This is a genomic window from Noviherbaspirillum soli, assembly GCF_015352955.1.
In the GTDB taxonomy this organism is placed as follows: domain Bacteria; phylum Pseudomonadota; class Gammaproteobacteria; order Burkholderiales; family Burkholderiaceae_D; genus Noviherbaspirillum_A; species Noviherbaspirillum_A soli.
The window spans coordinates 55,302-110,598 of record NZ_JACYOX010000017.1 but is presented as its reverse complement, the minus strand read 5'-3'; the positions used below and the strand labels follow the sequence as shown (position 1 = coordinate 110,598).

The window sequence follows — 55,297 nt, the reverse complement described above, 5'->3', positions numbered from 1 at the left end:
TTGCCCAGAAATGGGCAGAGGCGCGCAACCGGCGGCAAGCGGGGATCGACTGGCAATTCCGCACCGCCGATGCACGCATAAAGCTGAAATACCTTTATCCGAAAATTGATGAGTGACGGACTACTAGTGCGTATTTTCGGCTTTTGACTCGCCGAAGAACGGACCGCATCCTCTTTGCTGCTGTTTTTCCTGGCTTTCCCGATGCTGGCGGAAGCCTCGCTATCATCGGCTTCGCCATCCATACGGGAATATAGCGGCTGCTTATCGGATTGAGAATTGGTTCTGGTGACTTCTGGCCTCGGCATAAACCCTCCTGAAATGACCTGCACAACTTCAAGAAAAACTGGAAGCCATCGGCTTTGATCAGTAGGAAAGCTAAGTCGCGTCGATTGAAAGGAGTTCTTCGGGGAGAGGAAAAATGAATGTTCGGTAGATGTACTTTTGAACAGAATTGGCATCCGTAGCGCCATGGCAGGCGCGTACCAAGACTGGGCATGCCGCGGCACCGTTGACCAAGGAGGCAAGAGCTCGTGTTTACGATGCAGAGCCAGTCTCGTGGGTCCGGTTTTTTCCCTGCAACCATCGCTGTGGAACAAAACCGGCCCACTGGCCGGCAAGACAACATCAAGCCAGCGCGCTATCCACGAGCTCAATCCAGTGCGCCACCGGCGTCGCCGTGCCCGACTGCAGATGGGTAATGCAGCCGATGTTGGCCGAGACGATCATGTCCGGTTTGGTGGCTTCGAGGTTGGCGACCTTCTGATCGCGCAGGGCATAGGCGATGTCCGGGTGCAGCACCGAATAGGTGCCGGCCGAGCCGCAGCACAGGTGGCTGTCGGCGCACAGTTGCACGTCCACGCCGATGCCGCGTAGCACGTCTTCCACCTTGCCGCGAATCTTCTGCCCGTGCTGCAGCGTGCACGGCGGATGCCAGGCAACACGCTTGGCGACCTTGCCGCGCAGTTTCTGCTTCAGCTCTTCCTCGAAGGACGGCAGCAGTTCCGACAAATCGCGCGTGAGCTCGGAAATGCGTTTGGCCTTCTGCGCATAGGCAGGATCCTGCTCCAGCAGATGGCCGTACTCCTTCACGGTGGCGCCGCAGCCGGATGCCGTCATCACGATGGCTTCGGCGCCGGCTTCCACATGCGGCCACCAGGCGTCGATGTTGCGGCGCATGTCGTCACGCGCACCATCGTGGTCGTTCAGGTGATGGCGGATCGCGCCACAGCAGCCGGCGCGCGGGGCGACGACCAGCTGCACGCCCAGCGCATCGAACACGCGGGCGGTGGCGGCATTGATGTTGGGCGACATCGACGGCTGCACGCAGCCGTCCAGCAGCAGCATCTTGCGGGCATGCTCGCGCCGCGGCCAGGCGCCGGCGGACTGCTTCTTCGGTACCTTGTTCTTCAGCACCGCAGGCAGCAGCGGGCGCAGCAGCTGGCCGGCCTTCATCGCCGGGCTGAACACCCAGCTGCGCGGCAGGGTTTCCTTCAGCGCGGTGCGCACGGCGCGGTCGGCCGGCGCGCGCGGCACCTGGTCTTCGACGATCTTGCGGCCGATGTCGACCAGCCGGCCATAGCGCACGCCCGACGGGCAGGTGGTTTCGCAGTTGCGGCAGGTCAGGCAGCGGTCCAGGTGCAGCTGGGTCTTGGCAGTGGCGGGCTTGCCTTCCAGGACCTGCTTCATCAGGTAGATGCGGCCGCGCGGGCCGTCGAGCTCGTCGCCCAGCAGCTGGTAAGTTGGACAGGTGGCGGTGCAGAAACCGCAATGCACGCAGGCCCGAAGAATGGAATCGGCTTCCTTGCCTTCCGGCGTGTCCTTGATGAAATCGGCGAGATTGGTTTGCATGTCAGTAATCGTTTCCCAGTCGGCCGGGATTGAAGATGCCGGCCGGATCGAAAGCCTGCTTCAGGCGGCGCTGGATGCCAGCCACCGCGGGAGCAAGCGGATGAAATACGGCGTCGCGTGCGTCGGCGGCGGTGCCGGCGCGGAAGCGGCTCGCATGGCCGCCGGCGCGGGCGGCAGCGGCACGGATGCTGTCGGCCGGTGCGCTGCTATGCAGCCAGCGCTGGGCGCCGCCCCACTCGATGAGCTGATTGCCATCGAGTTCCAGCGGCGCGGCCACCGAGGGCAGCGACAGGCGCCACAGCGGCGCTTCCTGTGCGGCAAAGAACGGATGCTGCTGCTCGCGCAGGCTGTGCCAGAAGCCGGCAGCGTCGGCGATTTCCTCGCCGCCCAGGCGGCTGCGCGCGCCCTTCAGCGCCGCGGCCGCGCCCGACAGGCGCACCGCCAGGGTGCCGTCCAGCCAGGCGCTGGCCGAGATCGGCAGCGGTTGCCCGCCCCATTCATTGAGCGTGCGAATCGCGTCGGCCTGGCCCAGGCTGAAGGCCAGCGTGGTTTCCTCGAACGGCCGTGGCAACACTTTCAATGACACTTCCAGCAGCAGGCCCAGCGTGCCGAGCGAGCCGGCCAGCACCCGCGACACATCGTAGCCGGCGACGTTCTTCATCACCTGGCCGCCGAAGTGCAGCACTTCGCCGCGATGGTTCATCAGCACCGCGCCCAGCACGAAGTCGCGCACTGCGCCCACCGCGGCGCGGCGCGGGCCGGACAGGCCGGCCGCCACCATGCCGCCCACGGTCGCGTCGGCGCCGAAATGCGGCGGCTCGAATGCCAGCATCTGGTTCTTTTCCGCCAGCACCGCTTCCACCTCGGACAGCGGCGTGCCGCTCCTGACCGTGATCACCAGTTCGGTCGGATCATAGGCCACGATGCCGCGCCAGCCGCGGGTGTCGAGCACGTCGCCGCGCAGGGCGCCGCCATACCAGTCCTTGCTGCCGCCGCCGCGGATGCGCAGCGGACGCTCGGCCGTGGCGCCGGCGATGCGGTCCTTAAATTCCTGCAATACCTGTTCCATACACTCTCTTTCAGAATCAGAAGCGCGGCAGATCGGCGAACGGCAGCTTGCCGGCGCGCACATGCATGCGGCCATACTCGGCGCAGCGGCGCAGGCTGGGAATGGCCTTGTCGGGATTGAGCAGCAGCGCGGTGTCGAATGCCTGCTTGACGGCGCGGAAGGCGTCGAGCTCGGCCTGCGAGAACTGTACGCACATCGAATTGATCTTCTCGATGCCCACGCCATGCTCGCCGGTGATGGTGCCGCCCACCTCGACGCACAGTTCGAGGATCTCGGCGCCGAACAGCTCGGCACGCTCGAATTCGCCGGGCTGGTTGGCATCGAACAGGATCAGCGGATGCAGGTTGCCGTCGCCGGCATGGAACACGTTGGCGCAGCGCAGGCCATATTTCTTTTCCATCTCCGCAATGCCCAGCAGCACTTGCGCCAGGTTGCGGCGCGGTATGGTGCCGTCCATGCAGTAGTAGTCCGGCGAGATGCGGCCGGCCGCCGGGAAGGCGTTCTTGCGGCCGGACCAGAACTTCAGGCGCTCGGCCTCGTTCTGCGATACCGCGATGGCGGTGGCGCCGGAATCGCGGAACACCGCTTCCATGCGGGCGATCTCTTCATCGACTTCCTCCGGCAGGCCGTCGGACTCGCACAGCAGGATGGCTTCGGCCTCGGTGTCGTAACCGGCATGTACGAAAGGCTCGACCATGCGCGAGCTGGTCTTGTCCATCATTTCCAGGCCGGCCGGGATGATGCCGGCGGCAATCACGTTGGCCACCGCATTGCCGCCCTTGACCACGTCGTCGAAGGAGGCCATTACCACCCGCGCCTGCTGCGGCTTGGGAATCAGCCGCACCGTGACCTCGGTGACCACGCCCAGCATGCCCTCGGAGCCGATGAACAGCGCCAGCAGGTCCAGGCCGGGCGCGTCCAGCGCCTCGCCGCCGAGTTCGGCGATCTCGCCGTCGATGGTGACCATGCGCACACGCAACACGTTATGCACGGTCAGGCCGTATTTCAGGCAATGCACGCCGCCGGAGTTCTCGGCCACGTTGCCGCCGATGGTGCAGGCGATCTGCGACGACGGATCGGGTGCGTAGTACAGCCCGTGCGCGCCGGCCGCCTCGGAAATGGCGAGATTGCGCACGCCCGGCTGGACCACGGCCGTGCGGGAATAGGCGTCGAGCCTGACGATGCGGTTGAGCCGGGCGGTGGAAATCACCACGCCGTCGGCGATCGGCATCGCGCCGCCGGACAGGCCGGTGCCGGCGCCGCGCGGTACGATGGGCGCCTTCAGGCGACGGCATACGTTGATCGCGGCGATCACCTGCTCTTCGTTGGCAGGCAGGACCACGATCATCGGCAACTGGCGATAAGCCGCCAGGCCGTCGCATTCGTAAGGCCGGGTGTCTTCCTCGTTAAAGAGGACCGCGCCGCGCGGCAGCACGGCGTTCAGGGCATCGACGACCTCGCGCTGGCGCGCAGCGGCGAACGGCGCTTCTGATGGAGCATTCATGGCTGTACGTCCTGGAATGGGTAGCGGGCGCGCCGAATGGCCCCGCTCTTCAAGAAAACGAACAGTGTAGCGAAACTGGGGCGATAAAAGGGATTTGCGCGGGTGGAATGACTGAAAAGCTTTGCTGCAATTGATGAAAGATTTTGATGCGGGCAATAGGAGGAAGCGACAGCCCTGAGACGGGATCATGAAAGGAGTCGCTACGTTTGAGGTCCGGAGAATTTCAGGTAAGCGTTCAAGCAACGCGACCTGAGGCGCAGCCCCAGGTGATGATTGGCAGCCTCTTTGTAGATGGATCGCAGGGGGCCGTGCCAGAAAGGCACGGATCAGAAAGGCAGATCGGCATCGCAGCAATACGGGCAGTTGCCATGGTCTATAAAAATACGCATGCGCTAAAGGCAACTGATGGATAGTGCATTAGAGCGACATTTGAAGATGCTGACGTTACCGAATCAATGCCACTGCCTTCAGTGGTTGAACTTCCCTGATTAAGAGGACATGCCAGTGCGTCCGGATGCCTGCCGTAGTTGGGCCTTTTCAAGGCAAGCCACAAATTCGGGCCCGGCTTTAACCGCAAGGTCAAAAAGCGTGGTGAAGGAACGTCCGTTCGGAATTTTCATATCAAAATCGATCGACACATTTTCCGCATCAAGAATTGTTTCAAGCGTCTCAAGTTTTTTCATTTTGAGCACTTTGCGTTCTTCTTCGTCAAAATTGGCCAATGTTCTTTCGCTGACTCCAATGAGCGCAGCAGCCACTGCATTGCTCCTTGGACTTGTATCGGCCCCGTTGACTTGCGCTCCCTCGAAAAGAAGAAAACCCAAAATCTCCGGCGACGCCATATAGGTTGCTGCATATGCCAGCACTGTGCTCCCATCAAAATTAGGTTTATTGATATCTGGCTTTGTATGCAACCATATTTTTATGACCAACTCCAAATTGTTCAGCGCAACTGCTTGAGACAAAAGAGAAGTAACATCAATCAAAGACGATTTGATGATGCCTATGGATTTTATGGCTGCAAGCGCGAGTTCCGGTTCAGATTTGGATACCGCATAAGTCAGCGCCTGATGCAACTCCTCACTGTTTTTACCTTTACTGCGTGAAATTAAAGATTTCACCAGATCGTCATTGTTGATTTCCATTGCGCCTTTTAAAATCCTTGGAAGATCTGGGTCAACCAGGTCAAACCGCGCACCCATTCTTATCAATGTCTTTGCAACTGTGCTGCAATCCGTTCCCTGAGCCTTCGCAAACAAAGCAGCTTCCAGCATGGTTATATTGCCTTTCATGGGTTTATCGATGTCAACACCAAGCAGCGCCTGCGCAATCTTCTCACCGTTCTTCCCAAAGAAATCCGCTTGATCCATTCTTAACAAATCAATAAAAAATTCCACCGTTGGTTGCCTCAAAAGCTTGGCAGTGGAAGCGCCGGCCTGACCATCTGAAATGACTGGCCGACTGAATGCAGTCAACCTCTTGCCGCTGTCTGCAACAGGATTTTTTGACAGCAGAAGTGTATTTTCGGCGTTGCTGCCTTGTGTTTCCGCGGATCTCACATTGAGATTTGATACAGCAACTTGCTTTTTACGCTCCGTCGTTTCTTGTCCAGGCATTTGATAATGCATAGCTTGTTCATGGGTGGCTAACCCGTTCCCACGATTAACAGCAAAAGCATTACCGGTTGATGGTGCTGGCATAGACATTACAGTTCCCCATTAAAAGTATTAAACCGGTAGGTGCCATTGGAACGCCTTGGGTTCGGGACGTGCCCAAACTTTTAAATGGAGGAATAACAATCGACCTATGGAACTACATTTCCATACGTGTTCATGAACTCGTGCCAAGCAGCAGAATGCGAGTGATGTGCACTCAGGAAAGCCGAACTGTACCCGTGCTGAAAGCGCCCTGTTTTCCGCCTGCGCGCACTCTCAGCCGTTGCGAAACGTCGCCTTCATCCAGTCGATGAACAGCGTCACCTCGCTGCGCTCCCGGGCCGGCTTTTCATACACCATGTAATACGCATGCGGCGGCGAAGCCAGTTCGACGTCGAACAGCCGCACCACGTCGCCGGCCGCCAGCGCGGCCTGGGCGAAGTGGCTGCGCGTGAGGCCAATGCCATGGCCGTGGCGGATCGCTTCCAGCAGCAGGCCGAGGTCGTCGACCCGCAGGCCGGTGGACGGTTCCTGCCAGTCCAGGCCGGCTGCTTCGAACCATGGCTGCCAGGGCTCCAGCGCCGAGCGCAGCAGGGTCTTGCCGCGCAGGTCGGCCGGCGTGTGCAGCGGCCCCACCTGCGCCAGGTAGGACGGGCTGGCGACGGCGAAGGCCGGCTCCTCGAACAGCTTTTCGGTGATGATGTTGGGATAATTGCCGGCGCCGAAGCGCACCTCGACATCGCTCTCCGAGAGGCTCAGGTCATAGAGCGGCACCGACATGAATACTTCCACCACGATGTCCGGGTACCGCTCCGTGAAGTCGGCCAGGTGCGGCACGAACATGTAGCGGGCAAAGGTCGGCGGCAGCGTGACCTTGATCCTCGGCTGCGCCTGCGCGCTGCGATGCGGCATCGGGAAGTCGGTCAGGGTGCGCAGCGCGCTGCGCACCACGTCGAGATAACGGCGGCCAAACTCGGACAGGCCAATCGAGCGGCCATCGCGCAGGAACAGGCGCTCGCCGACGAAATCTTCCAGCAGCCGGATCCGGTGCGACAGCGCCGACGGCGTGATGCACAGTTCATCCGCGGCCAGCGCGAAGGACTGGTGACGCGCCGCGGCTTCGAAGGCGGACAGCGCATGCACCGGCGGCAGGCGGGTGGTCAGGGGCTGTCTGGTCTGCTGCATGCGGCCGCCGGCGGGATTTACCACTGAACGATCTTGCCGGGATTGAGGATGTTCTTCGGGTCCAGCGCATGCTTCAGGGCGCGCATGGTGTCGATCGCGCCTTCGCCATGCTCCTGCACCAGGAAATCCATCTTGTGCATGCCCACCCCGTGTTCACCGGTGCAGGTGCCGTCCATCGCGATGGCGCGCGCCACCATGCGCGCATTCACGCCTTCGGCGCGGGCGATGTCTTCCGGGTCGTTCGGGTCGACCAGCATCTGCACATGGAAGTTGCCGTCGCCGACATGGCCGATGATGGAGTACACCATGTTGTGGCTTTCGCAGTCGGCCTTGGTGTCGAGGATGCATTCGGCCAGGCGCGAGATCGGCACGCAGCAGTCGGTGGAGATGGCGCGCGCGCCGGGACGCATCTGCAGCAGCGCGAAATAGGCATTGTGGCGCGCGCCCCAGAGGCGGGTGCGGTCTTCAGGACGGGTGGCCCATTCGAAGCCGGTGGCATTGTGCTCGGCGACGATTTCCTGCACGGTCTCGGCCTGTTCCTTCACGCCATGCTCGGTGCCATGGAATTCAAACAGCAGCAATGGGTTTTCCGGCAGGCTCAGCTTGTCATAGGCATTGATGGCCTTCACGCCGCGCTCGTCGAGGAATTCGACGCGGGCGACCGGCACGCCCATCTGGATGGTCTGGATCACCGCGCGCACCGCATCGCCCGGCGTCGGGAAGGAACACACCGCCGCCGACACCGCCTCCGGCTGCGGATACAGCTTCACGGTGACTTCGGTGATGATGCCCAGCGTGCCTTCGCTGCCGACGAACACGCGGGTCAGGTCGTAGCCGGCGGAGGACTTGCGGGCGCGGGTGCCGGTGCGGATGATGCGGCCGTCGGCCAGCACCACCGTCAATGCCAGCGTGTTCTCGCGCATGGTGCCGTAGCGCACGGCATTGGTGCCGGAGGCGCGGGTGGCGGCCATGCCGCCGAGCGAGGCGTCGGCGCCGGGGTCGATCGGGAAGAACAGGCCGGTGTCGCGGATCTCGGCATTCAACTGCTTGCGGGTCACGCCCGGCTGCACCGTCACCGTCAGGTCTTCCGGATGGACGGCAATGATGCTGTTCATCTGCGACAGGTCGATCGACACGCCGCCGCGCAGCGCCAGGATGTGGCCCTCCAGCGAGGTGCCGGCGCCGTAGGGAATCACCGGCACGTCATGGGCGGCGCACAGCCTGACCGCATCCGCCACCTCCTCTGTGGACTGGGCGAAGATCACCGCGTCGGGCAGCATCGGGTCATAGGACGACTCGTCGCGTCCATGATGGGTGCGCATCGCCTCGCTGGTGGAACAGCGTTCGCCGAACAGGGATGACAGTGCGGCAAGCAGGGACTCGGGAAGCGGCTTCTTCAGCGCCGCCAGCTGTGCTGGGTGATTCATCTTGTCCTCCGTGGGGTGTGTGATTTTACCCCTGCCGGGCGTTTAGCGGCGACCAGGGCGGCGAAGGCTTGAAATTTCCCGTATGCTCACTGCCTTCCAGACCAAGCGGACAACAAGGGAGACAGCATGGGCAACCGACTTTCCAAGATCGCCACCCGCACCGGCGACAACGGCACCACCGGCCTGGGTGACGGCAGCCGGGTCGACAAGGACAGCCTTCGGGTGCAGGCGATGGGCGATGTCGATGAAATGAATTCCCACCTGGGCCTGCTGCTGTGCGAGGACCTGCCGGCCGGCCTGCGCGAGGAACTGGTGACGATACAGCATGACCTGTTCGACCTCGGCGGCGAACTCTGCATCCCGGGCTATACCCTGATCAAGGATGAGCAGGTGGCGCGGCTGGATGACATGCTGGCCCGCTACAACGCCAACCTGCCGCCGCTGGCCGACTTCATCCTGCCGGCCGGCTCGCGCGCGGCGTCCCAGGCGCATGTCTGCCGCACCGTCTGCCGTCGGGCGGAACGGGCGATCGTGGCCCTGGGCAAGGCCGAGATGCTCAATGATCATCCGCGCCAGTACATGAACCGGCTGTCAGACCTGATGTTCGTGCTGGCGCGGGTGCTGAACCGGCATGCGGGTGGCGGGGATGTGTTGTGGGAGAAGGGACGCGGGCGCAGTTGAGGCTCGTCGCGTCTTCGTGCCTGCCGTGTACCGGATTGGTCCGGGCTGGCAAGATCAGGCCACCCGGCACAATGGCAATTGTAAAATCCTGCGGGCAGGTTTCGAGTCGATTAGTACTGATTTTCTTGTAGCACGCCCTTCTTGATTCCATGGTCGTTAAGCAACTTGATCACATTTTCCTCTGCACTATAAAGCGCTGTCTGGCCTGCCTTATTTATGACCTGGGGCGATGCACGACCCTCATTCAACAGATACGTGGTTGTATTAAAAAAACCCTTGGCAGCCGCTGCCATTAGTGGAACATTTCCATATTTTTTGTCGGCGAAGTTTGCCGATGCGTTTTTGGCGATCAGAAGCTTAACGATCGATAGAGCGTGCACATCATTATCAGCATTACAGGCAGCCAGCATTGGCGTGCTTTCCTTAAAGGCTCCACAATACCGCTCTGCTTTCGCCCCGTTATCAAGGAGCATTTTGACCACCGCCTCACTACCGGTTTTGCAGGCGTTCCATAGCGGCGTGGTTCGTGTTTTATCCTTTGGATCTGCAGTGGCGCCAAAGTCTATAAGTACTTGCGCGGCTTCAGCTTTTCCTGCTTTGGCAGCGTAATGTAAAGGCGTGCATCCAGACTTGTCAGTAGCGTCTAGATTCGCTTTGGCACGAATCAGCTCTCTGACAATCTCAGGATTTCCGCCTTGCATCGCATGATGCAAGGCGGTGGCTCCAGACTTGTCAGTGTCATCCACCGTTGCGCCACGCGAGATCAGCGTATTGACCATGCTTTTCAAGCCGGCGCCGGCAGCCAGCATCACTGGAGTTCTTCTCTGTTCATCGCGGGCATTGACGGGTGCGCCATACATCACGAGCACCTTGGCAGCCTCTTCGTTTTTTGCCTCCAGTGCGGTTCTCAACAGCGACTTTCCTGTCGCCTTGTCAACCAGGTTGATGTCAATCTGGTCTTTATGCGCCGTCAACAATGCTGCCATGCCTTTCCCATTATCGGCGGCGACCGCCTCACAGAACTTTTGCTGCGGGGTAATTGAGGCACCATTGGCGACATAACTAGGGTTCGTGGCTTTGATGGCAGCTTGGTCGCCACCTTTGTCACCAGTTGAGTCAGCAACATTTAACAGTGAATTGGCCTGATTGACCTGCAAGCTGATGCCTGGCTTTCCTTTTGCCTGCGGAGTCGTATCAGACGACGGCTGGCTGTAAGCAGATTGTGAACGCCTGTTGACGTCATTAATGGGAGTGTCGCTCATGATTTGGTGAGTGCGCGTTATTAAAGATATACATTCACCAAATTGGTGTCACTTGCGGCCATAATGTTCACTAATCGAACATTATGGCCGCAAGTGAATGACTGAAGAAAACAAGGAAATAAAAAACGGCGACATGAAGTCGCCGTTCCGGTCCAACATCAGGAAAATTTGGTAGCACATTTAATTACCACCAGCCGTGACGCCCTTTTGCCTGGCCGCTATCGGATCAAAGCGGAAGTATTCACGGCATGTAGCGCGTGTTCACTCAGTAGTTGCGGTGGCGCATCGCCATGGCTGGCGGACTCGTGGTTTGGTGTGGGATAGACGACGTGGCATGACTACGTCGGCCGCCGACTGGTTATGACTTTGTGGAACGCAGCAAATCCAGAACTTCCTCATTATTCCTCTGCAGGGCCATGCTCATGGGGCTCATTGCTTTCTCGCCTGTTCCCCGGGGGTCGACGCCTTCATTAAGCAATTGTTGAATCGTTTCGAGATCGCTGTCATGGACTGCAACTAAGAGCAGGTCGGTCTTATTCTCTTCAGGCATATCAACGTCGATTTTTGATGAAATATTCGACAGAGAATTTTCCTCGATCATCGCGATATCGGCATCTGTCAATTCTGCGCCATGCTGCGCCAGGATTTGCATTGACTCAAGGCTGCGATTTTCACGAGCAATATCCAGCGCTGTCTTGTCATCGTTGTCGCGATAGAGGACAGATGCATTTTTCTCGATCAGAAATTGAACAATCTCTGTCTGATTCAATTTTGCGGCAATGCCCAGGTAGGACTCTCTTTTATCGAAACTGAGAGGGCGATTCACATTATCCTCTTTTCTCGTCGCCAGGAAATTCTTGAACATGTCCAGAGGCGATTTGCTTGGATAAAGCATATTATCCATGCTTGCCTCGACCCACATTGCCGGTCCCGTACCAAATCCCGAAGGTTTATTGAATTCGCTTTGAACTTCGGATTTAATACCACCAGCACTCCTGACATAATCTGGAATTGTTGATCGGACGGAACTGGAATTGTTTGCGGAATTTCCATTTTCAACGGCTTTCTCCGCGATTGCTGTCTGGCTCTTTTCCGGCAGACTGTTTAATAACGCCGTGCGCTGGGCATCGTCTTTCCTGGCCTCTACTTTGGGGCCGTTAACCAAGGGTTGGTCATCCTTTAATTGCACTTGCTCGGAAACGGGAAAGGAATTTATGGCATGTGCACTGGAACTGAGATTGTTGGCGGCATTCATGATTGTCTGTATATTAATTGGTTGGAAGTGGAATGATTTAATGCAAGGCACGACACTTCTTAAATAACCAAAAATGCCAAAACGGTTCCTTCCTGCGGAAGGCACTTTTAATGAACAGACTCAATGAAGGCAGGCCCGATTGGTAGGCACAGGCACTCCGCCTGAAACAGCCAATTTTGTACTGGACAACCATGGCGCTCATTTTCCGGTGCGACACCAAGGGAAAGTCCAACTTGACTGCTGGATGGGCTTATTGCCATGTGCCGGGCAACATCGCTTTATTTATTACTTGAACATCAAAATAGCTTTATTACACTTGCACGGCCACGGAAATTCACTCGATCGGCGCTTCGGATGCGGTTCGGATTGATTAAAGCCGATCAATTTTTCCCAAAAAAAACGGCGACATTGTGTCGCCGTTCCTCGATTGCCTTTATAAATTGCCGATCAGTTATTGACTACCAGCCGAGGCTCCTTCTTGCCCAGGCGCTGCCGGATCGACGCCGCAATGCCCGCCGCATCCAGCCCGCACTGCGCCAGCAGCTGCGGCGCATCGCCGTGGTCGATGAATTTGTCCGGCAGGCCCAGTTGCAACAGCGGCTTGACCACGCCTGCCGCGGCCAGCGCTTCCGCCACCGCCGAGCCTGCGCCGCCCATGATGCAGCCCTCCTCTACCGTCACCAGCAGGTCGTGGCTGGCAGCCAGCTCGAGTACCAGCGCGGCATCCAGCGGCTTGACGAAGCGCATGTTGGCGACCGTGGCATTGAGTTCCTCGCCAGCCTTCAATGCCGGCGCAACCATGGTGCCGAAGGCCAGGATGGCGACCTGCTTGCCGTTGCGGCGCAATTCGCCCTTGCCCAGCGGAATGGTGTCCAGGCTGGTGTCCACCGCCGCGCCAATGCCTGCGCCGCGCGGATAGCGCACCGCGGCCGGGCCGGGATACTGATAGGCGGTGCTGAGCATCTGCCGGCATTCGTTTTCGTCCGACGCCGCCAGCACCACCATGTTCGGGATGCAGCGCAGGAAGGCCAGGTCGTAATTGCCGGCATGGGTGGCGCCATCCGCGCCGACCAGGCCGGCGCGGTCGAGCGCGAAGGTGACATCCAGGTTCTGCAGCGCCACATCATGGATCAGCTGGTCGTAGGCGCGCTGCAGGAAGGTGGAGTAGATCGCCACCACCGGCTTCAGACCCTCGCAGGCCATGCCGCCGGCAAACGTCACCGCATGCTGCTCGGCGATGCCGACATCGTGGTAGCGGTCGGGGAAGCGCTGCTCGAATTCCACCATGCCCGAGCCTTCCCGCATCGCCGGCGTGATGCCGATCAGGCGCTTGTCCTGCTGCGCCATGTCGCACAGCCACTGGCCGAACACCTGGGTATAGGTTTTCTTGCCGGCGGCGGCCGGCTTGATGCCTTCGGCCGGGTCGAACTTGCCGGGGCCGTGGTACAGCACCGGGTCGGCCTCGGCCAGCTTGTAGCCCTGGCCTTTCTTCGTCACCACATGCAGGAACTGCGGACCTTTCAGCTGCTTCAGGTTCTGCAGCGTCGGCACCAGCGAATCCAGGTCGTGGCCGTCGATCGGGCCGATGTAGTTGAAGCCGAATTCCTCGAACATGGTGGCCGGCAGCACCATGCCCTTGGCATGCTCCTCCAGCCGCTTGGCCAGTTCCAGCATCGGCCCCGGCAGCACCGACTTGCCCACGCTGCGGGCGGCGGCGTAGAAACGGCCCGACATCAGGCGCGCCAGGTAGCGGTTCAGCGCGCCGACCGGCGGCGAGATCGACATGTCGTTGTCGTTCAGGATCACCAGCAGGTTCACATTTTCATGCACGCCGGCATTGTTGAGCGCCTCGAACGCCATGCCGGCGGTCATGGCGCCGTCGCCGATCACGGCCACCGCGTGGCGGCTCTCGCCCATCGTCTGCGCGGCGATCGCCATGCCCAGCGCGGCCGAGATCGAGGTCGAGGAGTGGGCGGTGCCGAAGGTGTCGAACGGGCTCTCGTCGCGGCGCGGAAAGCCGGAAATGCCGCCCTGCTGGCGCAGGCTGCCCATGCGGTCGCGGCGGCCGGTCAGTATCTTGTGCGGATAGGTTTGATGGCCGACATCCCAGACGATGCGGTCGTCCGGCGTGTTGAACACGTAATGCAGCGCAATCGTCAGCTCGACCGTGCCCAGGTTGGACGACAGATGGCCGCCGGTGCGCGACACCGAATCGAGCAGGAAGGCGCGCAGTTCGTCGGCCAGCGGCTTCAGCTGGCTGCGGGAGAGGCGCCGCAGGTCGCCGGGGCCTTCGATTTTTTTCAACAGATCCATACTTATGCTTTCCGCTGCACGATCAGGTCGGCAAGTTCGCGCAGCCGTCGTGCGTTGTCTCCAAACGGGAGCAGCGCCCGGTGGGCGTCCTCCCTCAGTTTTTGCGCCAGCGCCTGCGACTGCTCCAGACCAAGAATGGAGACGTAGGTCGGCTTGTGGTCCACCGCATCCTTGCCGGCGGTCTTGCCCAGGGTTTGCGAATCGGCGGTGGCGTCGAGCACGTCGTCCACCACCTGGAAGGCCAGGCCGACCGCGGCCGCATAGGCGTCGAGCGCGGCGGTTTCAGTCGCATCCGGCATGCGGCCGCACAGCGCGCCCAGCATCACGGACGCCCGCAGCAGCGCGCCGGTTTTCAGCCGGTGCATCTGTTCCAGCTCGGCCAGCGACAGGGTGATGCCGACGCTGGCCAGATCGATCGCCTGGCCGCCGCACATGCCGGCCGAGCCGGACGCCTGGGCCAGCACGCGCATCATCGCCACCGTGCGGGCCGGATCGTTCCCCGCCTCCGACAGCACCATGAAGGCCTGCGATTGCAGCGCGTCGCCCACCAGCAATGCGGTGGCTTCGTCATATTTCACATGCACGGTCGGCTTGCCGCGGCGCAGCGCGTCGTCGTCCATGCAGGGCATGTCGTCATGCACCAGCGAATAGGCATGGATCATCTCGACCGCGGCGGCGGCGCGCGCCAGCGCATTGCGGTCGGCGTCATGCAGTTCGCCGGCGGCGAACACCAGCAGCGGACGCACCCGCTTGCCGCCATCCAGCACCGCATAACGCATTGCCTCGTGCAGTCGGGCCGGCGCGGCGGTTTCGGGCGGCAGCAGCGTCGCCAGCACGTCTTCCATGCCGGATTGCGCGTTGCGCATCCAGTCTTGGAACAATAGCGCGCTCATTCGTCCGCCTCCAGCGTTGCGTCGTCGCTGGCGAAGGGTTTGAGCATGTCGCCTTCCAGCACCTTGACCTGGGCATCCACCCGGTCGAGCTGACCGGCGCAAAATTTCACCAGCTCGGCGCCGCGCTTGTAGGCGGCTACCGACGCCTCCAGCGGCAGTTCGCCGGCTTCCATGCGCTCGACCAGCTGTTCCAGCTCGGTCATTGCGTCTTCGAACGAAGCGGGCTGCGCGCTGACGGGAGTTTTACTTGCCATAAGGTATCGTCTTTGAATGCAGGCAATGAAGGCTGGCGGCCTTCCTGCGGGTTGCGGATTGCTCAGGACCGGCTATTTTAGAACAAACAGGCAACAGAAGTTACGATTGTCCACAAGCCCCCACCATTCCGCGCAAAACACTGCGCCGCGCCAAGGCGGGACCTGGATACGACGTGTAGGGTATAATCTACGGTTCTGTCCAAAAATTCCCTCTTCATCTCGTTTGAACATAGGTTTTTGCGGATTCTTTCTCTCTTAGGTTGGTGCAAATTAATTTGGGGGGTAGGGATGTCCGATCTGGCTAATCTCGCCAAGCTGGCGCGTTCCAACGCGCAACTTCCAGTCCACGTCTACTTCGACGAAGTACTGCTGAAAAAAGAAATTTCTGATCTGTTCCGTCAGGGGCCGCGCTATGCCGGCCACGAATTGATGGTGCCCGAGGTGGGCGACTATGCAACGCTGGCCTGGGAAAACGAAGGCCGCATGCTGGTGCGCAATGCCCAGGGCCTGGAGCTTCTGTCCAATGTCTGCCGTCATCGCCAGGCCAAGATGTTCAATGGCCGCGGCAACGCCAGGAACATCGTGTGCCCGCTGCATCGCTGGACCTACGACCTGAAGGGCACCCTGGTGGGCGCGCCGCATTTTGGCGAGACGCCCTGCCTGAACCTGTCCAAAACCCCTCTGCAGAACTGGAACGGCCTGCTGTTCGAAGCCGGCGGCGCCAACGTCGCCGACATGATGAAAAACCTGTCGGTCACCAGGGATCTCGATTTTTCCGGCTACATGCTGGACCACGTCGAAGTGCACGAGTGCGACTACAACTGGAAGTCCTTCATCGAGGTGTACCTGGAGGATTACCATGTCGAGCCCTTCCACCCGGGCCTGGGCAGCTTCGTCACCTGTTCCGACCTGACCTGGGAATTCGGCGAAGGCTACAGCGTGCAGACCGTGGGCGTGCATCAGGCGCTGAAGAAGTCCGGCACGCCGGCTTACCGCAAGTGGCAGGAGCAGCTGCTCAAATTCCGCAACGGCGAGGCCCCCAGGCACGGCGCGATCTGGCTCACGCTCTATCCCAACATCATGGTGGAGTGGTATCCGCATGTGCTGGTGGTGTCCACCGTCTGGCCCAACGGACCGCAGAAGACCACCAACGTGGTGGAGTTCTACTACCCGGAGGAAATCGTGCTGTTCGAGCGCGAGTTCATCGAGGCCGAGCGCGCCGCCTACATGGAAACCTGCGTCGAGGACGACGAGATCGCGCAGCGCATGGACGCCGGCCGCCGCATCCTGGTGGATCGCGGCGTCAACGAGGTCGGCCCCTACCAGTCGCCGATGGAAGACGGCATGCAGCATTTCCACGAGTGGTATCGCTCGAAGATCGCGCTCTGAACATGGCGGCCTGACGCATGCAGTCGCTCTGGATGCTGCTGGCCAGCTTTCTCTTTGCCGCCATGGGCGTCTGCGTAAAGCTGGCCGCCGAGCTCTACACCACCTCCGAGATCGTGATGTACCGCGGCATGATGGGCGCGGCCATGCTCTTGGCGCTGAGCCGGCTGCGCGGCGACAGCATGCGCACGCCGTTGCCGTGGGCGCACGCCACGCGCGGCGTGATCGGCGTCACCGCGCTGTGGCTGTGGTTCTATGCGATCGGCCGGCTGCCGCTGGCCATGTCGATGACCCTGAACAGCATGGCGCCGATCTGGCTTGCCGCCATCCTGCTGGGTGCGGCATGGTGGCGCGGCCAGGGTCGGCTGGAATGGGGCTGCGCGCTGGCGGTGATGGCCAGCTTTGGCGGCGTCACGCTGCTGCTGCAACCGTCGATGCAGGCCAGCCAGTGGTTTGCCGCCTGCGTGGCGCTCGCGTCGAGCGTGATCAGCGCGCTGGCCTATCTGCAGGTCAGAAAGCTGGGCCAGCTCGGCGAGCCCGAATACCGGGTGGTGTTCTACTTTTCCGTCACTGGCGCCCTTGCCGGCGCCCTGGGCAGCCTGGCCACGCCGTGGATCGCACCCGGCCAGGTTGCCTGGCACGGCCATACGGCGCACGGTGTATTGCTGCTGGCCGGCGTCGGCCTGTCCGCCACGGCGGCGCAGATGGCGATGACCCGCGCCTACCGGCTCGGTCATCCGCTGGTAACGGCCAACCTGCAGTACACCGGCATCGTGTTTTCCAGCATCTGGGGCATTCTGCTATGGAGCGATGCGCTGGGCTGGATGGGCTGGCTGGGCATTGCCATCATCCTTGCCAGCGGCAGCGCCGCCACCTTCTACAATTCCCGCGGTCGGCGGGCGCCGGCCCCAACGACAGTCCCGGCAGCCGGCATCAGCCCGGTCGCCGCCAAATCCTAGGAGTCCAGCATGGCCTATACCACCCTGATTTCCGCCGCCGACCTGGCGCAGCAGTACACCCAAGCCGGCTGGGTGGTGCTGGACTGCCGGCACGACCTGGTCAATCCCCAGTCCGGCAGGCAGGCCTATGACGCCGGCCACATTCCGGGCGCCCGCTTCGCCTCGCTGGACCACGACCTGGCCGACCATGCGCGCGGCCCCGGCGGCGTCTTTCGCGGCCGGCATCCGCTGCCGGACGCCGATGCCTTCGTCGAGACGCTGCGTCGCTGGGGCATCAATGACGACAGCCAGGTAATTGCCTATGACGCCCAGGGCGGCATGTTTGCCGCCCGCCTGTGGTGGATGCTGCGCTGGGCAGGCCATGAGGCCGTGGCGGTGCTGGACGGCGGCCTGCCGGCCTGGACTGCGCAGGGCATGCCCCTGTCGACCGAGCCGGCGGCAAGCTCCCGCGGCAACCTGCAGCGCCGTGCCGCGCTGGTGCGCAGCGTGGGCGCAGACGATATCCTGAACCAGCAGGGCCTGACCGTGCTGGATGCGCGCGCGCCGGACCGTTTCCGCGGCGAGAACGAAACCCTGGACCCGGTCGGCGGCCACATCCCGGGCGCGAAGAACCGATTCTTCAAGGACAACCTGCAGGCCGACGGCCGCTTCAAGCCGTCCGCGCAACTACGCCAGGAACTGGGCGCGCTGGTGGCGTCGCCGGCATCGTCGGTGATGCAGTGCGGCTCGGGCGTCACCGCCTGCCATAACTTGCTGGCGCTGGAGGTGGCGGGCATGCCGGGTGCGGCGCTGTATCCCGGATCGTGGAGCGAATGGTGTTCGGATCCAGCGCGGCCGGTGGCGACCGGCGACTGACGGGGATTGACCGAGCCGTGACGGCGATGCCTCAAGCGGATAAGGTGCAGCGTCGGTCGCAGGGTGCACTACCCCACAGGGGCATTGCACCATTGGTCGATCGAGGAAGTCCGGCAAATTGCCATCCCGGTGTGCGACCGCGGTGCAATGCCCTTCGGGTATTGCACCCTACGACCGCGGCTGGCATCCTCGCCGTCGCCTCATCTCAATGTCCATGCATCTGCGTCTGACTGGTCAGAAACAGCACCAGCCCCACGCCCAGCGTAATGAGCAGCACCTGCGGTATGGTCTCCCGCACCGTCGCCCGCCGCTGCATCTGCGGCATCAGGTCGCTGACGGCGATATAGATGAAGCCTGATGAAGCGAACACCAGCACATAAGGTATCGCCTCCATGCCACGCTCCAGGGTGAAATAACCCACCAACCCGCCGACGATGGCCATCAGGCTGCACAGCAGATTGTAGACATAGGCACGGGCACGGGAAAAGCCGGCGTTGAGCAGCACGATGAAGTCGCCGATTTCCTGCGGGATTTCATGGGCGATGATGGCGATCCCGGTGACCAGGCCCAGCTTGGGGTCGGCCAGGAAGGCGGCGGCGATCAGGATGCCGTCGGTGAAGTTGTGCAGGCCGTCGCCGACCAGGATCATCCAGCCGGCCTTGCCGGCCTCGTGCGCATCGTGACCATGGGCATGGCCGTGGCCGTCGCCCTCGTAATGATGCGAATGGCGCAGGATCGCCATCTTCTCCAGCAGGAAAAAGCCGAGCAGGCCGGCCAGCAGCGTGGCGAACAGGGTATGCGGATCGGCCTTGGACTCGAATGCCTCGGGCAACGCATGCAGCAGCGAGGTCGACAGCAGAATGCCGACCGACAGGCTGACCATGCGGTCGACCACCTTGGACAGCAGCGAAAACGAGAAGACGGCGGCCGCCGAAATGCTGATGACACCAGCAATGGTGGTGGCAAGCAGTATCGAGAGCAGCGTGGGATTGATTTTGAACCTCGGCGGGATGAGACGCGGAATTAAAGCACAGCGGCCGGGATTCGGCAAACCCGGCCGCTGCCTTCAGCGCGATCCGCTCAAGCCGCCCAAGCCACCTTACGCCACGCCATGCTGGCGCAGCCATGCCAGGCAGCGCTTCCAGCCATCCTTCGCATCCGCCTCGACATAGCTGGGCCGGTAATCCGCATGGAAGGCATGCCCGGAACCGGGATAGACCACGAACGTGGACTTGCTGCCCGCTTCGGCCAGGGCGGCCTTCATCTGTTCGACCGACGCCAGCGGGATGCCGGCATCCTTGCCGCCATACAGGCCCAGCACCGGCGCCTTCAGTTCGCCGGCGATGTCGACCGGGTGACGCGGCTGGTTGGCGTTCTTGTCGCCCACCAGCCGGCCGTACCAGGCCACGCCCGCCTTGACCGCCGGATTGTGCGCGCTGTAGAGCCAGGTGATGCGGCCGCCCCAGCAGAAGCCGGTGATGCCCAGCCTGCCCGTGTCGCCGCCGTTGGCGCCGGCCCAGGCCACCACCGCGTCCAGGTCCGTCATCACCTGCTGGTCGGGCACCTTGGCGACGACTTCCCGCATCAGGTCGGCAATCGCAGGATAGGCTGCAGGGTCGCCCTGGCGCACGTACAGGTCGGGCGCCAGCGCCAGGTAGCCTTCCCTGGCGAAGCGGCGGGCAACGTCGGCGATGTGTTCATGCACGCCGAAGATTTCGGAGATCACCAGCACCACCGGCAGATTGGACTTGCCCTCGGGCTGCGCCCGATACACCGGCACGTCCTGGCCGTTGACCTTGACCATGACCGTGCCTGCCTTCAGGCCGCTGGCGTCGGTCTTGATCTGGGTCTGCGCGCAGACCGGCAGCACCGCGGCGGCAAAGCCGGTGCCGAGCGCGGTTTTGATGAAGTCGCGGCGATCCATGCTGCCGGAAAGCGGCGTTGCGGGGATGAGGCTGTCCAGTTCCTGCTTGATGCGGTCCATCGATATGCTCCATGTGCAATGTGAAGTGATGCGATTGAAGATGGGATTGGGTGCCACTGAAAAAAGCCCTGCCCGCATCGGATGCGGGCAGGGCTGGCCATGATATGGGCAATCCCGAATCGCTGCAGCGGGCTTTCAGTGCGCCTGTTCCCAGTTCGGGCCCACGCCCACTTCGGCCACCAGCGGCACTTTCAGTACCGCCACGCCAGCCATCAGTTCCGGCAACCGCGTCTTCACCCGCTCCAGTTCATCCTCGCGCACTTCCAGCACCAGTTCGTCATGCACCTGCATGACCATCAGCGAGGACATCTTCTCGGCTTCCAGCCAGTCCTGCACCGCGATCATCGACAGCTTGATCAGGTCGGCCGCGGTGCCCTGCATCGGCGCATTGATCGCGGCGCGCTCGGCGCCCTGGCGGCGCGGGCCGTTGGGCGAATTGATTTCGGGCAGCCACAGGCGGCGGCCGAACACGGTTTCCACATAGCCGTCGCGCTTGGCGCGGGTGCGGGTCTCGTCCATGAAGCGCTTCACGCCCACGAAACGCTGGAAGTACTTCTCGATATACATCTGCGCCGCGGCCCGCTCCACGCCCAGGTTGCTGGCCAGGCCGAAGGCGCTCATGCCGTAGATCAGGCCGAAGTTGATCACCTTGGCGTAGCGGCGCTGCTCGCTGCTGACCTCGGCCGGCGGCAGCGCGAAGATCTCGGCGGCGGTGGCGCGGTGGATGTCCTCGCCTTCGGCGAAGGCGCGCAGCATCGCCTCGTCTTCCGACAGATGGGCCATGATGCGCAGTTCGATCTGGGAATAGTCGGCCGATACGATCACGCTGCCGGGCGGCGCGATGAAGGCTTCGCGAATGCGCCGGCCCTCGGCCGTGCGGATCGGAATGTTCTGCAGGTTCGGTTCATTGGACGACAGCCGGCCCGTCACCGCCACCGCCTGCGCATAGTTGGTATGCACCCGGCCGGTGTCGGGATTGAGCATCCTGGGCAGCTTGTCGGTATAGGTGGACTTCAGCTTGGACAGGCTGCGGTAGTCCAGCAGCACCTTGGGCAGCGGATAGTCCTCGGCCAGCTTCTGCAGCACCTCCTCGTCGGTCGATGGCGTGCCGGACGGCGTCTTCTTCACCACCGGCAGCTTCAGCTTGTCGAAGAAGATTTCGCCGATCTGCTTGGGCGAGTTCAGGTTGAAGGGCTGGCCGGCAAGTTCATAGGCCTGGCGCTCGATCTCGAGCATGCGCCGGCCCAGTTCGCCCGATTGCGTCGCCAGCAGCTCGCAGTCGATCAGCACGCCGTTGCGCTCGACCTTCTGCAGAACGAAGGAGGTGGGCAGCTCGATCTTTTCATAGATATAGGTCAGCTGCTCGCTCTCGGCCACATGCGGCCACATCGCCTGGTGCAGCTGCAGCGTCACGTCGGCGTCCTCGGCCGCGTATTCGGTGGCGCGGTCCAGCGCGACCTGGTCGAAGCAGATCTGCGAGGCGCCCTTGCCGCAGACATCGGTGAAGCTGATGGTCTTGCGCTCCAGGTGGCGCAGCGCCAGGCTGTCCATGTCGTGGTTGCGGTGGGACTCGAACACATAGGACTGCAGCAGGGTGTCATGCACCACGCCGCGCAGCGCGATGCCATGGTTGGCGAAGATATGGCTGTCGTACTTCATGTTCTGGCCCAGCTTGGGCTTGGCCGGGCTTTCCAGCCAGGCGCGCATGCGCGACAGCACATGCGCGCGGCCGAGCTGCTGCGGCGCATCCTGGTAGCGGTGCGCCAGCGGGATATAGGCCGCCAGGCCGGGTTCGCAGCACAGCGAGATGCCGACCATCTCGGCCCGCATCGGCTCCAGCGAGGTGGTCTCGGTGTCGAGCGAAGTCAGCGCGGCGGCGTCGATGATGGCCAGCCATTTGTCGAGCTGTTCGTCGGTCATCACGGTTTCATACACGGTCTGGACCGGCGGCGCCGGCGCCTTGGTGCCGGTGCCTGCGGCGGCGGCGGCGGCCGAAGCCGGCGCATCGAACAGGCCGCCCTGCCCTTCGCCAGCCTGGGCGCCCAGCTCGGCGCTGAGCTCGCGCAGCCAGGTCTTGAAACCGTAGCGCTTGAAGAAGTCCAGCAGCGCCACCTTGTCTTCCGGCTTTTGCGCCAGGTCGTCCGGGAAGGTCACCAGCTGCTCGACCAGGTCGCAGTCGGTCTTGACCGTCACCAGCACCCGCGCCTGCGGCAGCCAGTCGAGCGCGGCGCGCAGGTTCTCGCCCACGGCGCCGCTGACCTTGGCGGCGTTTTCGATCACGCCATCCAGCGAGCCGTACTGCGCGATCCACTTGGCCGCCGTCTTCGGGCCGACCTTGGACACGCCCGGCACGTTGTCGACCGTATCGCCCACCAGCGACAGGTAGTCGACGATGCGCTCGGGCGGCACGCCGAACTTGGCGACCACGGCGTCGCGGTCCAGGGTTTCGTTACTCATGGTGTTGATCAGCGTGACGTCCTCGTTGACCAGCTGCGCCAGGTCCTTGTCGCCGGTGGACACCACCACCTTCATGCCATGCTTCACCGCATCGACCGACAGCGTGCCGATCACATCGTCTGCCTCGATCCCTTCGATCATCAGGATGGGCCAGCCCATCGCGCGCACCGCTTCGTGGATCGGCTCGATCTGGCGCGCCAGGTCTTCCGGCATCGAGGCGCGGTTGGCCTTGTACTCGGCGTAGAGATCGTCGCGGAAGGTCTTGCCTTTTGCGTCGAAAATACAGGCAATGTATGCTGCCGGGTAATCATTGCGCAGGCGGCGCAGCATGTTGATGATGCCGTAGATGGCGCCGGTCGGCGCGCCCTGCGCGTTGCGCAGGTCGGGCAAAGCGTGGAACGCGCGGTACAGATAGCTCGAGCCATCAACCAACAAAAGGGTTTTGTTCATATGAGAGCAGACAGGAAAAATGTGCCGCAGTTGCGGCAGGTGACCAACAAGGCGCGCGCAACCTCGCAGAAGGCCAGCGAGTCGTGGCAAATGTTCACGATTATGGCAGAGTTTGTCGAGTCGGCAGAACGGCTGTCCGAACTGCGCCCGGCGGTGTCCATGTTCGGCTCGGCGCGGATTGCGCCGGACGATCCGATGTATGCGGTGGCGGTCGACATCGCCCGCCGTCTGTCCGACGAAGGCTTCGCGGTGATCTCCGGCGGCGGCCCCGGCATCATGGAAGCCGCCAACAAGGGCGCCTTCGAGGGGCTGTCGCCATCGGTCGGCCTGAACATCCAGCTGCCGCGCGAGCAGACGCCCAATACCTGGCAGAACATTTCCCTGTCCTTCCGCCACTTCTTTGCACGCAAGGTGGCCTTCGTCAAGCATGCCGACGCCTACGTCGTGCTGCCGGGCGGCTTCGGCACCCTCGACGAGCTGACCGAGGCGCTGGTGCTGATCCAGACCGGCAAGTCGCGCCGCATTCCCATCATCCTGGTCGGCACCAGCTTCTGGCGCGGCCTTCTGGACTGGTTCCGGGAACGCCTGGTCGCCGACGGCATGATCGCCGCGGAAGACATGAACCTGGTGCAGCTGATCGATGAACCGGCCAATGTGGTGGAGGCAATCTTCGCGTTTTACGAGGCGCAGGAAATGCCATCGGAAGAAGAGGCGGCATCCAGCGGCGCGCTGCTGTAGGGTCAAAAGCGGCGCCGGGGAGGACGACGGGTTTGCTACAATGCGGCCTACCGCGCGATGCCACATGCCCAGGCCCTTCCCAGGCCGCCGCCCGCTGGCAGCGCAACCAACCTGACCAGCCATTTCCATGCGCACCCCTATCCTGCTGACTGCCCTTCCCCTGGTTCTTGCCGCCGTGATCCCGGCCCATGCCCAACAGCCGCGCGAGCGCGCCGACGTGCCGCCGCCGCCGCGCCTGGAGCGGCTGGAGGAAGGCGATGCGCCGGCCGTCACCATTCCCGGCGGCGGTCCGGCCGAGAAGTCGATCACGGAGAAGCGCGAGCAGGGTCGTGTGACCGAAGTCGAGGTGCGAACCGGCCGCAGCACCTATGTGGTCAAGCCGATCAATCCGGCCGGCAGCGCGCTGCCGGGCGACGCCCAGACCAGCACCAACCGGGCGCCGCAATTCAAGGTCAAGGAATTCGATCTGCAGCGTCCCGAGGACCTGAAGCCGCAGGCACAGCCGGCCGCCGCGCCCGCCGCGCCGCCGGCAAAGTAATACGCCGCCCGGCACAAGAACATCCGCCCGCGCCGCCGCGGGCTTTTCACGCAACTCCTACCCTACTTACCCATGGCTGTTTTCACCCCGGTTACCCTAGACGACATCGCCCCCTGGGCGGCCCAGTACGACATCGGCCAGGTGCGTGCGTTGAAAGGCATTTCCTCCGGCATCGAGAACAGCAATTTCTTCCTTAGCGCCGAGCGCGGCGAGTATGTGCTGACGATCTTCGAAAAGCTGACCTTCGAGCAGCTGCCCTTCTATCTGAAGCTGATGCGCCATATCGCCGAGCGGGGCGTGCTGGCGCCGCTGCCGCTGGCCAACCGCGACGGCGAGCTGATGGGCACGCTGCACGGCAAGCCGGCCTCCATCGTCACCCGGCTGGAAGGCGCCTGCCAGATGGCGCCGCATCCGGTGCATTGCGCCGAAGTGGGCGCGATGCTGGCGAAGATGCACCTGGCCGCCGCCGACTTCGGCATCCGCCAGCCCAACCTGCGCGGCCTGGACTGGTGGAACGAGACCACGCCCGTCGTGCTGCCCTACCTGCCCGATGCCGGCCAGCACCTTTTGCGCGCCGAGATGCATTTCCAGGAAACCTTCGCCAGCACGGAAGCCGCTCACCGCCTGCCGCGCGGCCCCATCCATGCCGACCTTTTCCGCAACAACGTGATGTTCGACGGCGAGCGCCTGACCGGCTTCTTCGACTTCTACTTCGCCGGCGTCGACACCTGGCTGTTCGATGTCGCCGTCACCGTCAATGACTGGTGCATCGACGAGGTCAGCGGCGCGCTCGACCCGGCCCGGGTGCGCGCGCTGCTGGCGGCCTACCATGCGGTGCGCCCTTTCACAGACGACGAGAAGGATGCCTGGCGGCCGATGCTGCGCGCCGGCGCGCTGCGCTTCTGGCTGTCTCGCCTGTACGACTTCCACCTGCCGCGCGAAGCGGAGATGCTGACGCCGCATGACCCCGGCCATTTCGAGCGCATCCTGCGCGAACGCATCAGCCAGCCGGTGCCGCCGCTCTTCTGATGGAAAAATTGCCGGCAGCCACGGGGTGGCAATGGATCAAGCAGGGCTTCGCGCTGTTTCGCAAACAGCCGGCGGAGATGTCCACGCTGTTCCTGAGCTATATGTTCCTGATGATGATCCTGCCCATCATCCCGGTGGTGGGGCAGGTATTGCCGCTGCTGCTGATACCGGTGTTTTCCATGGCCTTCATGCAGGCCTGCGTGAAGATCGAGAAAGGCCAGCGGGTCTATCCCAATCTGCTCCTGACCGGCTTCCGGTCCGCGGGATTGTCGCGCCTGCTCTGGCTCGGCCTGCTGTACGTCTGCGCCGCCGCGCTGGCCATAGGCGCCTCCACCCTGGTCGATGGCGGCGTGTTCTGGAAGGTGATGGCGGGCAGCGCCAGGGTGGACGTCGAAACGATGCGGCATTCCAACATCCGCCTGGCGATGCTGGTGTCGGGCCTTCTCTATGTCCCGGCCGCGATGGCGTTCTGGTATGCCGCGCCGCTGATTGCCTGGCAGGACATGGGCATCGTCAAGGCGCTCTTCTACAGCTTCCACGCGGTGCGCCGCGCAGGCCGCGCCTTCCTGCTGTACGGCCTGGGCTGGGGCCTGCTGGGCGTGCTGTTCCCGCTGTTGCTCAGCACCGTGCTGGGCTGGATCACCGGCTCGCCGACGCTGATGGTCGTGGTGCTGCTGCCGCTGTCCATGGTGCTGACGGTGGTGATGTACTGTTCCTTCTACCCCAGCTACACCACGGTATTCGGCCGACCGGCCGACGCGGCTTAGTTAATGGATACGCAATGTGCGACATCGCACCGATGGGATGACAGCCAGCGGTTACCCTGAGCTTTGATTTTTCCCCGCACGGGAAAGCCATTCATCAAAGAAAAGGAGCACGACGTGGGACTTTTATCGTTCGTCAAGGAAGCAGGCCAGAAACTGTTCAATCTCGGCGGCAATGACGCCAAGGCAGCCACCCCGGCAGCCGCGCCTTCGCCGGCCGCGCCCCCGACCCAGGCTGAAGTCGCCGCCCTGAACGATACGGCGGCCAATGCCATCCTCACCTACATCAAGACGCAGAACCTGCCGGTGGAAAACCTGCAGGTGAAGTTCGACGGCGCCAGCGCCACGGCCACCGTAAGCGGCCAGGCCAAGGACCAGGCAACAAAGGAAAAAGTGGTGCTCTGCTGCGGCAACATCCATTCCGTCGAGCATGTGGATGACCAGATGACGGTGGCGACGCCGGCGCCGGAAGCCAAGTACTACACCGTGGTCAGCGGCGACACGCTGTCGAAGATTTCCAAGCAGATGTATGGCGACGCCAACAAGTACAACGCGATCTTCGAGGCCAACAAGCCGATGCTGACCAGCCCGGACAAGATCTATCCGGGCCAGATGCTGCGCATTCCGCCGCAGGCCTGAGAGCCGGAATGAAAAGCGGGGCGCGATGCGAATAAACGCATTGCGTCCCGTTTCGTTTCAGCTGTTCCGTTATCGCCGGCTCAGCCGCGCCTGACCTTTTCCAGCAGCTTGGTGGTGGAACGGTCATGGCGGAATTCGATCGCCACCGCCTGGCCGCCGTAGGCTAGCACGGCCTGGCCTTCCGGAATGGCGGCCATGTCGTAGTCGCCGCCCTTCACATAGATGTCGGGACGCGCCAGCAGCACCGTCTCCAGCGCCGTGTCGTCGTCGAAGGGCACGGCCAGGCTTACCGACTCCAGCGCCGCCAGCAAGGCCATGCGGTCTTCACACTGGTTGAGCGGCCGGTCGTCGCCCTTGCCCAGGCGCTTGACCGACGCATCGGTATTGACCGCCACCACCAGCGAGGCGCCCAGGCTCCTGGCCTGGGACAAGTAGGTCACATGGCCGCGATGCAGGATATCGAACACGCCATTGGTCAGCACCACCGGCTTGGGCAGCTGCGCCACCCGCGCCGCCAGTTCCGCCCGGGAGCAGAGCTTGCGCTCGAAATCGGGCGTGGCGGCAGGCAGCGGCGGCACCGTCATCAGGCGTCCTGCGGCGCTGCCTCGGCAGCCAGGCGGCCGGCAACTTCCTTGCGATAGCGATTGAGTTCCTGCACGGTGGCGAACGGCCGGTCGAACAGCAGCGCCATATTGTGCAGGATGCGGTCGACCACCTTCTTTTCCCATTCGGCATCGAAGCGGATCTGGTTGTCCAGCCAGGCTTCCAGCCATTCCGGGTCCGGCAGGCGGCTTTGCACCGTGTCGTTGGGGAACAGCGCCTGGTTCACATGCAGGTTGGTCGGGTGCAGCGGCTTCTCGGTGCGGCGGGCCGACGCCATCAGCACGCCGATCTTGGCGAAGGCGGCACGCGCGACATCGCCGTGTTCAACCAGCGCCTTCTTCATGTAGCGCAGGTAGGCGCCGCCATGGCGCGCCTCGTCCTGGCTGATGACCTTGTAGATGTTCTTGATCACCGGCTCGCTATGCCATTCGGAGGCGCAGCGGTACCAGTGATTGAGGCGGATTTCGCCGCAGAAGTGCATCATCAGGGTTTCCAGCGGCGGCGCCGGGTCGAACTCGAAACGCACGTTGTGCAGCTCTTCCTCGGTCGGCACCAGTTCCGGGCGGAAGCGGCGCAAATATTCCATCAGCACCAGCGAATGCTTCTGCTCTTCGAAAAACCAGACCGACATGAAGGCGCAGAAGTCGCTGTCGCCGCGGTTGTCACGCAAAAACATTTCAGTTGCCGGCAGCGCGGACCATTCGGTGATCGCATTCATCTTGATGGTCTGCGCCTGCTCGTCAGTCAGCTTGCTGCCATCGAATTGATCCCACGGAATGTCGCGATCCATGCTCCAGCGCACCTGCTCGAGCGATTTAAACAGTTCTGGGTACAACATGAGAAGCTTTCGTTGGATGAAATAAGCCTTTGATTTTACCAAGAAATGCTCATTTGACGCATCCTGCTGGCACGATTCGTAGCTTTTCCTCAACCAGCTTCGATAGTGTGTCAAGGATTGTTTCTTACAATGAAGCAGGATTAAGATGCCCGTGAACAAGGCCCGGATACTTTATAGGGTGCAATACCCAAAGGGCATTGCACCGTGGGCGGTTGAACAATGGGCAAAGATCGTGCGTAGCCGCGACCGAGAGTCCGGTGAAACGCCCCTTCGGGGTATTCCACCCACGCCATCGCGACCCCTGCAGCCGCTACAGCGGCGCCAGCTCCAGCCGGGTTGCCGTGCCGTCCGAGGCGGATTCGTCCGCGTTGCCCAGCGCCACCCGCTGCGCCGGCAACGCCGCCTGTTCCAGCTGCTGCCGCACCGCGGCGCCGCGCGCCTGGCTCAGGCGCGCCAGCGCATCCTCCGGCAGTGGCTGCGCGGCAATCACCTTGTCCAGCAGTTGCCCATACCAGGCGTCGGCCGCCTGGTCGGCCGGCGGTTTGGGCAAGGGGCCGGGATAGCGTTCTGCATACATGGCGGCAATGGCTTTCTGCGCGGCGACGCTGGCGGTGTCGATCGGGCCCGGATCTTCGCCTGGCGCCAGGCGCACGCCCATGCGCGCCAGCAGCACGCGCCGCGCCTCCACCGAACGCAGCGCCTGCGCGTCCTGCCCGGCATCCACGGCCGGGTGCACCACGAGCCGTACATTGGGCCGTTTGGCCAGGCCTTGGCCCAGCTTGGCCAGCTTCTCCTGCTCGGGCGGCGCCAGTTCCGCGCTGCCGGCGTCGAAGGCAATCGTATCGAGCTTCTCGCCGCTGCCGCCAAACAGCGAAGCAAGCGCGCGAAACGGCGCGGTGACCACGCTGCGCAGCACATTGCCGATCGCGCGGCGCGCCACCGCGCCGAAGCTGAACTGCGGATTCTGCAGGTCGCCCGTGACCGGCACGCCGATATTGATGATGCCGTTCTCGTCTTCCAGCAGCGACAGCGCCAGCTTCAGCGGCAGGTCCATCGCGGTCGGGCTGTCCACCTTTTCCCCCAGCTGCACCTTGTTGAGCACGAAGCGGTTGTCTCCCACCAGCCGGCTTTCCTTGACCTGGTAGCGCAGGTCCATCGACAGCGTGCCGGCGCTGACCCGGTAGCCGGCAAAGCGCACCACATAGGGCGTGAGCGCGGACAGGTCGACATTGCGGAAGTTCATGCGCACGTCGGTGGCGTAGGCCGGCTTGAACGGATTCATGCTGCCCTCGATGCGGGCGTCGCCATAGTCGGCGATGGCGGCATTGAACTGCAGCCGGGCGCGGCTGCCCGGCGCGCTCGACAGGCCGGTCATCACGCCCTGCAGATGGTGCATGCGTGTGCTGAACTGCGGCTGCTGGCTGAAGTCGGCAAAGGTCAGCACGCCGCGCTCCACCCGCAGCCGGGCTATCGACACCGGGAAGGCGTCGCCCTCCTGGCCTGGCGCGGCAGGCGCATTCCCGCCTTTCGCCGCCGCAGCCTGGCCGCCGGCTTCCGGCTTGCGCTTGAATACGCGCGCCAGGTTCACGCTCTGGTCTTCGGCAATGATCAGCTCGGCGACCGGGCCGGCGATGCGCAGCTGGCCGATGTCGAGCCGGTTCGGCGAGAGCGTCAGCCGCATGTCGCTGGCGGCCACCGCATCCCAGGACATGAAGTGCCGGCGCGGCGCGGTTTCCTCGATTGCCACCTTGTCCAGCGATGCGGTGCCGGTGTAAGCCAGCTTCGGACCCTGCGCATCGCCAAAGCGCAGCCGGCCGGCGCCGGACAGGGTGCCGCCGGTCAGCGTCAGCCTCGCCGCTTCGGTCAGGTAGGGCTGCAGCATCGCCAGCGGCAGGCCGGCGGCGCGGATGCCGAGGTCGCCGGCGCCACTGGACAGGGAGATGCTTCCTTCGGCCTGCAGCGTGCCGCCGCCGCTGCGGCCGGATAGCTGCAGCCGCGCCGGGCCCGGGGCGCCGGTATCGAACTCGCTCATGGTGGCGGCGATGTCGTCCACCTTGAACGCCAGCGGCGGTTCCTGGCGCGCATCGGCATAGGCCAGGCTGAAATCGCGCAGGGCCAGCTTGCTGGCGGTGACGCGCCAGGGCGTTGCGGCGGGCGCGTTGCCGGGCCGGGCCGGCCTGGCGCGCTCGACAGGCTTAACGGGTTTGGTGGACTTGGCGGACCTGGCCGCGGACTTCTGATCCGGCTGACGGGCTGGGTCAGTTGCAGGTGCGGACGTTGCCGGTCCGGTCCAGTTCAGGCTGCCATCCTTGTCGAAGCGCACCTGGGCGGCGCCGCCGGCCAGCGCCAGGCTGCCGAGATCGAGCCGGCGCTCGCCCAGCCGCACCTTCGCGCCCTTGAGCTGCACATCGTCCGCATGCGCCAGTTCGCCGGCTTGCCGCGCCTCGTTGACCACCAGCTTCTTCAGGCTTGCCGACAGGCCGTCGGCGCTGACATCCGGTCCGGACGCGGGCAGGGACAGGGTCAGCGTGTCGGCCGCGCTGCTGCCCTGGGCCAGGCTGTAGAGCGCGCCCTGGCGTCCGGCCGCGCCGACGGCAACGCCGGCCGCTTCCAGCCGGGTCGCCAGCATCTGCGCCGACAAGACCGCCTTGTCGCCTTGCTTGCGGCCGGACCGGATCTGGCGCGACGTCAGGCTGACGGCGCCGGTGCGCACCGCCTGGCCGGCGGCCCGCTGCGCCAGGCTGGCCAGCGACAGCGCGGCGCCCTCGGCCTGCGCCTCCAGCGCGCCTGCCGACATGCGCAGCGCAAGCCGGTCGAGTTTCAGCGATGGCGCGGCCGCGTCGATGTCGCCGCCGGCCTGTTTCCATTGCAGGCGCGGCAATGCAAGCGCGGTATCGTCCAGCGTCAGCGCGGTGGCGTCGCCGACACTGGCCAGCAGCTGCCGCATGCCCAGGCTGGCCTCGGGCAACTGCAGCCGGTCGGCGCCGCTGGACAGGCTGGCGGCGCCCAGCGTCAGCGCGGGCCCGGTCAGGATCAGCTGCATGCCGTTCGTCCCCGGCGACCACTGCGCCCGCGGCAGGGCCAGCCGGCCCGATTCCAGCGCGATGGCCCGGCCTTGCGCGGTGGCGGCAAAGCCGGCCAGGGTCAGTTCAAGCTGTTCCAGCGCCGCATGCAGCGCGCCATCCTTGATGGCCGCGCTGTACTTGCCCGACAGGCCCAGCGTGCCTGCCACATCGCTCAGGCGCAGCCGGGTGTGCAGCCCGCGCGCCAGGGTGCCCGCCTGCAGGCCGGCCAGGTCGAGGTTGCCATTCAGCGAGAACGGCTGCAGCCCGAGCGTGCCGCCGGCGCGCAGCACCTCGCCGGCCTCGCTGCGCGCCGACAGCTGCCAGTTGCCGCTGTCCGGCGCCAGCGTGCCGATATCCGTCGCCTCCAGCGTGATCGGATTGATGCGGGCGATGAGCTGCTGCTCCAGGCGCTGGTCAGCCACGTCGACCCGGCCGTTCTTCACGCCCAGATGCCGCACCAGCAGCCGTGCCGGCGCCTGTTCCGGTTTGGCGTCGGGCCGCTTCAGCGCAGCCAGCAGCGGCTGCAGGTTGAGTCCGCCGTCCTTGTCGAATTCGATGCGCAGGCTGGGTTGTTCGAGCTGGATGTCGGTAAAGGTCCAGGCGCGGCGGAACAGGCTGGAGAATTCGAAGTCGGCACGCAGCTTGTCGGCGGCCAGCAATGTGCCTTCGCGCACTGTGCGCAGGCTGACGTCGCCCATTTCGAGCGTCAGCGTCAGCGGATTGAAATAGACATGTCCCAGGCTCAGCGTGGCGCCCAGCCGGCTTTGAGCCTGCTCGGGCAGCTGCCACTTGAGCAGCGCCGGGACGATGAACAGGCCGCCCGCCAGATAGGTCAGCGCAAGCGCCCCGACTGCCAGTACCGGTTTGCTGCCGGCAATGCTGGCCAGGCGTCCATGCTTGTTTTGCTGGGATTTCATTTTTTATTGTGTGACGAACATGCATCCGGCATCCGCACTCGACGGTGCGCAGAACCGGGATTGTAGACCGAATGGGTGGGGGTATGGGGTTGAAAAAAGGTCGCCGCATTGCACGGGAAGCCTTTGGGGCCGGAGCCATGCCGCGCAAGCTGATCAGGTCGGGCATGGTTGTCATGGCGCATGGCTTGCTGCCCGGACCGTATGTGGCATAGGCGCCCGGCATGTCGATGGCTTGTGGGCGTTTCAAGGCATGTCTGCCTGTTCCTGCGCATCGACGTAACCGGGTTACCAAGCGAGGCTTATCCTTGCATGCGGCGCGCGTCGTCGCCTTGCCAGCGCGCTTTGCATAATCGCTTCTTCAACAGGAATATCACCATGCTGGCATGCGCCATTCAATCGTCTTGCCTATCCCCGGCCGCGCCAGAAACCTTGCCTGGGCACATGCCATGGCTGATGACTGGCCGCGTCGCATGCGGCGGCTCCCATGGCCTGACAACAACAGCCCGCACCGGACGGGCCGCTTGCCTGATGAATACCGATGGCGGCTTGTCGTGGTCTGTTGAATCGCTTGGCTGCCGCCCCGGCAAGGCAGGCAGGGCGTGATGGCCCTGGCCTCGCGCCACATGGCGGCCGCCTGCGCCGGCATCATGGCCAATGTACTGCTCGGCCTGTCAGCACTGTTCTGGAAGACCCTTGGCGCGCTGCCTCCCCTGACGCTGCTGACTGCGCGCATCATTGCTTCGCTGGCCGCCCTGCTGCTGATCATGGGCACGCTGGGCCGGCTGCGCGCACTGGCGCAGCGCGTGAGCCAGCGCGATTTGGCGATCCACGTAACGGCGGCGATTCTGTTGGCCTGCAACTGGCTCACCTTCATATGGGAATCCATCCAGGGACACGTGGTCGAAAGCGGCCTGGGTTATCTGCTCGCGCCTTTCGTGGCCATCGCCGCCGGGTGCCTGGTGTTCGGAGAAACCATGAGCCGCACCCGGCTGGTCGCCGTGCTGGTTTATCACCAGACCTTGTCGGCCACCAGCGCGCTGTGCTTCGGCCTGATCTGCCTGGCGCTGCTGCTGATGCTGTGCGAGCCCGTGCTGGCCCGCATTGTCGGGGCTGCGCGGGGAAACAGGCAGGACGCGGGTTGATGTGTCCCTGGTCAGGCAGGCCGTCATGAGCGCGAAGGAAAGGCTTGCAGCCTGGCGAGTTTGCTGGTTTCGATCGGCATCGGAGCCGGCACTGCGCACTGGCGACACCAGCGGCCGCAGTGCCGCAACCCAAATGAAAAACCCCTGACCGGCTGTGAAGCAAGGTCAGGGGTTTTGCTGGACGTTCCGGGCTGGATCGGTTTCTTCAGAACGGAATATCGTCATCCATATCCGAGAAGTTCGGCGCCGGACGCGGCGCCGGGCGGCTGCCGCCGCCACCACCGCCACTACCGCCGGTGTTCTGGCGGGCCGGCGGCGCGCTGCCGTAGCCGCCGTCATCCATGCCGCCGCCCATGCCGCCGCCGGCGCCCGCGCCGCCGCCCATGCCCTGGCGGCTGCCCAGCATCTGCATGGTGTCGGCGCGGATGTCGGTCGCGTATTTTTCGACGCCATCCTTGTCGGTGTACTTGCGGGTGCGCAGCGAGCCTTCGATATAGACCTGGCTGCCCTTCTTCAGGTACTGGCCGGCGATCTCCGCCAGCTTGCCGAAGAAGCTGATGCGATGCCATTCGGTCTGTTCCTTTTTTTCACCGGTGGCCTTGTCCTTCCAGGTGTCGGTGGTTGCGACGGTGATCGACGTCATTGCGTCGCCGCTGGGCATGTAGCGGGTCTCCGGGTCGCGCCCGAGGTTGCCAACGATGATGACCTTGTTGACCGAAGCCATGGATAACTCTCCTTAACTGTTTAGACGGCGGCTGGCTGCTGTTTCGGGCCGCGCCGCGGCAGGTTTTGCATATTGGACGCAATTATAAGCCACACCACGGTCAGCCCCGCGCCCAGAATGAAGACCGCCGAGCGGCTCGCATGCTGGGTCAGCCAGCCGCCGGCGGCGCCGCCGCAGAACAGGCCCAGGGCCTGCAAGGTGTTGTAGACGCCCAGCGCGGCGCCGCGTCCGCCGGGCGGCGCAAGGCGCGATACCAGCGACGGCTGGCTCGCTTCCAGGATGTTGAAGGCGATGAAAAAGGCCAGCAGCAGGCCGACCAAAGCCGGCGCGCCCGGCGTGGCCTGCGACAGCGTGAACCACATGCCGCCCTGCACCAGCAGCAGCAGCGCGATGGCGCCGATGAACACCTGCTTCATGCAGCCGCGCTTCTCGCCGACGAACACCGGCGGCAGCATCAGCACGAAGGACGCCAGCACCACCGGCAGATAAATTTTCCAATGCGCCGACACCGGCAGGTTCATGCTCTGCACCAGCGCCGCCGGCACCACCACGAACATCGCCATCTGCGTCAGGTGCAGCGCGAACACGCCGTAATTGAGCCGCATCAGCTCGCGGTTCTTCAGTACTTCGGCAAAGCGCACCCGACCCGGCGGCAGCGGCGCGGCAGGCGGCACCACGTACAGCACCACCAGGATGGCCGCCACCGACATGACGCCGATCAGCGCGAACATGCCGCTCATGCCGATGGCGCTGTAGAGCAGCGGCGCGGCCACCAGCGACAGCGCGAACGACAGCCCGATCGAGCCGCCCACCATGGCCATGGCCTTGGTCCGGTGCTCCTCGCGGGTGCTGTCGGCGATCAGCGCGGTGATGGCCGCCGAGATCGCGCCGGCGCCCTGGACCGCGCGGCCGACGATGACCCAGCCGATATGGCTGGCCATGGCGGCGATGAAGGAGCCGATCGCGAACAGCAGCAGGCCGATGATGATGATGCGCTTCCTGCCATAGCGGTCGGAGGCGATGCCCAACGGGATCTGCCCGAACGACTGGGTCAGGCCATACACGCCCAGCGCCAGGCCGATCAGGGTCGCATTGTCGCCGCCGGGCATGCTGCGGGCATGCACGGAAAACACCGGCAGGATCAGGAACAGGCCCAGCATGCGCAGCGCGAAGATGGCGGCCAGCGAGGCGCTGGCGCGGACTTCGGTGCGGCTCATGCGGTTGTCCTGCAAGGAGGATTGACTGGATGACATGGATAGGGTTTAGCGGCAAATACCGGGTAATACGGCGAACTTCAAAACCCGTTATAGTATCAGGTTGACCCGCTTGAACCCCGCTCTGCCACGATTGATTGCACAACATTTCACAAGCAGCCGGGATACTAACGCTGAAAGTATTCATGGAAGAAATTCGCATTCGAGGCGCCCGTACTCACAACCTCAAGAACATCAACCTTGACCTGCCACGCAACAAACTGATTGTCATTACCGGACTGTCCGGTTCCGGAAAATCCTCGCTGGCCTTCGACACCCTGTATGCCGAAGGCCAGCGGCGCTATGTCGAATCGCTGTCGGCCTATGCGCGGCAGTTCCTGCAGCTGATGGAAAAGCCCGACGTCGACCTGATCGAAGGCCTGTCGCCTGCCATCTCGATCGAGCAGAAAGCCACCTCGCACAATCCGCGCTCGACGGTGGGCACCGTCACCGAGATCCACGACTACCTGCGCCTCTTGTATGCCCGCGTCGGCACGCCCTACTGCCCGCGCCATCCGCAGCGGGCGCTGGCGGCGCAGTCGGTGTCGCAGATGGTGGACGCGGTGCTGGCCATGCCCGAAGACACCAAGCTGATGATCCTGGCGCCGGTGGTGGCCAACCGCAAGGGCGAGCATGTCGAGCTGTTCGAGCACATGCAGGCACAGGGTTTCGTGCGCTTCCGGGTGCAGTCCGGCACCGGCGGCGCGCACATCCACGACATCGACGATCTGCCCAAGCTGAAGAAAACCGAGAAGCACACCATCGACGTCGTGATCGACCGCGTGAAGGTCAAGGCCGAGATCAAGCAGCGCCTGGCGGAAAGCTTCGAGACCGCGCTGCGCCTGGCCGACGGCCGGGCCATGGTGGTGGACATGGACACCGGCATCGAGAGCGTCTATTCCAACAAGTTCGCCTGCACCGACTGCGGCTACTCGCTGCAGGAACTGGAGCCGCGGCTGTTCTCGTTCAACAATCCGATGGGCGCCTGCCAGGAATGCGACGGCCTCGGCCATATCGAATTCTTCGATCCGCGCCGCATCGTGGCCTTCCCCAACCTGTCGCTGGCCTCCGGCGCGGTCAAGGGCTGGGACCGGCGCAACCAGTTCTATTTCCAGATGCTGTCCAGCCTGGCTGCGCATTTCGAGTTCGACCTCGACGTGCCGTTCGAGGACCTGCCGCAAAAGGCGCAGGACGTGGTGCTGCACGGCTCCGGCCGGCAGACCGTGCCCTTCACCTACATCAATGAACGCGGCCGCGCCGTGGTGCGCGAGCATACCTTCGAAGGCGTGGTCAACAACCTGCAGCGGCGCTATCGCGAGACCGACTCGATCGCCGTCAAGGAAGAGCTGGCCAAGTTCATCAACAAGAAGGAATGCCCGGCCTGCAACGGCGCCCGTCTGCGCGAAGAGGCGCGCCATGTGAAGGTCGGCAACGGCGCGCAGGAACGCGCGATCTATGAAGTCGCGGCCACTCCCCTGCGCGACACCCTGTCGTTCTTCGAAACCCTGAAGCTCAAGGGTTCCAAGCGCGAGATCGCCGACCGCATCATCAAGGAGATCATTGCGCGACTGACCTTCCTGAACAACGTCGGCCTGGACTACCTGTCGCTGGAACGCAGCGCCGACACCCTGTCCGGCGGCGAGGCGCAGCGCATCCGGCTGGCCTCGCAGATCGGCTCGGGCCTGACCGGCGTGATGTATGTGCTGGACGAGCCCTCGATCGGCCTGCACCAGCGCGACAACGACCGCCTGATCGAAACCCTGAAGCACCTGCGCGACATCGGCAACAGCGTGCTGGTGGTCGAGCATGACGAGGATGCGATCCGCTGCGCCGACTATATCGTCGACATGGGCCTGGGCGCGGGCGTGCATGGCGGCGACGTGATCGCCGAAGGCACGCTGCCGCAGATCCTGAAGAACAAGAAATCCCTGACCGCGCAGTACCTGAACGGCACCTTCCAGATCAAGGTGCCGGAACAGCGCACCAGGCCCGACCCCAAGCGCCAGTTCATCATCACCGGCGCCACCGGCAACAACCTGAAGAACGTCACCTTCAAGGTGCCGGTGGGCTTGCTGACCTGCGTGACCGGCGTGTCCGGCTCGGGCAAGTCGACCCTGGTCAACGACACCCTGTACCATGCGGCGGCGCGCCATCTGTACGGCTCGCAGGCCGAACCGGCGCCGCACGACTCGATCTCCGGCATGGAGCATTTCGACAAGGTGATCTCGGTCGACCAGGCGCCGATCGGCCGCACGCCGCGCTCAAATCCTGCCACCTACACCGGCGTGTTCACGCCGATCCGCGACCTGTTCGCCACCGTGCCCACGGCCAAGGAGCGCGGCTATTCGGCCGGCCGCTTCTCGTTCAACGTCAAGGGCGGACGCTGCGAGTCCTGCCAGGGCGACGGCGTGCTGAAGGTGGAAATGCACTTCCTGCCGGACGTGTACGTGCCCTGCGATGTCTGCCACGGCAACCGCTACAACCGGGAAACCCTGGAAGTGCAGTACAAGGGCAAGAACATCACCGAGGTGCTGGGCATGACGGTGGAGGAAGCGCACGAGTTCTTCAAGCCGGTGCCGGTGATTGCGCGCAAGCTGCAGACCCTCTTGGACGTCGGCCTGGGCTATATCCGCCTGGGCCAGAGCGCGACCACGCTGTCGGGCGGCGAGGCGCAGCGGGTCAAGCTGTCGCTGGAACTGTCCAAGCGCGACACCGGCCGCACCCTCTACATCCTCGACGAGCCGACCACCGGCCTGCACTTCCATGACATCGACCTGCTGCTGAAGGTGATCCACCGCCTGCGCGACCAGGGCAACACCGTGGTCATCATCGAGCACAACCTCGACGTGATCAAGACTGCCGACTGGATCATCGACCTCGGTCCGGAAGGCGGCGCGGGCGGCGGCCAGATCATCGCCGCCGGCACGCCGGAGGATGTGGCCAAGACACCTGCCAGCTTCACCGGCAAGTACCTGGCGCCGATGCTGAAGAAAAAGAAGTAAGGCAATGGCGCTGCATCTGCAGATCACCGGCCGGGTACAGGGCGTGGGCTACCGCGCCGCGTTCGAGCGCCAGGCCATATCGCTCGGGCTGTCAGGCTGGGTGCGCAACCGGCATGACGGCTCGGTGGAAGCCGTCGTCGATGGCGACACCGGCGCGCTGGCGCAGATCGAGGCCTGGGCGCGCCGGGGCCCGGCCGGCGCCAGCGTGCAGCAGGTGCTCGCCACGCCATGCGACGCCGGCAGCGTGCGCGCCGGCGTGATGGAAATACGCCCGACCGCCTGAGCCGTCCTGCGGTTCAGCTCACGCCAGCCCCAGCCACAATCCCAGCGGCACGAATCCGAGCGACACCAGGTTCCCCAGCAGCACGATGGACGCCACCTTGTCCGGCTCCTGCTTGTACTGCTCGGCGATCATGAAGCAGAGCACCGCCGGCGGCAGCGACGCGAACAGATACATCTGGCCGCGCTGCATCGCGGTCATGGGCAGCACCAGATCGAGCAGGCCGGCGCTGGCCAGGCCCGTCAGCGGGCAGGCGATCGCGCCTATCATGCCGATCTGCCAGCTGCGGAAATTCACATCCATCATGCGCACGCCCAGCGAGAACAGCATCACCGGGATGCAGGCGTCGCCCAGCATCTTGAGCGCGGCAAGCAGCTGCGCCGGCAGGCGGAGCTTCGCCAGCGCGCAAAGCATGCCCAGGATCATCGCCAGCATCATCGGGCTGGTCATGAACTTGAAGAAGGAACTGCGGCGGCCATGCCGCCCGGCCTCGATGATCTTGATGCCGAGAGAGAAATAGACCAGGTTGGCCGCCATGAACAGCGCCACCGCCGCCGACAGGCCGGCCGGGCCGAAGGCCAGCGCCGCCAGCGGCAGGCCCATGTTGCCGCAGTTGTTGTACATCATCGGCGGCACGAAGCTGCGCGCGTCATAGCCCAGCAGGCGCGCCAGCGGCCACGCCAGCAGGCCCGAACCCAGCGAGATCAGCGCGCCGGCCACGATCAGCACCAGGTTGTGGGTCACATCGAAGTCCTTGGCCGCCAGCGCGGTAAACACCAGCAGCGGGCATAGCACTTCCATGCTGACCCGGTTGACCGCGCCCATGTCGGCGCGCACGCTCTCGCCGCGCAGCCGCGCATAGCCGTAGCCCACCGCGATGATGGCGAATACCGGCAGGATGATGCCGAGAATGCGTTGAAACATGTCCACTGTTGCTAGTCCTTTTCCCGCATGCGCGCAGGCATGGGCCAGACCGCAGCAATGATGAAGTGAATGCAGTGAGTCGGAGATGGCATAGATACCTGTTCTTCTGCCGCTATGCCTTGAGCAGGCGCGCTTCGGCCAGCGCGATGGCTTCGGTCGCGCCGCGCAGCACCACGATATCGCCGCCGTGGAACACCGTGTCCGGCGTGACATCGATGCGGCTCCTGCTGCGCCGGATCGCGGTGACCTCGGCGCCCATCTCGTTGAGCCCGAGCGCGGCCAGCGGCTTGCCGATCGCATGCGCGTGCTCGGACAGCGCCACCGAATGCAGACGCACATTCAGGTGCTCGGGATGGTCGGCCGCATCGTCGGCGCCGTGGAAGTAGCCGCGCAACGCCGTGTAACGCTGGCCGCGCACATCCTGCACCCGGTGCAGCACGCGGCGCAGCGGCACGCCCAGCATCAGAAGCGCATGGGAAGCCAGCATCAGGCTGCCCTCGATCGCTTCCGGCACCACTTCGGCCGCGCCCGCGCCACGCAGCTTGTCGAGATCGGTATCGTCATGGCTGCGCACGATGACCGGCAGCTGCGGCGCCAGTTCATGCACATGGTGCAGCGTCTTCAATGCCGACGGCGTGCTGGCGTAGGTGATCACCATCGCTTCGGCCCGATGGATGCCGGCCGCCAGCAGGCTCTCGCGGCGCGTGGCGTCGCCATACGACACGCTGGCGCCGGCCGCCTGCGCTTCCTGCACCCGCTCGGGATCGAGGTCGAGCGCATGGTAGGCGATCTTCTCCTCCTCCAGCAGCTTGGCCAGGCTCTGGCCGCTGCGGCCGAAGCCGGCGATGATCACATGCTTCTGGGTCGACATGGTGCGGGTGGCAATGCGGGTCAGCGCCAGCGACTGCAGCATCCAGTCATTGGCGGAGAGCTTCAATACGATGGCGTCCGACTTGGCCAGGATCAGCGGCGTGATCAGCATCGACAGCACCATGGAAGCCAGGATCAGCTGGACCAGGAACGGATCGACCAGCTGCAGCCCGCCGGCCTGGTTGAGCAGCACGAAACCGAATTCGCCGGCCTGCGCCAGCGCCAGGCCGGTGCGCAACGCAACGCCGGGCGAGGCGCCGAACAGCCGTGACAGCGCCGCGATCAGCGCGAACTTCACCAGCACCGGCACCAGCAGCAACAGCAGCACCAGCCACCAGTTTTCCAGCACCAGCGGCACATTGAGCAGCATGCCGATGGTGATGAAGAACAGCCCCAGCAGCACGTCGCGGAAAGGCGCGATGTCCTCTTCCACCTGGTGCTTGTACTCGGTCTCTGAAATCAGCATGCCGGCGACGAAAGCGCCCAGCGCCAGCGACAGCCCGGCGCGCTCGGTGATCCAGGCCGCGCCCAGCGTGATCAACAGCAGGTTGAGCATGAACAGCTCCTGCGAACGGCGCTTGACCACGATCTGGAACCAGCCGCGCATGAGCTTCTGCCCGATCACCAGCAGCAGCACCAGCACCAGCACCGCCTTCAGCCCCGCCCACGCCAGCGTCGGCAGCAGGTCGCGCGGATTGGCCAGCGCCGGCACCAGGATCAAGAGCGGCACCAGCGCCAGGTCCTGGAACAGCAGGATGCCGATGATGCGGCGCCCATGCTCGCTTTCCAGCTCCAGCCTTTCGGTCAGCATCTTGGAGACAATCGCGGTGGACGACATGGCCAGCGCGCCGCCCAGCGCAAAGGCGGCGCGCCAGCTGATCTGAAATAGCGACGGCAATATCCAGGCCGACAGCGTGCCGAACAGCATGGTCACCGCAATGGTCAGCAGCACCTGCGCCATGCCCAGGCCAAACACCGTCTTGCGCATCGAGGAAAGCTTGGGCAGGGAAAATTCCAGGCCGATCGAGAACATCAGGAATACCACCCCGAATTCCGCCAGCGTATGGGTGGTGGCGTTTTCCTCGGCCAGCCCGAGCGCGTGCGGGCCGATCAGGATGCCCACTGCCAGGTAGCCCAGCATGGGTGGAAGATGCAGCATGCGGAAACCGACCACGCCAAGGACGGCCGAGCCCAGCAGCAGCAAGGTAAGTTCGAGAGCAGAAAACATTGGGCAGGCGGACTTTCCGGTCGATTGTTGAAAAACTGGAGCGGCACATGAACAGGTGCCGATGAGTGACCAATCAAATCACCGGGTTTTTGTTATTTCTGGCAGGTTTTTTGCTTTCGTAATTCGTTTATACTTCGGGCATGAGTGTAACCCATGAAAAAACATTGTCGAAGCCTTTCGACACGGCGCAGGCGGAGCGCGCAGCCGAAATGGCGCGCGAGACCCTGCAGATCGAAGCCGACGCCATCCTGGCCCTGAAGGACCGCATCACCGCCGACAACGGCAGCTTTGCGCAGGCGGTCGGACTGCTGCTGGGCTGCAGCGGCCGGGTCGTCGTCTCCGGCATGGGCAAGTCCGGCCATATCGCCCGCAAGATTGCCGCCACGCTGGCCTCGACCGGCACCCCTTCCCTGTTCGTTCATCCCGCCGAGGCGGCGCATGGCGACCTGGGCATGGTGACCGAGAACGATGCCTTCATCGCCATTTCCAATTCCGGCGAGACCGCCGAACTGCTGGCCATCGTGCCCATCATCAAGCGCATGGGCGCCAAGCTGGTGGCCATGACCGGCAGCGACGCTTCCAGCCTGGCGCTGCTGTCGAACGTGCATCTGAACGCGGCGGTGGCCAAGGAAGCGTGTCCGCTGAACCTGGCGCCCACGGCCAGCACCACCGCCACGCTGGCGCTGGGCGATGCGCTGGCCGTGGCGCTGCTGGATGCGCGCGGCTTCCGGGAGGAGGACTTTGCCCGCTCCCATCCGGGCGGCGCGCTCGGCAGGCGGCTGCTGACCCATGTGCGCGATGTGATGCGCAGCGGCGACGCGGTGCCCAGGGTGCCGCCGGAAGTCTCGCTCAACGCGGCGCTGCTGGAAATCAGCCACAAGGGCATGGCCATGACCGCGGTGGTCGATCCGCAGGGACGGCCGATCGGCGTGTTCACCGACGGCGATCTGCGCCGCCTGATCGAGCAGGCGCAGGACTTCAGCAAGATCGTGATCGCCGACGTGATGCATCCCGGCCCGCGCAGCATCGGCCCCGACCAGCTCGCGGTCGAGGCGGTCGAAATGATGGAGCAGCACCGCATCAACCAGCTGCTGGTCACCGACGGCGACGGCATCCTGGTCGGCGCCCTCCACATCCATGACCTGACCCGGGCAAAGGTGATCTGATGCAGCAGTCACTCGAGGAAAGCATGGCGCGGGCGCGCCGCATCCGGCTGATGGTGTTCGATGTCGATGGCGTGCTGACCGACGGCAGCCTGCATTTCGGCGCAGACGGCGAAATGATCAAGACCTTCAACGTGCTCGACGGCCACGGCATCAAGCTGCTGCAGCAGTCGGGCGTCATCACCGCCATCATCAGCGCTCGACAGTCGGCGCTGGTGGCGCGGCGTGCGGCCGATCTCGGCATTACCCATGTGCAGCAGGGCGTGCACGACAAGCTGTCGGGCTATCAGTCGCTGCTGGCCGAATGCGGCGTCGAAGCCGAGGCCAGCGGCTTCATCGGCGACGATGTGATCGACCTGCCGGTGCTGACCCGCGTCGGCTTTGCCGCCAGCGTGCCGAACGGCCACCCCGAGGTGCGTTCGCGGGTGCACTACGTCACCACCGCCGGCGGCGGCCGGGGCGCCGTGCGCGAACTGTGCGACTTCATCCTGCGCGCGCAGGGCAACTACGAGGCGGCGCTGGCGCCGTATCTGGGATGAAACAGGACCGCCGCCGCTTCAGCATGGCGCCGATGCTGCTGCTGGTCACGCTGATGGCGCTGGGCAGCTTCTGGCTGCTGCAGATCATGCGCACACCGGATAACAGCGACGGCCCGGCGGCGGCGCGCACCGAGCCCGATTACTACGTCGACAATTTCAATTTCGTGCGGCTGTCCGCAACCGGCGAGGCGCAGTACAACATCGCCGGCAAGCGCATGGTGCACAATCCGGCCGACGACACGCATACGATCGATTTGCCCGTGATTAACAGCCTTTCCCGCGAGAGGCCGCCGATGACGGCCCGCTCGCAGCGGGCCATCGTGGAACCCGGTGGCGTCAAGATTCACATGTATGACGATGTCAAGATAGATCGTCCGAAAACGCCGCAGGCGGAAAATTTCCATTTGGAATCCGACTACCTGATGATCTTGCCCGACGAGGACATCATGCGCACCGACAAGCCGGTGCGCCTCACCCTGGGCGGTTCGACACTCAACGGCGCGGGCATGGTGGCCAACAATGCCACCGGCGAACTCAGCCTTGCCAGCCGGGTCCGGGCAACCCTGCCGCCGCGCCAGGCCACCGTCCGCTGAGCGCGCGACTGGACAATCAACAACGCATTCCCTTAGAGAAGAGTGATGAAACAACTTCACGCATGGTTCATTCTGCTGATAGGCATGGCCGCGGCGGGCAGCTCGCTGGCTGAGAAGGCCGACATGACCAAGCCAACCAACATCGAGGCCAATCAGATGGCCTACGACGACGTCAAGCAGATCAACACCTTTACCGGCGATGTGGTGCTCACGCGCGGCACCCTGATACTGAAAGCCGACCGCATGGTCGTCACCCAGGACCCGGCCGGCTACCAGTACGCCACCGTCTACGCCAAGCGCGGCGAGAAGGCCACCTTCCGGCAAAAGCGCGACGGCGGCCCGAACCTCTGGATCGAAGGCGAAGCGGCCGACCGCATCGAGTACGACACCAAGACCGAGGTCGCGAAGTTCTATGTGAACGCCAAGATTCGCCTGCTCGAAGGCGCCAGCCCGACCGACGAGGTCGAAGGCGAATTCATTTCCTACGACAGCAAGCAGGAGTTTTACTCGGTCAACAACACGCCCAGCAGCACCAGCAAGGCCGGCGCCGGACGCATCAAGGCCATCATCCAGCCACGCAACGACACCAAGGCGCCCTGAGATGGAAAACAGCATCCTTAAAGTGCAGGGCCTGCAAAAAAGCTACGGCGCGCGCCAGGTGGTGCGCGACGTCTCCCTGCATGTCGAAAGCGGCCAGGTAGTCGGATTGCTCGGCCCCAATGGCGCCGGCAAGACCACCTCGTTCTACATGATCGTGGGCCTGGTGCCGTCCGACGCCGGCGCCATCGACCTGGACGGCGTCGACATCTCGCGCCTGCCGATCCACCGGCGCGCCGTGCTGGGCCTGTCCTACCTGCCGCAGGAAGCCTCGGTATTTCGCAAGCTCACCGTCGAGGAAAACATCCGCGCGGTGCTGGAACTGCAGCGCTACGAAGGCAAGCCGCTGTCGAAGGAACAGATCGCGAACCGGCTCAATGCCCTGCTTTCCGAACTGCAGATCGAAAAGCTGCGTGACAACCAGGCGATGTCGCTCTCCGGCGGCGAACGCAGGCGCGTCGAGATCGCGCGCGCCCTGGCCACCAGCCCGCGTTTCATCCTTCTGGATGAGCCCTTCGCCGGCGTCGATCCGATCGCCGTCATCGAAATCCAGCGCATCGTGCGCTTCCTCAAGGAGCGCAATATCGGCGTGCTGATCACGGACCACAACGTCCGCGAGACGCTGGGCATTTGCGACCATGCCTACATCATCAATCAGGGCGTAGTGCTGGCCAGCGGCCGCCCGGACGACATCATTGCCGACGAGTCGGTGCGGCGCGTCTATCTCGGCGAGCACTTCCGGATGTGAGAAAAGGCACACATGAAACAGACACTTCAACTCCGCGTATCCCAGCATCTTGCGCTGACGCCGCAACTGCAGCAGTCGATCCGGCTGCTGCAGCTTTCAACGCTGGAACTGCATCAGGAACTGGAACAGATCCTGTCCGAGAATCCGCTGCTTGAACGTCTGGATGATCCTCTTGACCATTCGATCAGGCTGCTCGCCGACGGGTCCGTCAGCAGTGCGCCGACCTCCACGCCAGCCGCAGATGCGCCTGCTTCCGACGCTGCCCCGGCGACGGAAGGCGAAGGCGGTTTCGAGGCCGGCGAGGGGGGCGGCGAAGGCAGCGATAGCGGCGCCGACGCCGACTGGAGTTTCGACGACGTTGCACGCACCTCCAAGGCGCCGGAAGACGACGACGCCCGCCCACAGATGGAAGCGCATGAGCTGACCCTGCGCGAGCATCTGCTGGAACAGATGCGCGTCACCGTCCAGAATCCGCGCGACCGGGCACTGGTTGAACTGGTGATCGATGCGCTGGATGACAACGGTTATCTGACCGAGCCGCTGGAGGAGATTCACGCGCGCCTGCCGGAAGAACTGGAAGTCGAGATCGAGGAACTGTCGATGGCGCTGAAGCTGCTGCAAAGCTTCGACCCGGCCGGCGTCGGCGCGCGCGACGCGTCGGAATGCCTGGCGCTGCAGATCAGGCGCATGCCCCGCGTTCCGATGGTGACGCGCCGCACCGCGCTGCAGATCGTCGAGAAGCACTTGCAGCTGTTTGCGCAGCGCGACTTCAACAAGCTCAAGAAGAGCCTGGACTGCGACGAGGAAGACCTGCGCGAGGCGCAGGCAGTGATCCGGCAATGCAACCCGCATCCTGGCGCCATGTTTGCCAGCGACGCGTCGGACTATGTCGTTCCCGACGTGATCGTCAAGCGCGGCAAGAACGGCTGGCAGGTAATGCTCAATCACGATGTCATGCCGCGCCTGCGCGTCAATGCGCTGTACGCCAACATCCTCAAGCAGAGCAAGGGTGAAGGCTCGATGAGCTCGCAGCTGCAGGAAGCGAAATGGCTGATCAAGAACATGCGCCAGCGTTTCGACACCATCCTGCGCGTCGCCCAGGCCATTGTGGACCGCCAGCGCAATTTTTTTTCCCATGGCGCAGTGGCAATGCGACCTCTTGTGTTACGGGAAATAGCTGATACACTGGGTTTACACGAAAGCACCATCTCGCGTGTGACCACACAGAAATACATGCTCACGCCGCATGGCATGTTCGAGTTGAAGTATTTCTTCGGCAGCCATGTCGCAACCGATGCAGGCGGCGAAGCCTCATCGACTGCAATCCGGGCGTTGATCAAACAACTCATAGGAGCCGAAGACCCGAAGAATCCATTTTCCGATAGTCGCATCGCAGAAATGCTGGCGGAACAGGGTATGGTAGTGGCACGCCGTACCGTCGCAAAATATCGGGAAGCCCTGAAAATCCCTCCAGTCAATCTGCGCAAGTCCTTGTAGCTTTTTGCAGCATGTAACTTGCTGACATGTTTCATCTTCACTGAAACCTCTGCCGGCCTTTCACAGGAGCGAAGTATGAATCTCACCATCAGTGGACATCATCTCGAAGTGACTCCCGCAATTCGCGAATACGTGCAAGGCAAGCTTGAGCGGATCAAGCGCCATTTCGACCATGTCATTGATATAGCGGTCATCCTGGCCGTTGATAACCTTCCTGAGAAAGAAAGGCGCCAGCGCGCCGAAATCACCCTGAGGCTACGGGGAAAGGATGTGCATGTGGCCAGCATCGCACAGGACCTGTACGCCGCCATCGACACCCTGATCGACAAGCTCGATCGCCAGGTCCTGAAATACAAGACCAAAATTCAGGACCATCAGCATGCCGGCATCAAGCGCATGATCGGGGAAGATAGCGATGACGCTGCAGCAGCACCTATCGCCTGAGCCCTGCAATTTGTCCCTGTAAAAAGCATGACCGCAGGGTGCCCCGGGCACCCTGCATAAAAAACCACAGCGCGAAAATACTGTTTATTCATACAGTACTTATGATACATTAACGCCATGTTCAACGTTTCTGCTTTGGAGAAGACGTCATGGCGCAATTCAATACCACCGCAAGCAATCCCCTCTACCTCGACCAGGCACCAGCCGGTTTCATGCTGCGCGTAGGCCGCCGCGAAATGCAGATCCGCCGTGAAGTGCGGAAAAACCAGTACAGCGTCAATCCCATCATCGATTGCCGTCCTGGCGACGATCCTGGCCACCTGCAAATGCTGTTGTTCAATCGCTGGACCGTGGTACTGGCCAAGGCAAGCGCAGCACATTAATTTTCAGCACACAGTGTCCTCACGGCCTGAGATCGGTCCAGACCAGGCTGCGTTTCTCGAATGTTGCTAAACTGTGCACTTTCATTAACGCGCCTGACAACGACGCTCAACCGGCCCACGAGTGTGTGCTGGCACAGGTAATCAAGCCTCAAGAACGGTGAAGGCATCTTTTGTCAGACGCTCCTGACCAGCCCAACATGAGCCCACACCTTACAGGCACCGTAACAAACCATATCGGATTCATTACCCTTGATCGGGCCAAGGCATTGAACGCCTTGTCGCTGGACATGATAAGAGCGCTGACTGCGCTCCTGCGCGAATGGCAAGCAAATGATGATGTACTTGCTGTCGTCATACGATCAAGCAGCCAGCGGGCTTTCTGTGCGGGTGGCGACATCCGCTTCTTCTACGATGTCGGCACTGCGGGTCCTGCCGGCGGTAGCGCCTTGCTGGAAGACTTCTTCACTGAAGAGTACGCACTGAATCATCTGATTCACCATTACAGCAAGCCGTACATCGCGCTGATGGACGGTATCGTCATGGGCGGCGGCATGGGAATCTCGCAGGGTAGCGCGCATAGCCAGTTGCGCATCGTGACCGACAAGACCGCGATGGCGATGCCTGAGGTGCATATCGGTCTTTTCCCGGATGTAGGCGGCGGCTATTTCCTTTCCCGTCTGCCGGGCAAACTGGGCGTGTGGCTGGGACTGACCGGACAGACCATCGCCGCCGACGACGCACTCTACGCCGGGCTGGCTGATGTTTTCGTCCCTTCCTCCGTACTGCCCGAAATGCTGGCCATGCTTGAGACAGTGCCGATGGCAGACGGCAGGCAAATCACCGAAAAGATACGCAACTTTGCGGCGCCGTATCGCTCCGAAGCCGATCCCGGGAACAGCATGCTGGCCCGGCAGCGCGCGGAAATCGATCGCCATTTTGCCCATGACAGCGTCGCCGCCATCGTGGCGTCACTTGCCGGTGACAGCAGTGACTTCGCAGACAAGTCATTGAATGCCATGCGCCGCGGCTCTCCCCTGCTGTTGTGCGTGACCCTGGAGCAACTGCGGCGCGGCGCCACGCTGTCAGTGGCCGATTGCCTGCGCATGGAACGCGTGATGATCCGGCGCTCGTTTGAAGGCACCGAAGTGCTGGAAGGCATACGGGCACGCGTGATTGAAAAAGACAATACGCCGCGCTGGTCACCTGCCGATCTGGCAGAAGTGCTACCTGAACAGGTCAGCGGCTATTTCATCGACGTCTGGCCTGATTACGCCCATCCGCTACGCGATCTGGCCTGACCGCATTGCTTGCCTGCCGCGCCACCAGGCACGGCGGCTTCAGGTTTCCTCGATCGCAAACAGGCGCCGGTGCTCCCGCATCGCGTAACGGTCCGTCATGCCGGCAATGTAATCCGAGACGCTGCGCGCCTGCAATGCGGTGTGCTGTGTCTCATCGATGCCAGCATCGCTCGCAAGCTGATAGGAAGGCGGCAGAAGCGCCGGCTCTTGCATGAAGATATGGAATAGCTCCGTCACGACACGACGTGCCTTGCTGGTCATCCGATTGACCTGGTAGTGCTGATACAGGTTCTTGCGCAGGAACCGCTTGAGCAACATCGCTTCGCTGCGCATGCCCTCGGAGAAGGCAATCAGCGGGCCGGCAATACGCACTTCTTCAACGGTCTGCACGCCGCTTGCGCGTATGCGTTCTCTTGATGTGTCGATTAGATCGATGATCAATGCATTGATCATCCGGCGTACTGTTTCATTGATGGCCCGGCGTCCACCGATTCCTGGAAATGCAGTTTCCGCCTCGCGCTTGTGACGAGCAAAGAAATCGATGGTTTCAAGTTGCTCAACCGTCAGCAGCCCTGAGCGCAAGCCGTCATCGATATCATGATTGTTGTAGGCAATTTCATCGGCCAGGTTGGCCAGTTGCGCTTCCAGCGTAGGCTGCTTCTTTTCCAGAAAACGCTTGCCGATGTCGCCAAGCGCCGCGGCATGCGCAGCGGTGCAATGCTTCAATATTCCTTCGCGTGTTTCGAACATCAGGTTGAGCCCGTCGAAACCGCCATAACGCTGTTCGAGCATATCCACCACGCGCAGGCTCTGCAGATTGTGCTCGAATCCGCCGTACTCCCTCATGCAGACATGCAACGCGTCCTGTCCAGCGTGGCCGAATGGCGTATGGCCAAGATCATGCGCCAGGGAGATCGCTTCCACCAGGTCTTCATTGAGGCCCAGGTTGCGCGCAATGGAGCGGGCAATCTGCGCGACTTCGATACTGTGCGTCAGCCGGGTCCGGAACAGGTCACCCTCATGGTTGACAAACACCTGGGTCTTGTATTCCAGCCGGCGGAAAGCGCCGCAATGCACGATGCGATCGCGGTCACGCTGGAACTCCGTACGGGATGTGCTTGCGGGCTCGGCATACCGTCGCCCCTTGGAATGCGATGATGTCGCAGCATACGGGGCGAGGTAGGCTTCAAAGTCCATGATCAGCTTCTGGTACAGGCTTTCAGGGTTTCAAGCAGCACGTCTTGCGGAACAGTCGTAATGATGGGCTTGCCCAGCGGCTTGAGCAGAATGAAGCGAATCTGCCCGCCTTCATTTTTCTTGTCGACCTGCATCAACTCGATCCAGCGCTCCGCGCCCAGGTCAGGCGCGACATCGGGCAAACCTGCCGCCCGCACCAGTGCTGCAACCCGGTCCCGCTCGCTGGCATCGATGTAGCCCAGCCGATGAGACAGGTCTGCTGCCATCACCATGCCGCAGCCCACCGCCTCGCCATGCAGCCATTCACCGTAGCCCATGCCGGATTCGATCGCGTGGCCGAAGGTATGTCCGAAATTAAGGATGGCGCGCAAGCCTCCCTCGCGCTCGTCCTGACGCACGACATCCGCCTTGATTTCACAGGACCGCTTGATTGCATAGGCCAGCGCAGCCGGATCACGCGCCAGCAATTGGTCGATATGCGCTTCGATCCAGTCGAAAAATGCCGCATCGATGATTGCGCCATGCTTGATCACTTCGGCAAGGCCAGCGGACAGTTCCCTGGCGGGAAGGGTATTGAGCGTGGACGTATCGGCAATCACCGCCTGGGGCTGGTAGAACGCGCCTATCATGTTCTTGCCCATCGGATGATTGATGCCTGTCTTGCCGCCAACGGATGAATCGACCTGGGCGAGCAGGGTTGTCGGTACTTGCACGAAGGAAACGCCCCGCATGTAGGTTGCCGCTGCAAATCCTGCCATGTCGCCGATGACGCCGCCGCCCAGTGCAATGATGGTGGTCTTGCGGTCGCACTGGTCGGCCAGCAATCCGTCATAAATGCGCTGCAGGTTTTCCCAGGTCTTGTGTTCTTCGCCATCCGGCAGAACGATGCGTGTTACCTGCTTGCCAGCGGCAAGCAGGGACTGTTCGACGACTTCAAGGTAAATTGGAGCAACGACCATATTGGTAACGATTGCAGCGCGCTTGCCCGCAACGGCATCGGCGATGCCATTGCTCCGGGCCAGCAAGGACTGGCCGATGACGATTGGATAACTGCGCTCACCGAGTTCGACGTTCAGAGAAACGGTTTCGGCGGCAGAGACAGCTTGGTTCATGATATCGGTACAGGACACAGGCACACCGGCAGGCTCGCGTGTTGCTGCAAGACTATCGAGTTGCGCCACAATGGATTGAACCAGGTATTGTACGTTAGGGCGCCCGGTCTCGATCACGATGTCCGCCACTTCCCTGTAATAGGGCTCGCGCTGAATGGTCAATTCTTCCAGGCGGCGACGCGGGTCGGCTGTCTGCAGCAAGGGTCGGTTCTTGTCGTGACCGGTACGTTGCAGGATGCTGTTGACACCGGCGCGCAGATAGATGACCAGTCCACGCGATTTCAGATATTCACGACTTTGCGGGTTGAGGATGCTGCCGCCGCCGGTAGCCAGCACGATGCCTTCACAGGCAGTCAGGTCGCGGATCACGTCCGCTTCCCGCTGCCGGAATGACGCTTCGCCTTCGATTTCAAAAATCAGCGGAATCGACGCGCCGGTACGCGCTTCAATTTCGTGGTCGGAATCAAAGAAGCGTTTATTGAGTTTTTTTGCGAGCGCGCGGCCGACTGTCGTCTTGCCGGAACCCATCAGTCCTACCAGAAAGATGTTGCCCGTTCCCTCTTTCGGGATTACCACGGGCTTCGTGCAGTGCAGGACACTGCCTTCAGGAAATTCAATTCTCTTTTACCTCACGGCCAGTTTATCGCTGAGAACCTTGGGCGTCAGAAAGATCAGCAATTCAGTCTTGTCGGCTTTGCGTGCTGTTTGCCTGAACAGGTTCCCCATGACCGGTATGTCACCAAGCACCGGCACTTTGTTGATTGTATCGCGATCTTCCTGGATATAAATACCGCCGATAACCACGGTGCCGCCGTTTTCAATCAAAACCTGGGTCTTGACATGCTTGGTATCGATCGCCAGTCCGTTAGTGGTCTGCTGGCCGACGCTGTCCTTGTTGACGTCGACATCGAGAATCACATTGCCGTCAGGCGTGATTTGTGGAATGACTTCCAGTTTTAGATTTGCTTTCCGGAATGACAATGCAGTGGCACCGCTGCTGGTTGCGGTCTGATAAGGCAATTCGGTACCCTGCTCGATGGTGGCCTTGAGCTGGTCGGCGGTAATCACACGCGGGCTGGACAACACCTTGCCCTTGCCATCCGATTCGAGCGCAGACAGTTCCAGGCTGATGAAACGTGTTGCCGCGGAATTGAACAGCGTGAGTGCGACGGAGCCTGCCGTAGCGCCGTTGATCGCGGCCGCTGGCAGATTGACCGAGTTTCCTTGTATGGGCGTAGGCACGTTGGTCGTCAGTCCTTGCTGGCCGCCGATGTTGGCATTGTTGTTCTGCACGCCAAAACCGAGCTTTGCACCTAGATTGCGGCTGAAGGTGTCGTTCGCTTCCACGATGCGCGCCTCGATCAGCACCTGCCGGCTTGCGATGTCGGTCTTCTGCACCAGCTTGCGGATCTCTTCAACCTTGGAGCCGATGTCGGTGACGAAAAGCTGGTTGGTCCTCGGATCGATCACGGCGCTACCGCGCTTGGACAGGATGGTTCGGCCACTGCCTCCGGCATTGTCCAGGATGCCCTTGAACGATTCGGCCTTCTGGTAATTGAGCTGGAACGTCTCGGTGCGCAGCGGCTCCAGTTCCGCGATCTGCGACCGCTGTTCCAGTTCCAGCTTTTCCTTGGTCAGCAGCTCGTCTTTCGGGGCTATCCACAGCACATTGCCATTCTTGCGCATGTCCAGGCCCTTGGCCTGCATCACGATGTCCAGCGCCTGGTCCCACGGCACGTCTTTCAAGCGCAAGGTCAGGTTGCCGGCGACAGTGTCGCTGGTAATGATGTTGAGGCCGGTGAAATCGGCAATCACCTGCAGTACCGCACGCACTTCGACGTTCTGGAAATTGAGCGACAGTTTCTCGCCGCGATATCCCTGGTTACCCTGGCTGAGCTTGTTCGCCTCTTCCTTCAGCGGACGCACCTCGACGACCAGCTGGGAATCGCTCTGATAGGCGCTGTGTTCCCACAAGCCCTTGGGCTCGATCACCATCCGGACATTTTCACCCTGCGCTGTCGCCGTCACGGTTTGCACCGGCGTGCCGAAGTCGCCGACGTCCATGCGACGCCGCAATACCTCGGGCAGGCTGGCTTTCATTAGATCGACAACGATTTTCTGCCCTTGCTGCCGCACGTCGACGCCGACCTGGCTGGCTGGCAGATCGATCACGACCCGGCCTTCGCCCGCCACGCCACGACGAAAATCGATGTCGCGTATTGCTGGCTTGCCTGCGATGGCAGCCCCCGGCGCAGGCGCCGGCACTGCCTGCACCACCGGCACGCCGGCGGCATTGACCGCGCGAGCAACGCCGCCCGAGCCGTCGATGGTGACCGTGACGATATTGCCGTCAACCGCCGTTGCGTAATTCAACGGACGGTTCAGGTTGAAAACCAGCCTCGAGCGCTCGCCGGCCTGAACGATATTGACGCTGCGCACATCGCCAACGCCGATTTCCTGCACTGGTGTCTTGATCGTGCTGTTTGTGCCGGCGAAATCCAGTGCGATGCGGGCCGGGCTCGTGATCGAAAATCCGATAGGCGGCTTCTGTACCGGATTCTTCATTGCGACCTTGACGATCACATTCGAACCCTGCTGGTTGGCGGCGATGGACTCGATGGTATTTTCCTGCGCATGGCTGATGCCGAAAGCGCCGGCGATGCAGACCGCAACACAGCCACGGACAAGGGCACGATAGTTTTGATTGATCATTTTTTGTTCTCCTGCAGCTCCAGCTTGGCTGTGCGCTCGACCCATTCGCCGGACGCGTCCTGTACGACTTCCTTCAGTTCCACTTCGCTGTCGGTAATTTTGGTGATCTGGCCCATGTTCTGACCGATGTAGTTGCCAACCCTGGCCTGGAATACGGTGCGGTCTGCCTGTACCAGTACAAAACTCGCCCCTTGTTTCTGCAGCGTGCCCACCATTTTCAAGTTGTCCAGCGGGTAGGACTCCAGCGCTTCGCGCCGACGGTCAAGATTGGGCTTGAAAGAACCGCCGGTCCCGGCGGCCGGCGGCGCATTGATGAACTTGGCCGGGCTATAGGGATCTGTTGCGCTTCTGCCGGCATACGTGAACGGAATGAATTTCTTGGGCTCGGCCAGCTTCGGCACCACCACCCGGGCCTGCCGGCGGGTTTCATCCATCCATTGCCTGACTTCGGCAATGCCGCCATCGCCGCATGCGGCCAGCATGGAAGGCAACAGGCAGCAGCAAAGCGCCCGCCCTATCCGCAGTAGCGTCATTTCTTCGCTCCCTTCTTGGCGTCCGCTTCGGCCTTGCGCTGCGCAGCCAGTTCTTCCTTGTCCAGGTAGCGGAATGTCTTGGCCACCGCTTCCATGCTCAACATGTTGTTGTCCTTGCCCGTGGCCAGGCTCAGGTTATTCAGGGTGACGATGCGTGGCAGGTTGGCAATGTCGCTGGTGAAGGCGGCGACATCGTGGTAGTTGCCGGTGATCTTGATATCGATGGGCAGTTCGGCGTAGTAGTCCTTCACCACGACTTGCCCGGGCTTGAACAATTCAAACTGCAGGCCACGCCCTAGGCCCGCCTGATTGATGTCCGACAGCAACGCATCCATTTCCGCCTTGCTGGGCAGCTGCTTTTCCAGGGTAGCGACATATTCGCCGACCTGTTCCTTCTGCTTTCTCAGCGCATCAAGGTTGACCGCCTGCTGCACCTTGCTCTTGTAGGCGTCGCGCAGTTCCTGCTCCCGCCTCTCGCCCTGGCTCAGGT

General features: G+C 62.8%; 47 protein-coding genes (1 of these 47 running past the window's edge). 21 read left to right on the top strand and 26 right to left on the bottom strand.

Annotated features, from left to right (window positions below; genetic code table 11):
* Positions 1-624 precede the first annotated feature (624 nt).
* The 6 genes from glcF to IGW04_RS13945 form a co-directional block, all read right to left on the bottom strand.
* Positions 625-1,848 (bottom strand): glycolate oxidase subunit GlcF, encoded by a 1,224-nt coding sequence (glcF, locus tag IGW04_RS13970; RefSeq protein WP_194713692.1) that lies wholly within the window; start codon positions 1,846-1,848, stop codon positions 625-627.
* 1 nt (position 1,849) lies between these two features.
* A complete protein-coding gene (gene glcE / locus IGW04_RS13965; RefSeq protein ID WP_194713691.1) occupies positions 1,850-2,917 on the bottom strand; it encodes a glycolate oxidase subunit GlcE in 1,068 nt (355 codons plus the stop codon).
* A 16-nt stretch (positions 2,918-2,933) separates the two neighbouring features.
* Positions 2,934-4,421, bottom strand: a complete 1,488-nt coding sequence (locus tag IGW04_RS13960) for an FAD-linked oxidase C-terminal domain-containing protein (RefSeq protein ID WP_194713690.1) — start codon at positions 4,419-4,421, stop codon at positions 2,934-2,936.
* 488 nt (positions 4,422-4,909) lie between these two features.
* Positions 4,910-6,127: an ankyrin repeat domain-containing protein gene (locus IGW04_RS13955; RefSeq protein ID WP_194713689.1), complete on the bottom strand. Its 1,218-nt coding sequence runs from the start codon at positions 6,125-6,127 to the stop codon at positions 4,910-4,912.
* Positions 6,128-6,352: 225 nt separating this feature from the next.
* Entirely contained in the window at positions 6,353-7,240 is an 888-nt protein-coding gene (locus IGW04_RS13950) for a LysR substrate-binding domain-containing protein (protein WP_194713699.1), read from the bottom strand.
* 38 nt (positions 7,241-7,278) lie between these two features.
* Complete coding sequence (locus IGW04_RS13945) at positions 7,279-8,688, bottom strand: FAD-binding oxidoreductase (RefSeq protein ID WP_194713688.1); 1,410 nt, start codon at positions 8,686-8,688, stop codon at positions 7,279-7,281.
* Positions 8,689-8,814: 126 nt separating this feature from the next.
* Here IGW04_RS13945 and IGW04_RS13940 point away from each other — a divergent pair, with 126 nt between their 5' ends.
* Positions 8,815-9,369 (top strand): cob(I)yrinic acid a,c-diamide adenosyltransferase, encoded by a 555-nt coding sequence (locus IGW04_RS13940; RefSeq protein ID WP_194713687.1) that lies wholly within the window; start codon positions 8,815-8,817, stop codon positions 9,367-9,369.
* Positions 9,370-9,479: 110 nt separating this feature from the next.
* Here IGW04_RS13940 and IGW04_RS13935 read toward each other — a convergent pair whose 3' ends face one another.
* The 5 genes from IGW04_RS13935 to IGW04_RS13915 all read right to left on the bottom strand — a co-directional run bounded on the left by IGW04_RS13935 (position 9,480) and on the right by IGW04_RS13915 (position 15,346).
* Positions 9,480-10,631, bottom strand: a complete 1,152-nt coding sequence (locus IGW04_RS13935; protein WP_194713686.1) for an ankyrin repeat domain-containing protein — start codon at positions 10,629-10,631, stop codon at positions 9,480-9,482.
* Between the two features lie 358 nt (positions 10,632-10,989).
* Positions 10,990-11,886, bottom strand: coding sequence for an ankyrin repeat domain-containing protein (locus IGW04_RS13930; protein ID WP_194713685.1), 897 nt, complete (start codon positions 11,884-11,886; stop codon positions 10,990-10,992).
* Between the two features lie 447 nt (positions 11,887-12,333).
* Complete coding sequence (gene dxs, locus IGW04_RS13925; protein WP_194713684.1) at positions 12,334-14,199, bottom strand: 1-deoxy-D-xylulose-5-phosphate synthase; 1,866 nt, start codon at positions 14,197-14,199, stop codon at positions 12,334-12,336.
* 2 nt (positions 14,200-14,201) lie between these two features.
* Positions 14,202-15,092, bottom strand: coding sequence for a polyprenyl synthetase family protein (locus IGW04_RS13920; protein ID WP_194713683.1), 891 nt, complete (start codon positions 15,090-15,092; stop codon positions 14,202-14,204).
* Positions 15,089-15,346 carry an exodeoxyribonuclease VII small subunit gene (locus IGW04_RS13915; protein ID WP_194713682.1) on the bottom strand — a complete coding sequence of 86 codons (258 nt, stop codon included), beginning with the start codon at positions 15,344-15,346 and terminating at the stop codon, positions 15,089-15,091. Before IGW04_RS13915 ends, IGW04_RS13920 begins: the two co-directional genes overlap by 4 nt.
* Positions 15,347-15,634: 288 nt before the next feature.
* On the opposite strand from IGW04_RS13915, the gene IGW04_RS13910 reads away from it, so the two are divergent.
* Genes IGW04_RS13910 through IGW04_RS13900 form a run of 3 tightly spaced genes read left to right on the top strand, consistent with a single transcriptional unit; the run spans position 15,635 to position 18,546 of the window.
* The gene (locus IGW04_RS13910) at positions 15,635-16,735 is read left to right on the top strand and encodes an aromatic ring-hydroxylating oxygenase subunit alpha (protein ID WP_194713681.1); all 1,101 of its coding nucleotides are present in this window, start codon (positions 15,635-15,637) and stop codon (positions 16,733-16,735) included.
* Between the two features lie 17 nt (positions 16,736-16,752).
* Positions 16,753-17,691: a DMT family transporter gene (locus IGW04_RS13905; protein WP_194713680.1), complete on the top strand. Its 939-nt coding sequence runs from the start codon at positions 16,753-16,755 to the stop codon at positions 17,689-17,691.
* Positions 17,692-17,700: 9 nt separating this feature from the next.
* Entirely contained in the window at positions 17,701-18,546 is an 846-nt protein-coding gene (locus IGW04_RS13900) for a sulfurtransferase (RefSeq protein ID WP_194713679.1), read from the top strand.
* Positions 18,547-18,751: 205 nt separating this feature from the next.
* On the opposite strand, the gene IGW04_RS13895 is transcribed toward IGW04_RS13900, so the two are convergent.
* The 3 genes from IGW04_RS13895 to polA all read right to left on the bottom strand — a co-directional run bounded on the left by IGW04_RS13895 (position 18,752) and on the right by polA (position 23,437).
* Positions 18,752-19,516: a ZIP family metal transporter gene (locus tag IGW04_RS13895; RefSeq protein WP_194713698.1), complete on the bottom strand. Its 765-nt coding sequence runs from the start codon at positions 19,514-19,516 to the stop codon at positions 18,752-18,754.
* A gap of 129 nt (positions 19,517-19,645) precedes the next feature.
* Entirely contained in the window at positions 19,646-20,530 is an 885-nt protein-coding gene (locus IGW04_RS13890; protein ID WP_194713678.1) for a dienelactone hydrolase family protein, read from the bottom strand.
* A gap of 135 nt (positions 20,531-20,665) precedes the next feature.
* Positions 20,666-23,437 (bottom strand): DNA polymerase I, encoded by a 2,772-nt coding sequence (polA, locus tag IGW04_RS13885; RefSeq protein WP_194713677.1) that lies wholly within the window; start codon positions 23,435-23,437, stop codon positions 20,666-20,668.
* Here polA and IGW04_RS13880 point away from each other — a divergent pair, their 5' ends adjacent.
* The 5 genes from IGW04_RS13880 to lysM all read left to right on the top strand — a co-directional run bounded on the left by IGW04_RS13880 (position 23,438) and on the right by lysM (position 27,145).
* Positions 23,438-24,175, top strand: a complete 738-nt coding sequence (locus IGW04_RS13880; protein ID WP_194713676.1) for an LOG family protein — start codon at positions 23,438-23,440, stop codon at positions 24,173-24,175.
* Positions 24,176-24,302: 127 nt separating this feature from the next.
* Entirely contained in the window at positions 24,303-24,713 is a 411-nt protein-coding gene (locus IGW04_RS13875) for a hypothetical protein (RefSeq protein ID WP_194713675.1), read from the top strand.
* Between the two features lie 72 nt (positions 24,714-24,785).
* Entirely contained in the window at positions 24,786-25,742 is a 957-nt protein-coding gene (locus IGW04_RS13870) for a homoserine kinase (RefSeq protein WP_194713674.1), read from the top strand.
* Positions 25,742-26,509 carry a BPSS1780 family membrane protein gene (locus IGW04_RS13865; RefSeq protein WP_194713673.1) on the top strand — a complete coding sequence of 256 codons (768 nt, stop codon included), beginning with the start codon at positions 25,742-25,744 and terminating at the stop codon, positions 26,507-26,509. The genes IGW04_RS13870 and IGW04_RS13865 overlap by 1 nt, the downstream gene beginning before the upstream one ends.
* Before the next feature lie 114 nt (positions 26,510-26,623).
* The gene (lysM, locus tag IGW04_RS13860; RefSeq protein ID WP_194713672.1) at positions 26,624-27,145 is read left to right on the top strand and encodes a peptidoglycan-binding protein LysM; all 522 of its coding nucleotides are present in this window, start codon (positions 26,624-26,626) and stop codon (positions 27,143-27,145) included.
* An 80-nt stretch (positions 27,146-27,225) separates the two neighbouring features.
* On the opposite strand, the gene rfaE2 is transcribed toward lysM, so the two are convergent.
* The 3 genes from rfaE2 to IGW04_RS13845 all read right to left on the bottom strand — a co-directional run bounded on the left by rfaE2 (position 27,226) and on the right by IGW04_RS13845 (position 32,568).
* The gene (gene rfaE2 / locus IGW04_RS13855; protein WP_194713671.1) at positions 27,226-27,729 is read right to left on the bottom strand and encodes a D-glycero-beta-D-manno-heptose 1-phosphate adenylyltransferase; all 504 of its coding nucleotides are present in this window, start codon (positions 27,727-27,729) and stop codon (positions 27,226-27,228) included.
* The gene (locus IGW04_RS13850; RefSeq protein ID WP_194713670.1) at positions 27,729-28,586 is read right to left on the bottom strand and encodes a ferritin-like domain-containing protein; all 858 of its coding nucleotides are present in this window, start codon (positions 28,584-28,586) and stop codon (positions 27,729-27,731) included. Before IGW04_RS13850 ends, rfaE2 begins: the two co-directional genes overlap by 1 nt.
* 310 nt (positions 28,587-28,896) lie before the next feature.
* The gene (locus IGW04_RS13845) at positions 28,897-32,568 is read right to left on the bottom strand and encodes a DUF748 domain-containing protein (RefSeq protein ID WP_194713669.1); all 3,672 of its coding nucleotides are present in this window, start codon (positions 32,566-32,568) and stop codon (positions 28,897-28,899) included.
* A gap of 599 nt (positions 32,569-33,167) precedes the next feature.
* Between IGW04_RS13845 and IGW04_RS13840 the strand changes: the two genes are divergently transcribed.
* Entirely contained in the window at positions 33,168-33,710 is a 543-nt protein-coding gene (locus IGW04_RS13840; protein ID WP_194713668.1) for an EamA family transporter, read from the top strand.
* 205 nt (positions 33,711-33,915) lie between these two features.
* Here IGW04_RS13840 and ssb read toward each other — a convergent pair whose 3' ends face one another.
* Positions 33,916-34,434, bottom strand: coding sequence for a single-stranded DNA-binding protein (ssb, locus tag IGW04_RS13835; protein ID WP_194713667.1), 519 nt, complete (start codon positions 34,432-34,434; stop codon positions 33,916-33,918).
* A gap of 20 nt (positions 34,435-34,454) precedes the next feature.
* Positions 34,455-35,651: an MFS transporter gene (locus tag IGW04_RS13830; RefSeq protein ID WP_194713666.1), complete on the bottom strand. Its 1,197-nt coding sequence runs from the start codon at positions 35,649-35,651 to the stop codon at positions 34,455-34,457.
* A gap of 182 nt (positions 35,652-35,833) precedes the next feature.
* Between IGW04_RS13830 and uvrA the strand changes: the two genes are divergently transcribed.
* Both uvrA and IGW04_RS13820 read left to right on the top strand, forming a co-directional pair.
* On the top strand, positions 35,834-38,689 hold the full coding sequence (uvrA, locus tag IGW04_RS13825; RefSeq protein WP_194713665.1) for an excinuclease ABC subunit UvrA: 2,856 nt from the start codon (positions 35,834-35,836) through the stop codon (positions 38,687-38,689).
* Positions 38,690-38,693: 4 nt separating this feature from the next.
* On the top strand, positions 38,694-38,972 hold the full coding sequence (locus IGW04_RS13820; protein ID WP_194713664.1) for an acylphosphatase: 279 nt from the start codon (positions 38,694-38,696) through the stop codon (positions 38,970-38,972).
* 18 nt (positions 38,973-38,990) lie between these two features.
* On the opposite strand, the gene IGW04_RS13815 is transcribed toward IGW04_RS13820, so the two are convergent.
* Together IGW04_RS13815 and IGW04_RS13810 are read right to left on the bottom strand one after the other, a co-directional pair.
* Positions 38,991-39,893 carry an AEC family transporter gene (locus IGW04_RS13815; protein WP_228527088.1) on the bottom strand — a complete coding sequence of 301 codons (903 nt, stop codon included), beginning with the start codon at positions 39,891-39,893 and terminating at the stop codon, positions 38,991-38,993.
* 112 nt (positions 39,894-40,005) lie between these two features.
* A complete protein-coding gene (locus IGW04_RS13810) occupies positions 40,006-41,991 on the bottom strand; it encodes a monovalent cation:proton antiporter family protein (RefSeq protein ID WP_194713662.1) in 1,986 nt (661 codons plus the stop codon).
* A gap of 140 nt (positions 41,992-42,131) precedes the next feature.
* Here IGW04_RS13810 and IGW04_RS13805 point away from each other — a divergent pair, with 140 nt between their 5' ends.
* From IGW04_RS13805 to IGW04_RS13765, 9 genes are all read left to right on the top strand, one after another.
* Positions 42,132-43,157, top strand: a complete 1,026-nt coding sequence (locus IGW04_RS13805) for a KpsF/GutQ family sugar-phosphate isomerase (RefSeq protein ID WP_194713661.1) — start codon at positions 42,132-42,134, stop codon at positions 43,155-43,157.
* Entirely contained in the window at positions 43,157-43,693 is a 537-nt protein-coding gene (locus IGW04_RS13800; protein ID WP_194713660.1) for a KdsC family phosphatase, read from the top strand. Before IGW04_RS13805 ends, IGW04_RS13800 begins: the two co-directional genes overlap by 1 nt.
* Positions 43,690-44,286: an LPS export ABC transporter periplasmic protein LptC gene (lptC, locus tag IGW04_RS13795; RefSeq protein WP_194713659.1), complete on the top strand. Its 597-nt coding sequence runs from the start codon at positions 43,690-43,692 to the stop codon at positions 44,284-44,286. Before IGW04_RS13800 ends, lptC begins: the two co-directional genes overlap by 4 nt.
* 45 nt (positions 44,287-44,331) lie before the next feature.
* Positions 44,332-44,886 carry a lipopolysaccharide transport periplasmic protein LptA gene (gene lptA, locus IGW04_RS13790; protein ID WP_194713658.1) on the top strand — a complete coding sequence of 185 codons (555 nt, stop codon included), beginning with the start codon at positions 44,332-44,334 and terminating at the stop codon, positions 44,884-44,886.
* Position 44,887: 1 nt separating this feature from the next.
* Positions 44,888-45,631 (top strand): LPS export ABC transporter ATP-binding protein, encoded by a 744-nt coding sequence (lptB, locus tag IGW04_RS13785; protein ID WP_194713657.1) that lies wholly within the window; start codon positions 44,888-44,890, stop codon positions 45,629-45,631.
* A gap of 12 nt (positions 45,632-45,643) precedes the next feature.
* Positions 45,644-47,128 (top strand): RNA polymerase factor sigma-54, encoded by a 1,485-nt coding sequence (locus tag IGW04_RS13780; RefSeq protein ID WP_194713656.1) that lies wholly within the window; start codon positions 45,644-45,646, stop codon positions 47,126-47,128.
* A gap of 75 nt (positions 47,129-47,203) precedes the next feature.
* Complete coding sequence (gene hpf, locus IGW04_RS13775; protein WP_194713655.1) at positions 47,204-47,572, top strand: ribosome hibernation-promoting factor, HPF/YfiA family; 369 nt, start codon at positions 47,204-47,206, stop codon at positions 47,570-47,572.
* Between the two features lie 149 nt (positions 47,573-47,721).
* Positions 47,722-47,955 carry a hypothetical protein gene (locus IGW04_RS13770; protein ID WP_194713654.1) on the top strand — a complete coding sequence of 78 codons (234 nt, stop codon included), beginning with the start codon at positions 47,722-47,724 and terminating at the stop codon, positions 47,953-47,955.
* Between the two features lie 197 nt (positions 47,956-48,152).
* Positions 48,153-49,253, top strand: coding sequence for an enoyl-CoA hydratase/isomerase family protein (locus IGW04_RS13765; protein WP_194713653.1), 1,101 nt, complete (start codon positions 48,153-48,155; stop codon positions 49,251-49,253).
* 39 nt (positions 49,254-49,292) lie between these two features.
* On the opposite strand, the gene IGW04_RS13760 is transcribed toward IGW04_RS13765, so the two are convergent.
* The 5 genes from IGW04_RS13760 to IGW04_RS13740 form a co-directional block, all read right to left on the bottom strand.
* Complete coding sequence (locus IGW04_RS13760; RefSeq protein ID WP_194713652.1) at positions 49,293-50,450, bottom strand: deoxyguanosinetriphosphate triphosphohydrolase; 1,158 nt, start codon at positions 50,448-50,450, stop codon at positions 49,293-49,295.
* 2 nt (positions 50,451-50,452) lie between these two features.
* Positions 50,453-52,090 carry a bifunctional shikimate kinase/3-dehydroquinate synthase AroKB gene (gene aroKB, locus IGW04_RS13755; RefSeq protein WP_194713697.1) on the bottom strand — a complete coding sequence of 546 codons (1,638 nt, stop codon included), beginning with the start codon at positions 52,088-52,090 and terminating at the stop codon, positions 50,453-50,455.
* A 96-nt stretch (positions 52,091-52,186) separates the two neighbouring features.
* On the bottom strand, positions 52,187-54,274 hold the full coding sequence (gene pilQ / locus IGW04_RS13750; protein WP_228527087.1) for a type IV pilus secretin PilQ family protein: 2,088 nt from the start codon (positions 54,272-54,274) through the stop codon (positions 52,187-52,189).
* Entirely contained in the window at positions 54,271-54,708 is a 438-nt protein-coding gene (locus IGW04_RS13745; protein WP_267253696.1) for a pilus assembly protein PilP, read from the bottom strand. Before IGW04_RS13745 ends, pilQ begins: the two co-directional genes overlap by 4 nt.
* 95 nt (positions 54,709-54,803) lie before the next feature.
* Positions 54,804-55,297: the 3' portion of a type IV pilus inner membrane component PilO gene (locus tag IGW04_RS13740; protein ID WP_194713649.1), read on the bottom strand. 163 nt of this gene lie beyond the right edge of the window; the window shows 494 of its 657 coding nt (coding positions 164-657); its start codon lies off the right edge, out of view; the stop codon is at positions 54,804-54,806.

Excerpts from the sequence above, each read along its gene's own strand:
- IGW04_RS13930 (WP_194713685.1), bottom strand. The coding sequence starts at position 11,886 with ATGAATGCCGCCAACAATCTCAGTTCCAGTGCACATGCCATAAATTCC.
- pilQ (WP_228527087.1), bottom strand. The coding sequence starts at position 54,274 with ATGATCAATCAAAACTATCGTGCCCTTGTCCGTGGCTGTGTTGCGGTC.
- IGW04_RS13845 (WP_194713669.1), bottom strand. The coding sequence starts at position 32,568 with ATGAAATCCCAGCAAAACAAGCATGGACGCCTGGCCAGCATTGCCGGC.
- lptB (WP_194713657.1), top strand. The coding sequence starts at position 44,888 with ATGGAAAACAGCATCCTTAAAGTGCAGGGCCTGCAAAAAAGCTACGGC.
- IGW04_RS13810 (WP_194713662.1), bottom strand. The coding sequence starts at position 41,991 with ATGTTTTCTGCTCTCGAACTTACCTTGCTGCTGCTGGGCTCGGCCGTC.
- lptA (WP_194713658.1), top strand. The coding sequence starts at position 44,332 with ATGAAACAACTTCACGCATGGTTCATTCTGCTGATAGGCATGGCCGCG.
- IGW04_RS13760 (WP_194713652.1), bottom strand. The coding sequence starts at position 50,450 with ATGGACTTTGAAGCCTACCTCGCCCCGTATGCTGCGACATCATCGCAT.
- ssb (WP_194713667.1), bottom strand. The coding sequence starts at position 34,434 with ATGGCTTCGGTCAACAAGGTCATCATCGTTGGCAACCTCGGGCGCGAC.
- IGW04_RS13850 (WP_194713670.1), bottom strand. The coding sequence starts at position 28,586 with ATGTTGTACCCAGAACTGTTTAAATCGCTCGAGCAGGTGCGCTGGAGC.
- IGW04_RS13955 (WP_194713689.1), bottom strand. The coding sequence starts at position 6,127 with ATGTCTATGCCAGCACCATCAACCGGTAATGCTTTTGCTGTTAATCGT.
- IGW04_RS13910 (WP_194713681.1), top strand. The coding sequence starts at position 15,635 with ATGTCCGATCTGGCTAATCTCGCCAAGCTGGCGCGTTCCAACGCGCAA.
- IGW04_RS13865 (WP_194713673.1), top strand. The coding sequence starts at position 25,742 with ATGGAAAAATTGCCGGCAGCCACGGGGTGGCAATGGATCAAGCAGGGC.
- rfaE2 (WP_194713671.1), bottom strand. The coding sequence starts at position 27,729 with ATGACGGTGCCGCCGCTGCCTGCCGCCACGCCCGATTTCGAGCGCAAG.
- IGW04_RS13780 (WP_194713656.1), top strand. The coding sequence starts at position 45,644 with ATGAAACAGACACTTCAACTCCGCGTATCCCAGCATCTTGCGCTGACG.
- IGW04_RS13815 (WP_228527088.1), bottom strand. The coding sequence starts at position 39,893 with ATGTTTCAACGCATTCTCGGCATCATCCTGCCGGTATTCGCCATCATC.
- IGW04_RS13880 (WP_194713676.1), top strand. The coding sequence starts at position 23,438 with ATGAGAGCAGACAGGAAAAATGTGCCGCAGTTGCGGCAGGTGACCAAC.
- IGW04_RS13945 (WP_194713688.1), bottom strand. The coding sequence starts at position 8,688 with ATGAATCACCCAGCACAGCTGGCGGCGCTGAAGAAGCCGCTTCCCGAG.
- IGW04_RS13920 (WP_194713683.1), bottom strand. The coding sequence starts at position 15,092 with ATGAGCGCGCTATTGTTCCAAGACTGGATGCGCAACGCGCAATCCGGC.
- glcF (WP_194713692.1), bottom strand. The coding sequence starts at position 1,848 with ATGCAAACCAATCTCGCCGATTTCATCAAGGACACGCCGGAAGGCAAG.
- glcE (WP_194713691.1), bottom strand. The coding sequence starts at position 2,917 with ATGGAACAGGTATTGCAGGAATTTAAGGACCGCATCGCCGGCGCCACG.
- IGW04_RS13870 (WP_194713674.1), top strand. The coding sequence starts at position 24,786 with ATGGCTGTTTTCACCCCGGTTACCCTAGACGACATCGCCCCCTGGGCG.
- lptC (WP_194713659.1), top strand. The coding sequence starts at position 43,690 with ATGAAACAGGACCGCCGCCGCTTCAGCATGGCGCCGATGCTGCTGCTG.
- IGW04_RS13935 (WP_194713686.1), bottom strand. The coding sequence starts at position 10,631 with ATGAGCGACACTCCCATTAATGACGTCAACAGGCGTTCACAATCTGCT.
- IGW04_RS13745 (WP_267253696.1), bottom strand. The coding sequence starts at position 54,708 with ATGGATGAAACCCGCCGGCAGGCCCGGGTGGTGGTGCCGAAGCTGGCC.
- IGW04_RS13940 (WP_194713687.1), top strand. The coding sequence starts at position 8,815 with ATGGGCAACCGACTTTCCAAGATCGCCACCCGCACCGGCGACAACGGC.
- uvrA (WP_194713665.1), top strand. The coding sequence starts at position 35,834 with ATGGAAGAAATTCGCATTCGAGGCGCCCGTACTCACAACCTCAAGAAC.
- IGW04_RS13820 (WP_194713664.1), top strand. The coding sequence starts at position 38,694 with ATGGCGCTGCATCTGCAGATCACCGGCCGGGTACAGGGCGTGGGCTAC.
- aroKB (WP_194713697.1), bottom strand. The coding sequence starts at position 52,090 with ATGGGTTCCGGCAAGACGACAGTCGGCCGCGCGCTCGCAAAAAAACTC.
- hpf (WP_194713655.1), top strand. The coding sequence starts at position 47,204 with ATGAATCTCACCATCAGTGGACATCATCTCGAAGTGACTCCCGCAATT.
- IGW04_RS13770 (WP_194713654.1), top strand. The coding sequence starts at position 47,722 with ATGGCGCAATTCAATACCACCGCAAGCAATCCCCTCTACCTCGACCAG.
- IGW04_RS13890 (WP_194713678.1), bottom strand. The coding sequence starts at position 20,530 with ATGGACCGCATCAAGCAGGAACTGGACAGCCTCATCCCCGCAACGCCG.
- IGW04_RS13830 (WP_194713666.1), bottom strand. The coding sequence starts at position 35,651 with ATGAGCCGCACCGAAGTCCGCGCCAGCGCCTCGCTGGCCGCCATCTTC.
- IGW04_RS13765 (WP_194713653.1), top strand. The coding sequence starts at position 48,153 with ATGAGCCCACACCTTACAGGCACCGTAACAAACCATATCGGATTCATT.
- IGW04_RS13900 (WP_194713679.1), top strand. The coding sequence starts at position 17,701 with ATGGCCTATACCACCCTGATTTCCGCCGCCGACCTGGCGCAGCAGTAC.
- IGW04_RS13915 (WP_194713682.1), bottom strand. The coding sequence starts at position 15,346 with ATGGCAAGTAAAACTCCCGTCAGCGCGCAGCCCGCTTCGTTCGAAGAC.
- IGW04_RS13875 (WP_194713675.1), top strand. The coding sequence starts at position 24,303 with ATGCGCACCCCTATCCTGCTGACTGCCCTTCCCCTGGTTCTTGCCGCC.
- IGW04_RS13805 (WP_194713661.1), top strand. The coding sequence starts at position 42,132 with ATGAGTGTAACCCATGAAAAAACATTGTCGAAGCCTTTCGACACGGCG.
- IGW04_RS13800 (WP_194713660.1), top strand. The coding sequence starts at position 43,157 with ATGCAGCAGTCACTCGAGGAAAGCATGGCGCGGGCGCGCCGCATCCGG.
- polA (WP_194713677.1), bottom strand. The coding sequence starts at position 23,437 with ATGAACAAAACCCTTTTGTTGGTTGATGGCTCGAGCTATCTGTACCGC.
- IGW04_RS13960 (WP_194713690.1), bottom strand. The coding sequence starts at position 4,421 with ATGAATGCTCCATCAGAAGCGCCGTTCGCCGCTGCGCGCCAGCGCGAG.
- dxs (WP_194713684.1), bottom strand. The coding sequence starts at position 14,199 with ATGGATCTGTTGAAAAAAATCGAAGGCCCCGGCGACCTGCGGCGCCTC.
- IGW04_RS13905 (WP_194713680.1), top strand. The coding sequence starts at position 16,753 with ATGCAGTCGCTCTGGATGCTGCTGGCCAGCTTTCTCTTTGCCGCCATG.